This window comes from Parerythrobacter lacustris (assembly GCF_024626475.1).
Taxonomy (GTDB): Bacteria; Pseudomonadota; Alphaproteobacteria; order Sphingomonadales; family Sphingomonadaceae; genus Parerythrobacter_A; species Parerythrobacter_A lacustris.
Genome location: NZ_JANKHH010000005.1, coordinates 56,125 through 112,716 on the forward strand (window position 1 = coordinate 56,125; position 56,592 = coordinate 112,716).

54 protein-coding genes (1 of these 54 only partly in view) are annotated in these 56,592 nt (G+C 64.9%); 34 read left to right on the forward strand and 20 right to left on the reverse strand.

Annotation, left to right across the window (positions count from 1 at the left end; all coding sequences use genetic code 11):
• On the reverse strand, window positions 1-33 hold the 5' end (the start) of the coding sequence (locus NSO95_RS09455; protein WP_257595972.1) for a TetR/AcrR family transcriptional regulator. 594 nt of this gene lie to the left of the window's left edge; the window shows 33 of its 627 coding nt (coding positions 1-33); it begins with the start codon at window positions 31-33; its stop codon lies off the left edge, out of view.
• Between the two features lie 60 nt (window positions 34-93).
• On the opposite strand from NSO95_RS09455, the gene NSO95_RS09460 reads away from it, so the two are divergent.
• The 7 genes from NSO95_RS09460 (at window position 94) to rplL (ending at window position 5,000) form a co-directional block, all read left to right on the forward strand.
• A complete protein-coding gene (locus tag NSO95_RS09460; RefSeq protein ID WP_257595973.1) occupies window positions 94-1,539 on the forward strand; it encodes an 8'-apo-carotenoid 13,14-cleaving dioxygenase in 1,446 nt (481 codons plus the stop codon).
• Window positions 1,540-1,611: 72 nt separating this feature from the next.
• Window positions 1,612-2,643: a 50S ribosomal protein L11 methyltransferase gene (locus NSO95_RS09465; RefSeq protein WP_257595974.1), complete on the forward strand. Its 1,032-nt coding sequence runs from the start codon at window positions 1,612-1,614 to the stop codon at window positions 2,641-2,643.
• A 142-nt stretch (window positions 2,644-2,785) separates the two neighbouring features.
• On the forward strand, window positions 2,786-2,911 hold the full coding sequence (locus NSO95_RS09470) for a hypothetical protein (RefSeq protein ID WP_257595975.1): 126 nt from the start codon (window positions 2,786-2,788) through the stop codon (window positions 2,909-2,911).
• Between the two features lie 28 nt (window positions 2,912-2,939).
• Window positions 2,940-3,488: a DUF2975 domain-containing protein gene (locus NSO95_RS09475; RefSeq protein ID WP_257595976.1), complete on the forward strand. Its 549-nt coding sequence runs from the start codon at window positions 2,940-2,942 to the stop codon at window positions 3,486-3,488.
• Window positions 3,488-3,715, forward strand: coding sequence for a helix-turn-helix domain-containing protein (locus NSO95_RS09480; protein WP_257595977.1), 228 nt, complete (start codon window positions 3,488-3,490; stop codon window positions 3,713-3,715). Before NSO95_RS09475 ends, NSO95_RS09480 begins: the two co-directional genes overlap by 1 nt.
• 302 nt (window positions 3,716-4,017) lie before the next feature.
• Complete coding sequence (rplJ, locus tag NSO95_RS09485; protein ID WP_257595978.1) at window positions 4,018-4,533, forward strand: 50S ribosomal protein L10; 516 nt, start codon at window positions 4,018-4,020, stop codon at window positions 4,531-4,533.
• Between the two features lie 92 nt (window positions 4,534-4,625).
• Entirely contained in the window at window positions 4,626-5,000 is a 375-nt protein-coding gene (gene rplL, locus NSO95_RS09490; protein WP_257595979.1) for a 50S ribosomal protein L7/L12, read from the forward strand.
• A gap of 58 nt (window positions 5,001-5,058) precedes the next feature.
• On the opposite strand, the gene NSO95_RS09495 is transcribed toward rplL, so the two are convergent.
• On the reverse strand, window positions 5,059-5,583 hold the full coding sequence (locus NSO95_RS09495) for a c-type cytochrome (RefSeq protein WP_257595980.1): 525 nt from the start codon (window positions 5,581-5,583) through the stop codon (window positions 5,059-5,061).
• Between the two features lie 66 nt (window positions 5,584-5,649).
• On the opposite strand from NSO95_RS09495, the gene NSO95_RS09500 reads away from it, so the two are divergent.
• A complete protein-coding gene (locus NSO95_RS09500; protein ID WP_257595981.1) occupies window positions 5,650-8,160 on the forward strand; it encodes a DUF305 domain-containing protein in 2,511 nt (836 codons plus the stop codon).
• A gap of 48 nt (window positions 8,161-8,208) precedes the next feature.
• Here NSO95_RS09500 and NSO95_RS09505 read toward each other — a convergent pair whose 3' ends face one another.
• A complete protein-coding gene (locus tag NSO95_RS09505) occupies window positions 8,209-8,622 on the reverse strand; it encodes a hypothetical protein (RefSeq protein WP_257595982.1) in 414 nt (137 codons plus the stop codon).
• Window positions 8,623-8,788: 166 nt separating this feature from the next.
• Between NSO95_RS09505 and NSO95_RS09510 the strand changes: the two genes are divergently transcribed.
• From NSO95_RS09510 to NSO95_RS09535, 6 genes are all read left to right on the forward strand, one after another.
• Window positions 8,789-10,195: an MATE family efflux transporter gene (locus NSO95_RS09510; RefSeq protein ID WP_257595983.1), complete on the forward strand. Its 1,407-nt coding sequence runs from the start codon at window positions 8,789-8,791 to the stop codon at window positions 10,193-10,195.
• A 136-nt stretch (window positions 10,196-10,331) separates the two neighbouring features.
• Window positions 10,332-10,619, forward strand: coding sequence for a co-chaperone GroES (locus tag NSO95_RS09515; protein ID WP_257595984.1), 288 nt, complete (start codon window positions 10,332-10,334; stop codon window positions 10,617-10,619).
• Between the two features lie 113 nt (window positions 10,620-10,732).
• Complete coding sequence (groL, locus tag NSO95_RS09520) at window positions 10,733-12,382, forward strand: chaperonin GroEL (protein WP_257595985.1); 1,650 nt, start codon at window positions 10,733-10,735, stop codon at window positions 12,380-12,382.
• Window positions 12,383-12,517: 135 nt separating this feature from the next.
• On the forward strand, window positions 12,518-13,732 hold the full coding sequence (locus NSO95_RS09525) for a sulfotransferase family protein (protein WP_257595986.1): 1,215 nt from the start codon (window positions 12,518-12,520) through the stop codon (window positions 13,730-13,732).
• 10 nt (window positions 13,733-13,742) lie between these two features.
• Window positions 13,743-14,321 carry a TIGR04282 family arsenosugar biosynthesis glycosyltransferase gene (locus NSO95_RS09530; RefSeq protein ID WP_257595987.1) on the forward strand — a complete coding sequence of 193 codons (579 nt, stop codon included), beginning with the start codon at window positions 13,743-13,745 and terminating at the stop codon, window positions 14,319-14,321.
• The gene (locus NSO95_RS09535) at window positions 14,318-15,046 is read left to right on the forward strand and encodes a glycosyltransferase (protein ID WP_257595988.1); all 729 of its coding nucleotides are present in this window, start codon (window positions 14,318-14,320) and stop codon (window positions 15,044-15,046) included. Before NSO95_RS09530 ends, NSO95_RS09535 begins: the two co-directional genes overlap by 4 nt.
• 92 nt (window positions 15,047-15,138) lie before the next feature.
• Here the strand turns inward: NSO95_RS09535 and NSO95_RS09540 are convergent, their stop codons facing one another.
• Both NSO95_RS09540 and NSO95_RS09545 read right to left on the reverse strand, forming a co-directional pair.
• Window positions 15,139-16,242 (reverse strand): SDR family oxidoreductase, encoded by a 1,104-nt coding sequence (locus NSO95_RS09540; protein WP_257595989.1) that lies wholly within the window; start codon window positions 16,240-16,242, stop codon window positions 15,139-15,141.
• On the reverse strand, window positions 16,173-17,228 hold the full coding sequence (locus NSO95_RS09545) for a methyltransferase domain-containing protein (RefSeq protein ID WP_257595990.1): 1,056 nt from the start codon (window positions 17,226-17,228) through the stop codon (window positions 16,173-16,175). Before NSO95_RS09545 ends, NSO95_RS09540 begins: the two co-directional genes overlap by 70 nt.
• Before the next feature lie 98 nt (window positions 17,229-17,326).
• Here NSO95_RS09545 and NSO95_RS09550 point away from each other — a divergent pair, with 98 nt between their 5' ends.
• Both NSO95_RS09550 and NSO95_RS09555 read left to right on the forward strand, forming a co-directional pair.
• Window positions 17,327-18,757, forward strand: coding sequence for a dihydrolipoyl dehydrogenase family protein (locus tag NSO95_RS09550; protein WP_257595991.1), 1,431 nt, complete (start codon window positions 17,327-17,329; stop codon window positions 18,755-18,757).
• Entirely contained in the window at window positions 18,754-19,743 is a 990-nt protein-coding gene (locus tag NSO95_RS09555; protein ID WP_257595992.1) for a radical SAM protein, read from the forward strand. Before NSO95_RS09550 ends, NSO95_RS09555 begins: the two co-directional genes overlap by 4 nt.
• Before the next feature lie 232 nt (window positions 19,744-19,975).
• Here the strand turns inward: NSO95_RS09555 and NSO95_RS09560 are convergent, their stop codons facing one another.
• Window positions 19,976-20,494, reverse strand: coding sequence for a hypothetical protein (locus NSO95_RS09560; RefSeq protein WP_257595993.1), 519 nt, complete (start codon window positions 20,492-20,494; stop codon window positions 19,976-19,978).
• 1 nt (window position 20,495) lies between these two features.
• Window positions 20,496-21,359: an S-methyl-5'-thioadenosine phosphorylase gene (gene mtnP / locus NSO95_RS09565; protein ID WP_257595994.1), complete on the reverse strand. Its 864-nt coding sequence runs from the start codon at window positions 21,357-21,359 to the stop codon at window positions 20,496-20,498.
• A 182-nt stretch (window positions 21,360-21,541) separates the two neighbouring features.
• Between mtnP and NSO95_RS09570 the strand changes: the two genes are divergently transcribed.
• On the forward strand, window positions 21,542-22,585 hold the full coding sequence (locus NSO95_RS09570) for a serine hydrolase (protein ID WP_436278030.1): 1,044 nt from the start codon (window positions 21,542-21,544) through the stop codon (window positions 22,583-22,585).
• 102 nt (window positions 22,586-22,687) lie between these two features.
• Here NSO95_RS09570 and NSO95_RS09575 read toward each other — a convergent pair whose 3' ends face one another.
• Both NSO95_RS09575 and NSO95_RS09580 read right to left on the reverse strand, forming a co-directional pair.
• Entirely contained in the window at window positions 22,688-22,984 is a 297-nt protein-coding gene (locus NSO95_RS09575) for a hypothetical protein (RefSeq protein ID WP_257595995.1), read from the reverse strand.
• A 29-nt stretch (window positions 22,985-23,013) separates the two neighbouring features.
• Window positions 23,014-23,262 carry a hypothetical protein gene (locus tag NSO95_RS09580; RefSeq protein ID WP_257595996.1) on the reverse strand — a complete coding sequence of 83 codons (249 nt, stop codon included), beginning with the start codon at window positions 23,260-23,262 and terminating at the stop codon, window positions 23,014-23,016.
• A gap of 275 nt (window positions 23,263-23,537) precedes the next feature.
• Here NSO95_RS09580 and polA point away from each other — a divergent pair, with 275 nt between their 5' ends.
• From polA to NSO95_RS09605, 5 genes are all read left to right on the forward strand, one after another.
• Window positions 23,538-26,402, forward strand: coding sequence for a DNA polymerase I (polA, locus tag NSO95_RS09585; RefSeq protein ID WP_257595997.1), 2,865 nt, complete (start codon window positions 23,538-23,540; stop codon window positions 26,400-26,402).
• Between the two features lie 15 nt (window positions 26,403-26,417).
• Window positions 26,418-26,966, forward strand: a complete 549-nt coding sequence (locus NSO95_RS09590) for a pseudouridine synthase (protein WP_257595998.1) — start codon at window positions 26,418-26,420, stop codon at window positions 26,964-26,966.
• 3 nt (window positions 26,967-26,969) lie between these two features.
• Complete coding sequence (locus tag NSO95_RS09595) at window positions 26,970-27,812, forward strand: 23S rRNA (adenine(2030)-N(6))-methyltransferase RlmJ (RefSeq protein WP_257595999.1); 843 nt, start codon at window positions 26,970-26,972, stop codon at window positions 27,810-27,812.
• Window positions 27,813-28,003: 191 nt separating this feature from the next.
• A complete protein-coding gene (locus NSO95_RS09600) occupies window positions 28,004-28,381 on the forward strand; it encodes a hypothetical protein (protein WP_257596000.1) in 378 nt (125 codons plus the stop codon).
• A 270-nt stretch (window positions 28,382-28,651) separates the two neighbouring features.
• Window positions 28,652-29,731: a mechanosensitive ion channel family protein gene (locus NSO95_RS09605; protein WP_257596001.1), complete on the forward strand. Its 1,080-nt coding sequence runs from the start codon at window positions 28,652-28,654 to the stop codon at window positions 29,729-29,731.
• 6 nt (window positions 29,732-29,737) lie between these two features.
• Here NSO95_RS09605 and NSO95_RS09610 read toward each other — a convergent pair whose 3' ends face one another.
• Window positions 29,738-32,068, reverse strand: a complete 2,331-nt coding sequence (locus NSO95_RS09610) for a CDC48 family AAA ATPase (protein WP_257596002.1) — start codon at window positions 32,066-32,068, stop codon at window positions 29,738-29,740.
• 448 nt (window positions 32,069-32,516) lie between these two features.
• On the opposite strand from NSO95_RS09610, the gene NSO95_RS09615 reads away from it, so the two are divergent.
• From NSO95_RS09615 to NSO95_RS09635, 5 genes are all read left to right on the forward strand, one after another.
• A complete protein-coding gene (locus tag NSO95_RS09615; RefSeq protein ID WP_257596003.1) occupies window positions 32,517-33,224 on the forward strand; it encodes a CoA transferase subunit A in 708 nt (235 codons plus the stop codon).
• 3 nt (window positions 33,225-33,227) lie between these two features.
• Window positions 33,228-34,223 carry a hypothetical protein gene (locus NSO95_RS09620; RefSeq protein WP_257596004.1) on the forward strand — a complete coding sequence of 332 codons (996 nt, stop codon included), beginning with the start codon at window positions 33,228-33,230 and terminating at the stop codon, window positions 34,221-34,223.
• 5 nt (window positions 34,224-34,228) lie between these two features.
• The gene (locus NSO95_RS09625) at window positions 34,229-34,870 is read left to right on the forward strand and encodes a CoA transferase subunit B (protein WP_257596005.1); all 642 of its coding nucleotides are present in this window, start codon (window positions 34,229-34,231) and stop codon (window positions 34,868-34,870) included.
• Between the two features lie 38 nt (window positions 34,871-34,908).
• Window positions 34,909-36,060 (forward strand): CaiB/BaiF CoA transferase family protein, encoded by a 1,152-nt coding sequence (locus tag NSO95_RS09630; RefSeq protein WP_257596006.1) that lies wholly within the window; start codon window positions 34,909-34,911, stop codon window positions 36,058-36,060.
• A gap of 85 nt (window positions 36,061-36,145) precedes the next feature.
• Window positions 36,146-36,685: a GbsR/MarR family transcriptional regulator gene (locus NSO95_RS09635; protein ID WP_257596007.1), complete on the forward strand. Its 540-nt coding sequence runs from the start codon at window positions 36,146-36,148 to the stop codon at window positions 36,683-36,685.
• On the opposite strand, the gene metK is transcribed toward NSO95_RS09635, so the two are convergent.
• The 6 genes from metK to hisS form a co-directional block, all read right to left on the reverse strand.
• Window positions 36,682-37,899 carry a methionine adenosyltransferase gene (gene metK, locus NSO95_RS09640; protein ID WP_257596008.1) on the reverse strand — a complete coding sequence of 406 codons (1,218 nt, stop codon included), beginning with the start codon at window positions 37,897-37,899 and terminating at the stop codon, window positions 36,682-36,684. The two genes, NSO95_RS09635 and metK, sit on opposite strands and share 4 nt — an antisense overlap.
• A gap of 40 nt (window positions 37,900-37,939) precedes the next feature.
• A complete protein-coding gene (lnt, locus tag NSO95_RS09645; protein ID WP_257596009.1) occupies window positions 37,940-39,529 on the reverse strand; it encodes an apolipoprotein N-acyltransferase in 1,590 nt (529 codons plus the stop codon).
• A gap of 49 nt (window positions 39,530-39,578) precedes the next feature.
• The gene (locus tag NSO95_RS09650; protein ID WP_257596010.1) at window positions 39,579-40,334 is read right to left on the reverse strand and encodes a DUF4167 domain-containing protein; all 756 of its coding nucleotides are present in this window, start codon (window positions 40,332-40,334) and stop codon (window positions 39,579-39,581) included.
• A 259-nt stretch (window positions 40,335-40,593) separates the two neighbouring features.
• On the reverse strand, window positions 40,594-41,415 hold the full coding sequence (gene prmC / locus NSO95_RS09655) for a peptide chain release factor N(5)-glutamine methyltransferase (protein ID WP_257596011.1): 822 nt from the start codon (window positions 41,413-41,415) through the stop codon (window positions 40,594-40,596).
• The gene (prfA, locus tag NSO95_RS09660) at window positions 41,412-42,479 is read right to left on the reverse strand and encodes a peptide chain release factor 1 (RefSeq protein WP_257596012.1); all 1,068 of its coding nucleotides are present in this window, start codon (window positions 42,477-42,479) and stop codon (window positions 41,412-41,414) included. Before prfA ends, prmC begins: the two co-directional genes overlap by 4 nt.
• 110 nt (window positions 42,480-42,589) lie before the next feature.
• Complete coding sequence (gene hisS / locus NSO95_RS09665) at window positions 42,590-43,945, reverse strand: histidine--tRNA ligase (protein ID WP_257596013.1); 1,356 nt, start codon at window positions 43,943-43,945, stop codon at window positions 42,590-42,592.
• Window positions 43,946-44,274: 329 nt separating this feature from the next.
• Here hisS and ppa point away from each other — a divergent pair, with 329 nt between their 5' ends.
• Window positions 44,275-44,802 carry an inorganic diphosphatase gene (gene ppa / locus NSO95_RS09670; protein ID WP_257596014.1) on the forward strand — a complete coding sequence of 176 codons (528 nt, stop codon included), beginning with the start codon at window positions 44,275-44,277 and terminating at the stop codon, window positions 44,800-44,802.
• Here the strand turns inward: ppa and NSO95_RS09675 are convergent.
• Together NSO95_RS09675 and NSO95_RS09680 are read right to left on the reverse strand one after the other, a co-directional pair.
• Entirely contained in the window at window positions 44,799-46,145 is a 1,347-nt protein-coding gene (locus NSO95_RS09675) for a TldD/PmbA family protein (protein ID WP_257596015.1), read from the reverse strand. The genes ppa and NSO95_RS09675 overlap by 4 nt on opposite strands.
• A gap of 48 nt (window positions 46,146-46,193) precedes the next feature.
• A complete protein-coding gene (locus tag NSO95_RS09680) occupies window positions 46,194-46,562 on the reverse strand; it encodes a hypothetical protein (RefSeq protein ID WP_257596016.1) in 369 nt (122 codons plus the stop codon).
• Window positions 46,563-46,761: 199 nt separating this feature from the next.
• Between NSO95_RS09680 and lptB the strand changes: the two genes are divergently transcribed.
• The 3 genes from lptB (at window position 46,762) to ctrA (ending at window position 50,016) form a co-directional block, all read left to right on the forward strand.
• Window positions 46,762-47,544 (forward strand): LPS export ABC transporter ATP-binding protein, encoded by a 783-nt coding sequence (lptB, locus tag NSO95_RS09685; RefSeq protein WP_257596017.1) that lies wholly within the window; start codon window positions 46,762-46,764, stop codon window positions 47,542-47,544.
• Window positions 47,545-47,696: 152 nt separating this feature from the next.
• Complete coding sequence (gene rpoN, locus NSO95_RS09690) at window positions 47,697-49,148, forward strand: RNA polymerase factor sigma-54 (protein ID WP_257596018.1); 1,452 nt, start codon at window positions 47,697-47,699, stop codon at window positions 49,146-49,148.
• A gap of 172 nt (window positions 49,149-49,320) precedes the next feature.
• Window positions 49,321-50,016: a response regulator transcription factor CtrA gene (gene ctrA, locus NSO95_RS09695; RefSeq protein ID WP_257596019.1), complete on the forward strand. Its 696-nt coding sequence runs from the start codon at window positions 49,321-49,323 to the stop codon at window positions 50,014-50,016.
• 89 nt (window positions 50,017-50,105) lie between these two features.
• On the opposite strand, the gene NSO95_RS09700 is transcribed toward ctrA, so the two are convergent.
• Window positions 50,106-50,930, reverse strand: a complete 825-nt coding sequence (locus NSO95_RS09700; protein WP_257596021.1) for a helix-turn-helix transcriptional regulator — start codon at window positions 50,928-50,930, stop codon at window positions 50,106-50,108.
• Between the two features lie 173 nt (window positions 50,931-51,103).
• Here NSO95_RS09700 and NSO95_RS09705 point away from each other — a divergent pair, with 173 nt between their 5' ends.
• From NSO95_RS09705 to NSO95_RS09715, 3 genes are read left to right on the forward strand one after another with little or no spacing between them, the layout of a single operon-like run.
• A complete protein-coding gene (locus NSO95_RS09705; protein ID WP_257596022.1) occupies window positions 51,104-52,900 on the forward strand; it encodes an SLC13 family permease in 1,797 nt (598 codons plus the stop codon).
• Between the two features lie 18 nt (window positions 52,901-52,918).
• Window positions 52,919-53,623 (forward strand): tRNA (guanine(46)-N(7))-methyltransferase TrmB, encoded by a 705-nt coding sequence (trmB, locus tag NSO95_RS09710; protein ID WP_257596023.1) that lies wholly within the window; start codon window positions 52,919-52,921, stop codon window positions 53,621-53,623.
• Window positions 53,623-54,324, forward strand: coding sequence for a M50 family metallopeptidase (locus tag NSO95_RS09715; protein ID WP_257596024.1), 702 nt, complete (start codon window positions 53,623-53,625; stop codon window positions 54,322-54,324). The genes trmB and NSO95_RS09715 overlap by 1 nt, the downstream gene beginning before the upstream one ends.
• On the opposite strand, the gene NSO95_RS09720 is transcribed toward NSO95_RS09715, so the two are convergent.
• Entirely contained in the window at window positions 54,321-56,582 is a 2,262-nt protein-coding gene (locus NSO95_RS09720; RefSeq protein ID WP_257596025.1) for an NADP-dependent malic enzyme, read from the reverse strand. The two genes, NSO95_RS09715 and NSO95_RS09720, sit on opposite strands and share 4 nt — an antisense overlap.
• Between the last annotated feature and the right edge of the window lie 10 nt (window positions 56,583-56,592).

A 56,592-nucleotide genomic window follows, 5' to 3' on the forward strand; every position in this document is an offset into this window, starting at 1 on the left:
TTTGATGTTGACAGTGTTAGCATTGACAGTCATGTTAACAGCATAAACATTCCGACTCGCACATGCAACTTTTGCAGAATGGGAAACCAACACATGGCCAGCGTCATCGAGAAGACCATCCGTTCCGCCGTCACCAAAGGCGTTATGACCGTCGCCGATTTCAACCGCAAACGGCTGGCGGAGCCGGAAGGCGGGCATCCGTACCTCACCGGCATCCACACTCCGATGGCCGAAGAGATGACGCTGAGCGAACTCACGGTCGAAGGCGAGATTCCCGCTCAGCTCGACGGGCGCTACCTGCGCATCGGCCCCAACCCGATCACCCCGCCCGATCCTGCGAGTTACCACTGGTTCGTCGGCGACGGGATGGCGCATGGCGTGCGCATCAGGGGCGGCAAGGCCGAATGGTACCGCAACCGCTGGATCCGTTCCAACGCGGTCAGCGACGCGCTGGGTGAGCCGCGCAAGCCCGGCACCCGCAACCCGCGCACCGACAATGCCAACACCAATATCGTCGGCATCGACGGGCGCACCTTCGCCATCGTCGAGGCCGGCGGCAAGCCGGTCGAGCTGGACGATATGCTGGGCACCGTGGCCCACAACCCATTCGACGGCACGCTGGAAAACGCTTTCTCCGCCCATCCGCACCACGATCCGGCGACCGGCGAGATGCATGCCATCTGCTACGACGTGCAGCAGCCCGACCGTGTCTGGCACACCGTGGTCGATGCACAGGGCAAGGTTGTCCGCGAGGAACCGATCCCGGTGAAGGACGGCCCCTCGATCCACGATTGCCAGATCACCGAGAACTACGTTCTGGTGTTCGACCTGCCCGCGGTGTTCTCGATGAAGCGGCTCGTCTCGGGCTACAGCTTCCCGTTCCACTGGAACCCGGACCATGGCACGCGCCTCGGCCTGCTGCCGCGCTGCGGCAAGGGCGAGGACACCATCTGGTGCACGATCGACGAACCCTGCTACGTCTACCATCCCGCGAACGCGTTCGAGACCGATGACGGAAAGGTCGTGGTCGACGTGGTGGTGCACGAGAGCACTTACGACAGCTCACCGCGCGGCCCGGGAGGCAAATGGGTGCGGTTCGAACGCTGGGTGGCCGATCCGGCCAGCCGCCATGTCGAACGCACGGTGCTGCACGACCGGCCGCAGGAATTCCCGCGCTACGACGAGCGGCGGTGCTGCCGTCCCTACCGCTATGCCTACACCATCGCGCTGGCCCCGGTCGAAGGGCTCGACATGGGGGCGACCCAGCTGCTCAAGCACGATCTGGAAGCGGGAACGACCGAGGTCCGCGAACTGGGCGAAGATCGCCATCCAGGCGAGTTCGTCTTCGTGCCGCGCAGCCCGGATTCGGCCGAGGATGATGGCTGGCTGATCGGCCTGGTGATCGATGCGGCGAACGAAACCACCGAGCTGCAGATTCTCAAGGCCAACGATTTCACCGGCGCGCCGCAAGCCGTGGTGCACATCCCGCACCGCATACCGCCCGGCTTCCACGGCAACTGGGTGCCTGCCGCAGCCTGATTCCAGTCCGGCCAACCGCCGCCGCAGTCGATGCGCTCTGGCATCGATAGCGGCGGTTTGGCATCAGGGGGCATGGAAGAGCGGAGCGCCCCGAGCAACATCAGCGATCCCGCATGGCTTTTGCGGCGCGGGATAGAGCTGCTCGGCGCTTCCGGGCGGGCAATGGTGGTGGACCTGATCGCCCGTGCACGTGCTGCCAGTCCGGGCGATCCCGATATCGGCGCCGTCTGCCGCATTCTCGAAACCCACAAGGTGCCGCGCTTTCATGCGACCATGCTGCAGGATGCGGCGCGCAATCGTGCCTATCGCGCGGCAATCGAGCAGTTTGTGCCGGGACGGCGGGTGCTCGACATCGGGACCGGTTCGGGATTGCTGGCGATGATGGCCGCGCGCGCCGGTGCGGCGTCGGTCGTGGCTTGCGAACAGGATCCCAGGCTCGCCCGGACCGCGCGCGAGATCATCGCCCGCAACGGGCTGGCCGACCGAATTACCGTGATCGACAGACCCTCGTTCGAACTCGAACGGCAGCGCGATCTCGACGGCGGGGTCGATTGCGTGGTGTCCGAGATCTTCTCGGAAAATCTGCTCGGCGAAGGGGTGCTGGGGGCGCTGGCCCACGCGCGCAGCGAATTGTGCAATCCGGGCGCAGTGTTCCTGCCCGAGCGGGCGAGCATCCGTATCGCGCTCGCACAAGCGCCCGCAACGGACGAGCCGCCCGACGAGGTCGAAGGCTTCTCGCTCGCGCCGTTTGCGCGCCATGTTTCGGCCAGCAAATCGATCCGCAGCGACCATCCTCAGCTGGCTTTGCGCAGCGCGCCGCAGACGGCGTTCGAGTTTCAGTGGACGGCCGACAGCGACCCGCCTGCGAGCGCGCACGCGATCTCGGGATTGGAGTGCCTCGGCGGTACGGTCAACGCGGTCGCGCAGTGGATCGAGCTGCGCTTCCTGCCCGGCCATACCTACGAGAATGCCCCCGGTAGCGGGCACGGGCATCACTGGCTCAACCCGCTCACCCCGATCCCCCCGCGGACCAGCGCCGCTGGCGACACCGCGCGCATCCGGAGCTGGTATTGCGACGAGCACCTGACGCACCGCGAAATCTAGGGCCTCCTCCCGGCGAAGGCCCCTTCCCTAAGCCGAAATATCGCAAAACAATCAGTCGCATATCGTTTTTCAATATTATTGTTTGACAATATGGCGAATCATCTTTATTGATTGTCGATATCGAACATCAAGGAGATCGATAATGTCACGTTACGCTACCAATTTCGCCGCTGCCCTCGCAGCCGTATTCCTCGTCGTTGCGACATGGACCCCGGTGATCACCGTCCCGGCCGATCCGGTTATCCTCGGCACTCCGGCTCTCGCCTGATCCGCCACCCAAGAAGAGGAGAGGGACAATGCCAATCAACCGACCCAAGGATCCGCTGCTGCTTGCCGGCAAGGTCCTGACGTTCTTCATGCAGGGTGCCATGGCAATCGCCGCAGTCGCGCTCGCCATTGCCATCCCGGCAGTGCTGCTCTTCAGCACCGATTTTGCCATTTCTGCGGGAATGGAGGATGCATCCTTCCCCGAAGGCTTCCCCATCCCGGCGCTCGTGGGCGTGATGGCGATCGGCATCGCGATTGTCGCGGCGCTGTTCGTGTTCTTCGGGAAGCTGCGCAACATCATCGGCACAGTGGGCGAAGGCGATCCTTTCGTCCCCGCAAATGCCGACCGTCTGAACGCAATGGCCTGGTTGCTGCTCGCCACGCAGGTCCTGCTGCTCCCCGCTGCAGGGCTGGGCATGTTGCTGGTTGAATGGGCCGACGAAGCCGAGGGCGCCGAGTTCTCGGTGGACGGCGGGCTCGATCTCAGCGGCATCCTGATGGTGGTGGTGCTGTTCATCCTCGCCCGGGTGTTCCGCCAAGGGGCCGCGATGCGCGAAGACCTGGAAGGGACCGTGTGATGGGCAACGATACAGAAGGAACCAACATCATGGTCAAGCTCGACGATCTGCTGCACGCCCGCCGCATGACGCTGACCGAACTGGCCGAGCGCGTCGGCCTCACCCTCGCCAATCTGTCGATCCTCAAGACCGGCAAGGCCAAGGCGATCCGCTTCTCTACCCTCGAAGCAATCTGCCGTGAACTCGACTGCCAACCGGGCGATCTGCTGGCCTACCTGCCCGAATGATCGCTTGACACCACCGGCAAATCGCTTAGAGGCCCGCCACCGACCGGCGGGCCTCTTTGGCTTGCAGGTCATCCGTCCGAGACAGTTGGTGACCGGGATTTGCCGGTCTTAATTTCCAGCCTAGACGGGGACAGAGATTTTTCGGCGATGCCTTTCGGGTATCTCCGCTCGTGCCGCTTCGCAACTGCGGGCGTCACACCTCCTTCCCCATCAACGGACTCGCCCGTGCCGATTTCCGGCACGGACACCATGAGCCGGTCGTTCGGGAGCCATCCCGTGCGGCCATAGTGAAGGAGTATGGCATGGATCGTTCGCAGAAATCCGACGCGGTCGCCCAGCTCAACGCAGTCTTCAACGAGGTTGGTGTGGTGGTTGTCACCCGCAACCTCGGCCTGTCCGTCGCCCAGTCAACGGATCTACGCGGGAAGATGCGCGAAGCCGGTGCGTCCTACAAGGTAGCGAAGAACCGCCTTGCCAAGCTCGCCCTGAAGGAAACCACGTACGAAGGCCTCGAGGAATACCTCACTGGCCCGACCGCGCTCGCTTACTCGGTAGACCCGGTGGCGGCAGCGAAAGCTGCGGTGGACTTCGCCAAGACCAACGACAAACTCGAAATCGTCGGTGGTTCCATGGGCGGGCAGTTGCTCGACGCGGACGGGGTGAAGGCGCTTGCCTCCATGCCCAGCCTCGACGAGCTGCGCGCAAAGCTGGTGGGCCTCGTCAACGCCCCGGCGACAAAGATCGCCCAGGTTGTCAACGCACCCGCCGCCAAGCTCGCCCGCGTCTTCGGTGCCTACAGCACCAAAGAAGCGGCGTAAGCGGTTCCAAGCGAAAGCACGAATTCATTGGGGCACATTCCCGCCCCGCCATCCCTGCCTCCGCAGGGACAAGCATTTTGGAGTGATACATCATGGCAGACATCGCCAAGCTGGTTGAAGAACTGAGCAAACTGACCGTCCTTGAAGCCGCAGATCTGGCCAAGGCCCTCGAAGAAGCATGGGGCGTGAGCGCCGCCGCAGCCGTCGCCGTTGCCGGCCCGGCCGCAGCAGCCGACGCACCGGCTGCCGAAGAGCAGACCGAATTCGACGTCATCCTCACCGGCGACGGTGGCAAGAAGATCCAGGTCATCAAGGAAGTCCGCGCGATCACCGGGCTCGGCCTGGGCGAAGCCAAGGCGCTGGTCGAAGAAGCGCCGAAGGCCGTCAAGGAAGGCGTCAACAAGGCTGAAGCCGAAGAAATCAAGGCGAAGATCGAAGCAGCCGGCGGTACCGTCGAGCTCAAGTAAGCTTCTTTCTCCGTTGCGAGAATATGAAAGGGCGGTGCCGCAAGGTGCCGCCCCTTTTCTATTTCGCCTCGGAATCCCCTTCCTTGCGCGCCTCGCGCTGGAGATAAGCGATGATCGAGGCCCGCGTCTCTGCGGATTCGATCCCGCGGAATTTCATTGTGTTGCCGGGCGCGAAAGCCTCCGGGTCGGCGATAAACCGGTCGAGCGACGCGGCATCCCACGTCCCGCCGACCGACGTCAAAGCCTCGCTATAACGATAATTCTCGACCGAGCCGATCCGGCGTCCGTAGAGACCGACCAGGTGCGGGCCGATCCCGTTGATGCGGTATTGGTGCGCGTGGCAAGGCGCGCATTTGCCGTAGCCGCTGGCTTCGAACAGCGGGGCGGAACGATGCGGGGACGGGTCCGGCAAAGCGGCCTGTGCCTGCGGCGGATCCATCGAAACGGGCGGGCGTGGCGTTTCATAGCCGCCGATCGCTTGCCCGCCGGAGGTGCAACTTCCTGCCGCCATCGATAGTGCGACCAGCGGCAGCAGACACGCCATCCGTCCCCGCAATGTCGACCGTTCGCAGATTAATGCCATAGGCCCGCTTCCTTTGTTCGACGCTTTCCGCCAGTTTGCGCCTACATTTCAGGGGACTGCCAAAAAATGTCGAATCGATTCCTGCTTCTGGTCACAGTTGCGTCTGCCGCGCTGTCCACCGCAACGCCTGCGAACGCGCAGGATGCGCCGATTGTGCAACCCGGCGCACCAGGACAGGCGTCCAAGCAGATCCGGCCAGACGACGCGATCAAGCTGGCGGGCGCCCGCTTCATCCAGGCCGATCTCGACTTCATGCAAGCGATGATCCCGCATCACTATCAGGCAAGCCAGATGGTCGCGCTGGTCAAGGACCGGACCAACACCACCGATGTCGTCGCCATCGCCGAGAAGATCGCCGCCAGCCAGGACGACGAGATCGCCTTCATGCAGCAATGGCTGAGCGATCGCGGTGCGACCGCGCCCGATCCGGCAGCCCATGCGAAAATGGGCCATGACATGGCGGCGATGCACCAGGGCATGGCGGGCATGGCATCGCCCGAACAGATGGCGGCGCTGGCCGCGGCATCGGGCACCGAATTCGACCGCATGTTCCTCACCCTGATGGTCGCGCACCATAAGGGCGCGCTCGATATGGTCGACGATCTGTTCGAGCAGCAGGGTTCGGCCTACGATCCGGTGATGTACCGCTTCGTCAACGACGTGAAGGCGGACCAGTCCTCCGAAATCGATCGGATGAACAAGCTGCTCGAAGGGCTGTCGGACGATCCGCGGACCAAGCTCGCCGCTGGTTTCACCGACGCGGAAAGCGCGATCAAGGGGCTGACCCTGGTGGGCAGCCTGCCCAAGCCCGCCGGCTTCTTCGACCCGGAGAACCCCGCCGGACTGCGGCTCGAGAAGGCGAAGGAAAGCCCGATCGCCAAGCCCAAGACCGAAGAACCCAAGCCCGAAACGGAGGCAGATCCGGCCACCAAGGCAATCACCGCGCTGCGCACCGCGCTGACCACGCTCGAGGCGGCGGCCAAGGAGGGCGAGGCCAAGCGCGACCCCGGGGGCGACAGCAAGACCGCGCTCAGCGAACGTGGCTCGCTGCTCAATTTCGCCAACACCGACATGGCCTTCCGTGGCGATACGCTGGTGGTCGGCAATTACCACGGCTTCAATATCTACGACATCGCTGGCAACCAGACGCCGAAGCTGGTCAGCTCGGTGGTCTGCCCCGGCGGGCAGGGCGATGTGTCGATCGTCGGCGACCTGCTCATCATGTCGGTCGAGCAGACCAGTGGCCGCATCGACTGCGGGCTGCAGGGGATCGACGAGGATGTGAGCGCAGACCGGTTCCGCGGCCTGCGCATATTCGACATCGCCAATCTGCGCGCGCCCCGCCAGGTCGGCCAGGTGCAGACCTGCCGTGGTTCGCACACCCACTCGGTGGTGGCGGAGGATGCGGCCAGCATCCTTGTCTACAACTCGGGCACCGCCGGCGTGCGCAACGGGGAGGAACTGCCCGGCTGCACGGTCTATGGCGCGGGCGAGCGCGGATCGTCGCTGTTCAGCATCGACGTGATCGAAATCCCCAAGGCGAACCCGTCTGCCGCGCGGATCATCGATTCGCCGCGCGTCTTTGCCGATGACGCGAAGATCGACGGCCTGTGGAGCGGCGGCGACCATGGCGACGGGACCCAGCGCACGTCGCGCACCGACCAGTGCCACGACATCACCATCTTCCCGAGCAAGGCGCTCGCCGCCGGGGCGTGTTCGGGCAACGGCATCGTGCTCGACATCGCCAATCCGCGGGCACCCCGGCGGATCGACGACGCGACCGACAAGGGTTTCGCCTACTGGCACTCCGCGACCTTCAACAACGACGGTACCAAGGTGGTGTTCACCGACGAGTGGGGCGGCGGCGGCCGGCCGCGCTGCAAGGCGCAGGATCCGAAGGAATGGGGCGCCAATGCAATCTACGACCTTGCGGGCGGGGAACTGACCGCGCGTAGCCTCTACAAACTCCCCGCCGCGCAGGGCGAAATGGAAAACTGCGTCGCGCACAACGGTTCGCTGGTGCCAGTGCCGGGACGCGATATCTTCGTCCAGGCATGGTACCAGGGCGGGATTTCGCTGATGGACTTCACCGACAGCGCCAATCCGTTCGAGATCGCCTATTTTGATCGCGGACCGGTGAACAAGGACCAGATGGTCCTCGGCGGTTTCTGGTCGGTCTACTGGTACAATGGCCGGATCTACGGCACCGAGATCGCGCGGGGCCTCGACGTGTTCGAGCTGGCACCCAGTGAATTCCTGACCGAGAACGAGATCGCAGCGGCCAAGCTCGCAAGCCAGGGTGAGACCTTCAACCCGCAGCAGCAATATCCGGTCGTCTGGCCCGACTCGCCAGTTGTGGCGCGGGCCTATATCGACCAGTTGCAGCGCAAGGAACCGATGGGCGAAGCGCAACTGGCACCGCTAATGAACGCGCTCGATGCCGCCGAGGCAGGCGATGCCGGAGCAGCAGGAACGCTGGAGTCGATCGCTGCAGGGTTGTCGGACAACGATCCGCTGGTCGGCAAGCTGGCAGCGACGCTGCGCGGAATCGCCCAAGGTTTGCGCACGGGCGGCTGACCGCCGCTCAGTAATCAGGCGGCGCGAAGTCTAGCCCAGAGTCTGGGCCTAGCCTTCCGCCGCCATTTCCGCTTCGGTCTGGTCGTATTCGGCAGAATTGGCGGCGCGGATGATCTCGCAGCTGCCGAGGATCGTCGTGAAGAACTCGGTTACCTCGTCTTCGCCGGTCATGCTGGTGAGCTCATCGGTCAGCTCATCGGTCCGCGAATCGATCCGCGCTTCGTAATCGGCGTCATCGCCCGCGAAGCGGTTGTAGGCCATCGCCAGCCAGACAGTCGCCGACCCGACCAGTTCGCCCGAAAAATCGGGGTCCTCTTCCTCGATGATACCGGCGAGATAGGCGTTGGCGATGCCGCAATCCATCGCGATATCGTAGTCGAGCGTCTCGTCGTCCTGCGCGGCAGCCGGTGCAGAAAAAAGCAGCGCCGTTGCGGCTGCCAGTGAAACGATCGTTGCGCGCATGGAAATCTACCCCCGTCCTCGAATACCGCTTCCTAATCGCTTCGCATTGCGACCGATAGTCCCAATCGGCTGTGGCATTTGCGTCGCGTCGAGGCGGCAAAAAACCTCGCTTGGGCCAGCCAGGCTTTCGCCGTGGTGAACCCGCGCCTATCCGGGCCGGCTGTTCATGACACGCGAACACATCTCGACCGCCGGAACCCATGGCACATGGGCACCTTGGCGCACCGAGCTGGCGGCCACACTGCGGCTCAGCTGGCCGCTGGCGCTCGCCAATTTGCTGCAGATGCTGACCTATGCGGTGGATGTGATCTTCATCGCGCGGCTGGGCGAGGCACCGCTGGCGGCCTCGGCGATGGTGGTGGCGCTGTTCGGGCTGGTGATGTGGGCACTGTCCGGGCTGACCGGCGCGGTCGCGGCGGTGATTGCGGCCGAGCTGGGCGAGCGCGCGCCGGCCTTGCGCCCCGTCCGCCGATCGGTCCGCATGGCGCTGTGGCTGGCGGTGATCAGCGGTGCGGGCGGGATGCTGGTCTGCCTCGCGCTCGGCCCGATCATGCACGCCACGGGGCAGAAGGCGGAGATCATCGTACTGGCGCAGAGCTACAACAGCGTGCTGATCTTCTCGATGATCCCGATGGTGATCGCCAATGTGCTGCGCTGCTTCGTCTCCGCGCTCGGGCGGCCGGTGTTCGCCACCGCGATCACCGCAGGCGGGATCTTCGTCAATGCGCTGGCCAACTACGCCTTCATCTTCGGCAATCTTGGCGCGCCCGAGCTCGGCCTGCAAGGCGCCGCGGTGGCGACCGTCATCACCGCGCTGTGCGTGGTGGCGGCCTTCGCTTTGGTGATCCGGTTCACCCCGCAGTTCCACCGCTACCGGATCGTCGGTCGGTGGTGGAAGCCCGACTGGGCGCGGTTTGCGCATGTGGTGCGGATCGGCACGCCGGTGGCGCTGACGATCACCGCCGAAGCAGGCATCTTCGGTGCCGCCGCTTTCATGATGGGCAGCATCGGCACGGCGCAGCTCGCCGCGCACACGGTGGCCTTGCAGATCGCCGCGCTGGCGTTTCAAGTGCCGTTCGGGATCGGCCAGGCGGTGACCATCAGGGTCGGCTATTTCTATGGAGCGCGCGACGTCGAAGGGATGAAGCGCGCGGGCTGGACCGCGATCGTTCTCGGCACCGGTTTCATGGCCACGACCGCGCTGGCGATGATCGTCATCCCCGAGCCGTTGCTCGCGATCTATATCGATCCGTGGGATGCGAAGAATGCCGTGCTGGTGTCCTTCGCCCTGCAATACCTCGTCATCGCGGCGGCGTTCCAGCTGTTCGACGGGATGCAGGCGGTCGCCGCCGGGGCCCTGCGCGGCCTGCAGGACACCCGCATCCCGATGTGGATCGCGATCTTCAGCTACTGGGTCCCCGGCATCGGGGTGGCCCTGTGGCTCGGCTTCCGGACTCCGCTCGAAGGCACGGGAATCTGGATCGGGCTCGCCACCGGGCTGATGAGCGCGGCGGTGCTGCTGTGCTGGCGCTGGTCGCTGCGCGACCGGCTCGGCCTGACTGCCCGCAGCTGACGTCGATCTTGTGAGAAAAAACTCGCGCAGAACGTTGACTCGCGCATCGAGCATCCCCAAATGCGCCGCGCTGGCACTCACCATGGGCGAGTGCCAGAAACGCTATTCATCACTCGAATTGAGAAAGGTCATCAATATGGCATTTCGTCCGCTGCACGACCGCGTTCTGGTCCGTCGCATCGAAGCCGACCAGAAGACTGCCGGCGGCATCATCATCCCTGACAGCGCACAGGAAAAGCCGAGCGAAGGCGAGATCGTCGCCACCGGTTCGGGCGCCAAGGCCGAAGACGGCACCGTCACCCCGCTCGATGTCAGGGCGGGCGACCGCGTGTTGTTCGGCAAGTGGTCGGGCACCGAGGTCAAGCTCGACGGCGAAGACCTGCTGATCATGAAGGAAAGCGACATCATGGGGATCATTTCCTGATCCCATCGTCACCCCAGCGAAAGCTGGGGTCGCTGGCCGAAAGCGCCAGTTGCTGTCCACCAAGAACAACCCGATCCCAGCTTTCGCTGGGATGACGAAACTGGAGAAACACAATGGCTGCCAAGGACGTAAAGTTCAGCCGCGACGCGCGCGAGCGCATCCTCAAGGGCGTCGACACGCTCGCCAACGCCGTCAAGGTCACGCTCGGCCCGAAGGGTCGCAACGTCGTGATCGACAAGAGCTTCGGCGCACCGCGCATCACCAAGGACGGCGTCACCGTCGCCAAGGAAATCGAGCTCAAGGACAAGTTCGAGAACATGGGCGCGCAGATGCTCAAGGAAGTTGCGTCGAAGACCAACGACCTCGCCGGGGACGGCACCACCACCGCCACTGTGCTCGGTCAGGCGATCGTGCGCGAAGGCATGAAGTCGGTCGCAGCGGGCATGAACCCGATGGACCTCAAGCGCGGCATCGATCTGGCCGTGACCAAGGTGGTCGAGAACCTCGTCGCCCGTTCGAAGGACGTGGCCGGCTCGGCTGAAATCGCCCAGGTCGGGATCATTTCGGCCAATGGCGACCGTGAAGTCGGCGAGAAGATCGCCGAGGCGATGGAAAAGGTCGGCAAGGAAGGCGTGATCACCGTCGAGGAAGCCAAGGGCCTCGAGTTCGAGCTCGATGTCGTCGAAGGCATGCAGTTCGACCGCGGCTATCTCAGCCCCTACTTCATCACCAATCCCGACAAGATGACGGTGGAACTGGATAACCCCTACATCCTGATCCACGAGAAGAAGCTCAGCAATCTGCAGGCGATGCTGCCGGTGCTCGAAGCGGCTGTCCAGAGCGGTCGCCCGCTGCTGATCATCGCGGAAGACATCGAAGGCGAAGCGCTGGCGACCCTGGTGGTCAACAAGCTGCGCGGCGGCCTCAAGGTTGCAGCGGTCAAGGCACCGGGCTTCGGCGATCGCCGCAAGGCGATGCTGCAGGACATCGCGATCCTGACCAAGGGCGAAATGATCAGCGAAGACCTCGGTATCAAGCTCGAGAACGTTACGCTGGGCATGCTCGGCGAAGCCAAGCGCGTCACCATCGACAAGGACAACACCACCATCGTCGACGGTGCCGGTGACGAAGGCGACATCAAGGCCCGCGTCGGCGAAATCCGCACCCAGATCGACAACACCTCGAGCGACTACGACCGCGAGAAGCTGCAAGAGCGTCTCGCCAAGCTCGCTGGCGGTGTGGCCGTGATCAAGGTCGGCGGTGCGTCGGAAGTCGAAGTGAAGGAACGCAAGGACCGTGTCGACGACGCGCTCCACGCGACCCGCGCTGCGGTCGAAGAAGGCATCGTCCCCGGCGGCGGTACCGCGCTGCTCTATGCCACCAAGGCGCTCGAAGGTCTCAAGGGTGACAATGACGACCAGACCCGCGGGATCGACATCGTACGTAAGGCGATTGTCGCTCCGGTCCGCCAGATCGCCGAAAACGCCGGTCATGACGGTGCGGTCATCTCGGGCAACCTGCTGCGCGAAGGCGACGAAACGCAGGGCTTCAACGCAGCGACCGACACCTACGAAAACCTCGTGGCTGCCGGTGTGATCGACCCGACCAAGGTCGTTCGGGTGGCCTTGCAGGATGCGGCCTCGGTCGCCGGCCTGCTGATCACCACCGAAGCGGCGATTTCGGACGCTCCGGAAGACAAGCCCGCCGGCGGCGGCATGCCCGATATGGGCGGCATGGGCGGAATGGGCGGCATGGGCTTCTAAGCCACCCGCGGTTTCGAACACCAGAGGGCCCGGCGGAGCGATCCGCCGGGCCCTTTTGCTGGTGGTTCGATTTCCATTGTCAAACAGCGGGCAAGGCGCAAGACAGCGCCGCGTATCCCAGCGAAAGGTGCAGGCTTGCTCACGTCCGGAAATCTCGACCGGTTCCGAATGGCGGTGATCGCCGACGCTGCATTGCAGGATACCTTGCGCCGGTGCACCGCCGACCCGGAGCTGGTCGCGGCGGCGCTGGCCGAGGCGGCCGCGCGATCGCTGCCGCTCGGTCCGGAGGATCTCGCGCTGGTGCTGGGTCCGCAGACACCCGACCCGCAGGCTGGCTTTGCGCATATGGTGCCGCTTGAGGAGGCCCCGCCGCCGTTATGGCTGCCGGTGGCGCTCGTGCTGCGCGACAATGCCCTGGCGATCGAATGGCTGCCGATCCCTCTCGATGGCTTGCATCATCCCTTCTTCGAGCATTCGATGGCGGATATCGCCCCGCTCCCCTTCACCCGGCTGATGCGCAGCGTCACGCCGCTGGATGCGCTCGACGCCTTCGCGAGCAGCCCCGGCCCCGACGGCTTCGTGCACCACATGTCGCGCTGCGGCTCGACGCTGGTCGCGCAGATGCTGGCGGCGGTGCCCGAATATGTGTCGATCGCCGAAGCGCCGGTGATCGACACGATGATCCAGCTTGCCTGTCAGGGCGCGGTCAGCGACGCGCAGCTGCGCAATCTGGTCGCTGCCGTCACCCGCACGCGCGGCGCGGCGACGACCCACCGCTTCGTCAAGCTCGACTGCTGGCATTCGCTCGCCCTGCCGGTGCTGCGACGCGCCTTCCCTGCGACGCCCTGGGCATACCTCTATCGCGATGCGCGCGAGGTGCTGGTGTCGCAGCAGCGCAATCCGGGGATGCATGTGCGCAAAGGCGCTGTCCCCTTCGCCGCCTTCGGTTTGCCCAATGCGGAGAGGGTTGCGGACGAAGACTATGCGGCCTGGGTTCTGGCGCATTGCACCGCCGCCGCGCTGCGCAACAGCGAGGATCCGGCGTGCCTGCCGGTGCCCTATCCTTCGTTGCCCGATGCATTGACAGCAGAGATTTTGCCCCACTTCGGTGTGCAGACAAGCGAAGCCCAGCGGCGCTCTATGGAACAGGCCTCGGCGCGCAATTCGAAGCAACCCGATCAGCCCTTCGTGTCCGATTCCGAGGCCAAACGCAGCGAAGCTGAGGGGCTGCCCGGCTCTGAAGCAGAAGCGCGCTTGGTCGAGATCGTCGCGGCGCTCGACCGGCAGCGCACCGCGCGATCATCGGCGCCAGCGCGCGGACCGGCGGTCAGCGTGGGCTACGACTGGTGAGCGCAGGGCCTTGACCGAACCACGCCTGTCGATCTTCGCCCGCTGGCCCGAACCGGGCAAGGCCAAGACCCGGCTCATCCCGGGGCTGGGCGCGGAAGGTGCGGCGGCGGTCTATGCCAAGTTGCTGGCGCATACGATCGAGGTCGCGCGGGCGAGCGGGCTCGACTTCGAACTGCGGGTGACAGGGACACCGGTGGTGGCATTCCGCGAAGGCTTCGGTAGAGACCTCATCGTAGTCCCCCAGGGCGAGGGCGAACTCACCGACAAACTCACCCGCGTCCCCGCACCCGCCATCGTGATCGGCAGCGACTGCCCCGGCCTGACCCCGCAAATCCTGCAAGCCGCGCGCGACACCTTGGCGAACGAAGCGGCGGTGATCGGCCCGGCGAGCGACGGCGGATATTACCTGCTGGGTTACAACGCCGATGCGCGCTTCGCCTTCGCGGACATGCCATGGAGCACACCGGTGGTGTTCGAGGAGACCGTGCGGCGCTTCGCGGCGAAAGGCATCCGCCCGGCGGTGCTGCCCGAACTGGCCGATGTCGATACCATTGAGGACCTCGCCGACTGGCCGGAGTTTCTGCCGTGAGCCTGCCGACCGTGGCGCTCGTCATCCCCGTGCTCGACGAGGAGAAGGCGCTCCCGGCCCTGATCGGCCTGGTTGCCTCGCTCGATCCGCCGCCAGCCGAAGTGATCGTCGTCGACGGAGGGAGCGGCGACCGGACGCGCGAGCTGGTGCTGGCCGCAGGCTGGACGCTGCTGGATACCACCGCCGGACGCGGGAGACAGATCAACGCCGGGGTCGCAGCGGCGGCCAGTGCGTTTATCTGCGTGCTCCACGCCGACACCGCGCCGCCGCTCGATATGGTCGCGGTCATTCGCGACGCGCTGGCGGATGATCGCACCGCGCTCGCCAGCTTCACCCCGTTGATCCGCGGCGAAAGGACCCGTTGGGGCACCACCTTCCACAACTGGATAAAGACCTGGTACGCGCCGCTGATCACCCGCCCGCACCTGTTCATTCGCGGGGTACGTCTGCTGTTCGGCGATCACGCGATGTTCTTCCGGCGCGAGCAGTTCCTGCAAGTCGGCGGCTGCACGCCGGGCGACGCGATCATGGAAGAGGCGGACCTGTGCGTGAAGTTCGCGCAATTGGGCAGGATCCGCATGGTCCACCGTTGGGTCGAAACCAGCGACCGGCGGATTGCCGCCTGGGGTCCGCTGAAGGCCAACTGGATCTATTTCAAGGTCGGGATACTGTGGGCGGTCGGGGCGCGGAGCAGGCTGGAGAAGAATTATCCGCATGTGCGGTAACGCCGTCACCCCAGCGAAAGCTGGGGTCGCGTGCCGCGAGCTCGAGCTCAGTCGAACGCGATCCCAGCTTTCGCTGGGATGACGAGCGGCGGCTAAACCGTTTCCGATTCCGCCAGGAACCCGACCGCGATGCAATGGTCGATCAGCCGCCGGATATAGGCCTCGCCGGTTTCGGGACAGCGCGTCCCGGTCAGCTCGCGGAACCGTGCGTCGCAGAAATGCGGATCGCGCTGGAAATAGCTCGCGTAAAGCCCCGCCACGCGCTTGAACAGGCGTCGTTCCAGCGCGTGCAGTTGCGACGGATCGAACGTTTCCGGCGCGACGAGTTCTGGTGCGTGGAAATGCGGATAGGCCCCGATAACGCCGGTAAACCGCTCGACGGGTAGAGGTTGCCCCGAGACGAGGTGGAGTGTGATCCCCTCCGCCCCGAAGCCCACCTCGTCCAACTTTTCCGCAATCGCCGCGATCCCGCCCGCGACATGGTCGATCGGCACAAAGTCGAGTGTCGCCCCGGCGCGCGCGGGCATATGGCGGACGCGGCCCTCGGCGATCAGCTTGAACGCGGCATAGGTGGTGTCGAACTGACGGATCGTGCCGCTGGAATATTCGCCGACGACGATCGAGGGGCGTGCGATGGCCCAGTTGAGGTCGCTCGCCCGGACCAGCCGTTCGCCCGCCGCCTTGGACGCTTCGTAACCATTCGCGAAACCGGTTTCGGGTAGCGGATCGTCCTCGCGGATCGCCCCATCGCGCGTGCCGCAGACATAGGCGGTGCTGACATGGAGGAACGCCATCGCGCCCGCTTCGGCCAGCGCCAGCGCATGCTCCGTCCCGCCGACATTGACCGCGCGGTAGTCTTCTTCGGCGAGATCAAACCGGACCGTGGCCGCGCAGTGGATCAGCAGGTCGTGGTCCGCCGCGACCCCGGCGAAGGATGCCTCATCCCAGCCGAACCGGGCAGCGGACACGTCCCCTTTCACCACCCCCGTGACCGGCACAAGCGAGCCGTCGTTGGCGCGCACATCGGGATTGCGATGGACCAGCGCCGTCACGCTGTGCCCGGCTGCCACCAGCCGCGCACAGACTTCGCCGCCGACCAGCCCGGCGGCCCCGGTGACCAGGATTCTCAGCAGCAGGCCCCTGTCGCCGCCGCCCCGGCCGGACCGACCGCCTGGTAGGGAAAGGCCCCGCCGCAATCGGGGAAGATGCCGTAATGGTGCGAGAAATCGCCGTGGAATTCGAAATGCGGTGCGAATCGCGTATCGGCCAGCATCTTCCAGCTGTTGCCGCAGATCAGGAACTGCCGCCCGCGCTCGATCGCATGATGCCCGTCGAGCACGAAGACCCGCTCGCTGCCCGGCACGGTGCCCTTGTAGACCACCGACTGGCCGTAATCCTCGCACTGCGGCTCCAGCCCGTCGAGCTTGAACAGGCGGTAGGTCGCCGAATAGAAGGCGATTCCGTCGAGCATCGCGGCGATCACCGGATCGCCGATCCCCAGCGGCCGGTCGGACACCAGCCGCGGATCGGCAAAACCCGCTTGCTTCGCCAACCGTTCAAAATCGCCCCAATAGAGCGCGCCGCCGAGGCATTCGCCGTGCAGCACCGGATCGGTCCGCAGATGCTCGGGCACGCGGCGGTCCGAATAGACATCGGAGAAATAGAGCTCGCCGCCCGGTTTGAGCAAGCGATAGGCCGCTTCGAACACCGCCGCCTTGTCTGCCACGAGATTGATCACGCAGTTCGAGACGATGACGTCGAAGTGCCCTTCCGGCAGGTCGAGATCGCCCAGTTTCTCGATATCGCCTTCGAGGAAACGCACGTTGGACTGCGCATAGCCGAAACGTTCGCGGTGCCATTCGAGATGTTCGTTCGCCACCGCCAATTGCTCGGGCGTGGTGTCGACGCCGGTCACGCTGCCGTTCTCGCCGACCAGCTGCGCGAGGATATAGGCGTCCTGCCCGCTGCCGCTGCCGAGATCGAGGATATGGCACCCCTCGATCGCCTGCGGCACGACGAGGCCGCAGCCGTAATAGCGCGCGCGGACCTCCTCATGGACATTGCGCATCGCGGCGAGAATGTCGGGCGGCGGCGCCTCGGCGGTGCAGCAGGCATCGGTCTTGAGATCTTCCGACCCGGTCAGCACCTTGCCATAGTAATCCCGGCTGTTTTCGATGTTCATGTAACTTCCCGCCAGAAGGTTGCGAATAGGGGGCTGGACACGCAGGCCGCCAGAAAGGGTTTCGCGTGCAAGCCCTAATTAGTTACGGAAGCGGCGCAATGAAATTCACGCATGACGTTATCGTTATCGGCGGCGGCGCTGCCGGGCTCACCGCAGCAGGCGGCACCGCGCTGTTCGGGCTGAAGGCCGCGCTGATCGAAGGCCACAAGATGGGCGGCGAATGCCTCAACAATGGTTGCGTACCGTCGAAGGCACTGATCACCGCCGCCAAGCGCGCCGCCGAGGCACGGGTCGCCACCAGGCATGGCGTGACGCTGGCCGAACCGCAGGTCGACTGGAAGGGCGTCCACGCCCATGTCCACGCCGCGATCGCGCATATCGAGCATCACGATTCGGCCGAGACCTTCGAGGCGATGGGGGTCGAGGTGATCAAGGGGTGGGCGCGCGTGACCGGCAAGCACTCGGTCGAGGTCGATGGGCGGCAGCTCCATGCGCCGCGCATTGTCGTTGCGACCGGCTCAAAGCCGGCGGTGCCACCGGTCGAGGGGCTCGACGCCGTGCCCTACCTCACCAACGAGAACCTGTTCGACCTGACCGAACGCCCCGATCATCTGGTCATCATCGGCGGCGGGGTGATCGGGATGGAGATGGCGCAGGCGCATCGCCGCCTCGGCAGCGAGGTCACCGTGGTCAATCCCGGCCCGCTGATGGGCCGCGACGATCCCGATTCGGTCGCGGTCGTGCAACAAGTGATGGAAGAGGAAGGCGTTCGCTTCGTGTTCGGCAAGGTGCACCGGGTCGAAGGCGCGGCAGGTGCGATCACCGCGCATGTCGAGTTGGACGACGGCGGCAGCGAAGCAGTTTCGGGCTCGCACCTGCTGGTCGCCGTCGGACGCAAGGCCAATTGCACCGGCTTCGGGCTCGAGGATCTCGGCGTGGCGATGGGTCGCAACGGGATCGAGACCGACAAGCGTCGCCGCACTTCGGTCAAGTCCATCTACGCCATCGGCGATTGCCGCGACGGGCCGCGGCTGACGCATGTCTCGGGCTACGAGGGATCGAACGTCGCGCTGGAGATCGTCACCGGCCTGCCGACCAAGGTCGATTACCGCGCGCTGCCGTGGGTCACCTTCACCGAGCCCGAAGTCGCGCAGATCGGCCTGACCGAGAAGGAAGCGCGCAAGGCGCATGGCGAAAAGGTCGTCGTGGTGCGGCAGGAGTTTTCCGAGAACGAACGCGCCACGGCGGAGGATTCGACCAAGGGGCATATGAAGCTGGTGCTGAAAGGCAAGAAGGTTCTCGGCGTCAGCGTGGTCGGCAAGAATGCGGGCGAGTTGCTGCTGCCCTTCAGCCAGATCATCACCGGCAAGGCGAGCACCTTTGCGCTGGGCAGCGCGATCATCAGCTATCCCACCCGCAGCGAGATTTCCAAGGCCGCCGCCTTCGCCGCGTGGGAGCCGACGGTGTTCGGTAGCCTGCCGAAGAAATATGCGGCATTTGTCGCAAAACTGCGCAGGATGATGAATTGAGCGAGACCCGGACGAAATCGAGAAATGCCCCGATCGGCCCCTCGCCGTTCCGGGTCGAAGCCGAGGCGCTGCCGCGCGAGAAATTCTCCGATCCAGAATTGACCGCCAAGGGCGAGCAGCGTGCGTCGGTGCCGCTGACCCGGCTCGAAACGCTGTGGTTCAACACCGGCACGCTGTGCAACCTGGCCTGCGCGACCTGCTATATCGAAAGCAGCCCGACCAACGACGCGCTGGTCTATCTCGGAGCGGCGGATGCTGCGCGTTTCCTCGACGAAGCCGAGACGATGGGCACGCGCGAGATCGGCTTCACCGGCGGCGAACCCTTTATGAACCCGCAGTTCCTCGCCATGCTGGAGGATACGCTAGGGCGCGGTTTCGACGCGCTGGTGCTGAGCAATGCGATGAAGCCGATGCGGCGGCACGAAGCGGCGCTGCTGGCGCTGAAGGAGCGGTTCGGCGACAAGCTCACCATTCGCGTCAGCCTCGATCATCATACGCAAGAAGGCCACGAGGGCGAACGGGGGCCGAACAGCTGGGTGCCGGGTCTCGACGGGCTGAAATGGCTTTCGGCCAATGGGTTCTCGATCGCGGTCGCCGGCCGCCTGCTGCCCGGCGAAGGCATGGAGGCTGCGCGCGAGGGCTACGCCCGGCTGTTCGCCGCCGAGAGTATCCGCATCGACGCGCTTGACCCGCTGCGGATGGTACTGTTCCCCGAGATGGACGCGAGCAAGGACATCGCCGAGATCACCACCGAGTGCTGGGGCATCCTCGGCAAGTCGCCGGCCGAGATCATGTGCGCGACCAGCCGCATGGTCGTCCACCGTAAGGGCGAGCCCGGCCCCCGCGTCGCCGCCTGCACGCTGATCCCCTATGACGACGGCTTCGACATGGGCGCGACGCTGGAGGAAGCGAGCGGCGCAATCGCGCTTAACCACCCGCATTGCGCACGGTTTTGCGTACTCGGCGGAGCAAGCTGTTCGGCTTAGCGCCATCGCCGCCGCTGCCGTCATCCTGAACTTGTTTCAGGATCCATCTCTCCGCCCGGGCGGAGAAATCGCTCGGAGCGCTGCGATGTCGACGAGTCCAAGCCAATCAAGGTGCGCGCTCAGCCTTCGGGATCCGAGCGCGACGCAGGCTGGATGCTGAAACGAGTTCAGCATGGCGATCAATAGGGTGGGTTTGGCGCCCGGCCGGGCGAGATGTCGCGGATGATCGAGGTCAGAAATCCAGATCAATCAGTCTGGTAATCAAATCATCATCCAAATTCATAATTGCTTCCGAGATCCGCGCATTGCCCTTGGCAGCCGCCAATGCGGAAAGGACCGAAAGCAAAGTGTCTTCATCCCAATCATCGGCCAAATGCCTGACAACTGCTTCCGAAAGCCTTGCCACCGAAGCATGATAGGCGGGAGCAAGATCGTCAGGAATGGAAGGTCCTCTGCCACTTGCCCGCGATATCTCGATTGCGGCGGGCAGCTGGAAGAAGCCGAAATCGATCGGCCCTTCAAATGCGCATGCGAGGTCCACAAGATGCGGAAGTGCGGCAAAGCTGGCGGTGTATGTATCTCCCTGATGACAAAGCGCCGACCAGAGGCTGAACCACGTTTCTGTGTCCGAACTTTCACGTGGCCCGGTGGATTGGGCCAGCATTCGCAGCAATCCAGGAACGTCCGACGCTGCGCCATAGGCATGGGTCAGCCTGCCCCATTGGTCACTATCGAGGTCGAGCTTCGTCACTTCACAACACCCGCCCCGCCACCGCATCCAGCTTCCCAAGCATCGCCGGATCGCGCGCGTCGGGGGCGGTGATCAGCGCATAGTCCAGCACGGTATCAAGCGGCGAGGCCTCGCGTGTCTCGGGTAGCGCGGCGATGAAAGCCTCCACCGTCCGCCGCGCGGTCACCCCATTTGCGTTCATCTGCGCAATCACCTCGCTCACCTCGACGAAGGCTGCGTTCTCGCGCCAGCAGTCGTAATCGGTGACCATGCCGACCAGCGCGTAGGGCATCTCCGCCTCGCGGCACAGTTTCGCTTCGGGCATGGCGGTCATGCCGATCACGTCGGCGCCCCATTGGCGGTAGAGATGGCTTTCGGCGCGGGTGGAGAATTGCGGGCCTTCCATCGCAAGATAGGTTCCGCCGGGCGTCACCTTGCCCCCCGCTTGCTCGACCGCAGCAGCAGCAAAGCCCGACAGCCGTTCGCAGACCGGCTCGGCCATGCTGACATGTGCGACCATGCCGGTTCCGAAGAAGCTGGAAGCCCTCCCTTTCGTCCGGTCGATGAACTGGTCGACCACCACAAAATTCCCGGGCGCGAGTTCTTCGCGCAAGGACCCGACCGAGGAGATCGCGAGAATGTCGGTGCAGCCTGCGCGTTTGAGCGCATCGACATTGGCGCGCGCGTTGACTTCGCCGGGCGGAATGCGGTGTCCGCGGCCGTGGCGGGGGAGGAAGCGCACCCGGACATGCCCGATCCGCCCGCACAGGATCTCGTCCGACGCCTCGCCGAAGGGCGAGTTGACGCGAATCCACTGCGCGTCTTCCAGCGTGTCGATCTGGTAGAGGCCGCTGCCTCCGATGATGCCGATGGTCCACTTGGTCATGCTGCGGTTCTAGCGCCTGTTGCGCCGCCGGATAAGTCCCTGAAGCGCGAGAAAAACGCCCGCTGCGGTCCGTGCGCAAGATTTGGTCGCGCCGGGCACTCTTCTCGTCGCGCGGGCAGTTGCGGTGAGGAATTTCCGGCGGTTAAGCTTTTAAAAAGCATACGGGGGTTACGCATTACTACATGGCGATGGGACTGAAACAGCTCGGAACGCAGCTCGGGACACTGGGCGCAGGGATCGCACTGGCGCTGGCGGCGGCCGCACCGGCGCAGGCGCAGCGAGCAGAGGCGGGCGAACTGCACGCCGCCTTCGATGACACTTTCGGCACCGACGCGCGCGCGCCGCAGAGCTTCGACGCAATCTACGAGACCGGTTTCGAGCAGCGCATCGCGCAGATAGCCGATGGCAGCGAGGGCCGGATCGGGATCGCCGCAGTCGATCTTTCGACCGGCAAGGAAGTCTCGATCCTCGGCAACCAACGGTTCCCGATGGCGAGCACCAGCAAGATCGCGATCGCCGCAACTTTCATGGAGGGTGTCGAGCAGGGCCGCTGGAGCCTGTCGAGCGAGTTCCCGCTGCTGGTCCCGGTCGGCTCGGCGAAATATTCGAGCAGCGTCGCCCCGGTCCGCGAAGGCAGCTACCTGCCCGCCGCCGACCTGATCGAACTGATGATCACCCGTTCGAGCAATCCGGCGACCGACGCGCTGCTGCGGGTCGTCGGCGGTCCGCGCGCGGTCAACGACTGGATGCGGCGAGCGGGGATCCAGGACTTCCAGTTGACCCGCGACATTGCCACTCTGGTGCGCGACGACGGCGAATTCGATCCGGCGCGGCATATCGACACGCGCGACAGCGCGACCCCCAAGGCGATGACCGACCTCCTCGTCGGGCTGCATCAGGGGCGCTGGCTCTCCGCATCGAGCCGCCAGGTGATCATCGGCGCGATGGAGCGCTGCGTCACCGGCAAACGAAGGATTCCTGCATTGCTCCCGGCCGGAGTGACGGTGGCGCACAAGACCGGTTCGCTCAACAACACCTCGAGCGATATCGGGATCATCCGCGCGCCCGACGGACGGGCAATGGCGGTGGCGATCTATGTCACCGGCCAGGGCTCGCGCGGCAATCGCGAAGCCCGCATCGCCCAGATCGCCAATGCGCTGTACGAAGGCTTCGTCAACCAGCCTGAGCGCGAGTGGGCCAATGCGACCTACGCCCCGGGCGGCTGATACCCGAGTCCGCTGACAGGCTCCATCTTAACAGCACATAAGAAAAGGGCGGCGCCTCGCGGCACCGCCCTTTTCTGTTCACGCGAAGTGAAACGTACCGAATCAGTCAGCCTTGGCTTCTTCGGTGGTTTCGCCCTGCACTTCGGCTTCGGTTTCGGCCGCAGCTTCGGTTGCAGTGTCGGCAACGGTTTCAGCGCCGTCAGCCATGGCATCGCCAGCTTCTTCAACGTTGGTCGCGGTGTCTTCAGCAGCGCCTTCGACGGCGGTTTCAGCGGCTTCTTCGGTCTTTTCCGAGCAAGCTGCGAGGGTCAGGGCAGCGACGCCAGCGGCGGCGACGAGTGCGATCTTGCGCATGGGTTCAATTCCTTGAAATGCGTGACAGAAAAACAAGCCCGCCATTACGGCGGGCTTGCATCAGGTAGCTGGGATTATTCAGCAGCCTTGGTTTCTTCGGCAGCCGGAGCAGCTTCGGTGGTTGCTTCTGCTTCGGTGGTCGCAGCTTCAGCGCCTTCTTCGGTGGTTGCTTCTTCAGCAGCCATCGCGTCGGTAGCTTCTTCAGCCACTGCGGTTTCGTCAGCAGCGGTTTCTTCGGTGGCTTCGGGAGCTTCGGCTTCCGAGCAAGCGGCGAGCGACAGAGCAGCGGCGCCAGCGGCGGCGACGAGAACGAGCTTACGCATAGGTTCGATTCCTTAAACAGCGAGTGAGTTTCGCAAGCCCCTCCCATGAGGAACCGGCGCGAAACCGGTCAATTAACCGGCTTCGTGGTGGCTAAATAATGGCGAGATTGTGACGATGCAAGCGGATTCGCCACAATTCAGGCATTTTTTGCCTTTTTTTCGCCATATTTTCCCGAGAAGGGCGGAAATGCGCCATTCAGCGCTGGCTCGCCATTCCTGTGGCCATCGCTCGCTTTGCGGCTGACCCCGATCGGTCTCGCTGCTAAGTGCAGCCGATGTCCGCCAAGAAACATCTCTATCTCGTCGACGGTTCGGCCTATATTTTCCGCGCTTATCACCGGCTTCCGCCGCTGACCGATCCGCAGGGTACGCCGGTTGGGGCGGTCTATGGCTACACCACCATGCTGTGGAAGCTGGCCGACGATCTCCACAAGGCCGACGGGCCGACCCACCTCGCGGTCATCCTCGACAAGTCGAGCCGGTCGTTCCGCAACGACCTGTACGATCTCTACAAAGCCAATCGGCCCGAACCGCCCGAAGACCTGGTGCCCCAGTTCCCGCTGATTCGCGACGCCACCCGCGCCTTCAGCCTGCCCTGCATCGAGGAAGAAAACGTCGAGGCGGACGACATGATCGCGAGCTACGCCCGCGCTGCCACGCGCAAGGGGTGGGACGTGACCATCGTCAGCTCGGACAAGGACCTGATGCAGCTGATAGGCCAATGCGCCGAGGATGAGCTGGAACCGGGCGTCACCGAGGGTGGCTGTATCGATATGCTCGACACGATGAAGAATGCGCGGATCGGGCGCGAGGAAGTGATCGAGAAATTCGGCGTCCCGCCCGAACTGGTCGGTGACGTGCTGGCCCTAATGGGCGATTCGGTGGACAATATCCCCGGCATATTCGGGGTCGGACCCAAAACCGCGAGCAAGCTGATCGACGAACACGGCAGCCTTACCGCCGCGCTCGATTCGGCCGAGGGCATGAAAGCCTCGAAGCTCAAGGAGCGGCTGATCGAGCATCGCGCCGATGCAGAGCTGAGCCGCGTACTGGTGACGCTGAAGGAAGATTGTCCACTACCAATCGCTCTCGACGAAATGAAGCTTGACGGCGTTCCGCCCGAACCGCTCGCCGCCTTCCTCGAAAAGCACGGCTTCACCAGCCTGCTGCGGCGGCTCGGTGCGGGGACGGGCAGCCCCGAGCGCACGACCAACCTCGACCCGCAGAAAGCGGTCAACAAGGGTGCCGAGGCATCGAGCGAAGGCAATCGCCAGCCGCCGCCCGAATGGCCCGCGATCGACCGCTCGCTCTACGAATGCGTCCAGTCCCGCGAGGCGCTCGATAGGTGGATCGCCCGCGCCTTTGCCGCGCGGCTGGTGGCGGTCGATACCGAGACCAGCGCGCTTGACGCGATGCAGGCCGAACTCGTCGGTGTGAGTCTCGCCACCGGACCGGGCGAGGCGTGCTACATCCCGCTGGCCCATGGCGGAACCGACATGTTCGCCGAAAGGCCGCAACAGGTGGACCGGGCGGAGGCGCTCGAAGCGTTGAAGCCCCTGCTCGCGAGCGACGCGGTGCTCAAGGTGTTCCAGAACGGCAAATACGATCTCAACGTCCTCGCCCGTTACGGGGTCGCAGTCGCGCCGATCGACGATACGATGATCATCAGCTTCGCACTCGATGCCGGGCGCTCGCTCGACGGGATCGGCGGCGGCCACGGGATGGACGAGCTCTCCGAACGCCATCTCGGCCACACCCCGATCCCGTTCAAGGAACTGTGCGGCACCGGCAAGAAGGCGATTCCCTTCGGCGAGGTACCGCTCGACAAGGCAACCGCCTACGCCGCCGAAGATGCCGAGGTGACCTGGCGGCTGTGCAAGCTGCTCAAGCCGCGGCTCGCGGTCGAAGGCGGCACGCGGGTCTACGAGCGGGTCGACCGTCCGCTGGTGCCGGTGGTAGCGCAGATGGAGCGCCACGGGATCAAGGTCGACCACTCGCGGCTGGCCCGGCTGTCGGAGGAGTTCGCGACCGAGACCGCCAAGCTGGAGGCGCAAATCCACCAGCTGGCGGGCGAGGAATTCACCATTGGCAGCCCCAAGCAGCTGGGCGATATCCTGTTCGACAAGCTCGGTCACAAGGGCGGGCGCAAGGGCAAGAGCGGGCAGTATTCGACCGACCAGGCGGTACTGGAACGCCTGTCAGGCGACGGCGCGCAGATCGCCGACCGGGTGCTCGAATGGCGCCAGCTGACGAAGCTGCGCTCGACCTATACCGAGGCTTTGCAGGCTGCTATCAATCCGCACACGGGCCGCGTCCACACCAGCTACAGCCTCGTCGGCGCGCAAACCGGGCGGCTGTCCTCGACCGATCCCAACCTGCAGAACATCCCGATCCGCACCCCGATCGGGCGGCAGATCCGGGAGGCCTTCGTGCCGGAAGAGGGCAATGTGTTGCTCGCCGCCGATTATTCGCAGATCGAACTGCGGCTCGCTGCGCATATGGCCGACGTGCCCGAACTGAAGGAAGCCTTCGCCCATGGCGAGGACATCCATTCCCGGACCGCAAAGGAGATGTACGGTACGGTCGATCGTGACACCCGTGCAAAGGCCAAGACGATCAACTTCGCGATCCTCTACGGCATCTCGCGCTGGGGCCTGGCCGGCAGGCTGGGTGTCGAACCTGACGAGGCGCAGGCGGTGATCGACACCTATTTCAAGCGCTTCCCCGGTATCCAGAGCTATATCCACGAAACGCTCGAGAGCGTGCGCGAGCGCGGCTATTCGGAAACGCTGTTCGGGCGCAAGACGTGGTTCCCGCGGATCAAGGCGCCCAACCAGGCTGAACGCCAGGGCAGCGAACGCGCCGCGATCAACGCCCCGATCCAGGGCACCAGCGCCGATATCATCAAGCGCGCGATGGTCCGCATGATGCCCGCGCTGGAGCAAGCGGGGCTGGGCCATGTGAAAATGCTGCTACAGGTGCACGACGAACTGGTGTTCGAACTGCCCGAAGGCGATGTAGCGACGGCGAGCCCGATCATCGAACGCGTGATGGCGACCGCAGCGGAACCCTCGGTCAAGCTGAGCGTGCCGCTGGGGATCGAGATCGGGACGGGGATGAGCTGGGACGCGGCGCATTAGGCGGGCGGACAAGGCATGGCCCGGCTGCTCCTGTTCAACAAGCCCTTCGGGGTTCTGTCACAATTCACCGATCGCGGATCGCCGACGGTTCGCGCGACCCTGTCGGACTTCATCGTGGTGAAAGGGGTCTATCCCGCCGGGAGACTCGACCGCGACAGCGAGGGACTGCTGCTGCTCACCGATGACGGGCGGCTGCAGGCGCGGATTGCCGATCCGCGGTTCAAGCTGCCCAAATCCTATCTGGTGCAGGTCGAAGGCGATCCGCAGGAAGAGCAGCTGGAGCCTTTGCGCAAGGGCGTCCGGCTAAAGGACGGGATGACCCTTCCGGCCGAGATCGAGCGCATCGATGCGCTGGAGCTGTGGCCTCGCGATCCGCCGATCCGCGTGCGCAAGTCGATCCCCGACAGCTGGCTGAAACTCACCATCCGCGAGGGGCGCAACCGGCAGGTGCGGCGCATGACGGCGGCGGTCGGCCTGCCCACCTTGCGGCTGGTCCGATGGTCGATCGGCGACTGGAGCCTCGCCGGGATCGCGCCGGGGCAGTACCGCGAGGATGCGGCCTAGCCGATGAACTATCGCCATTCCTTCCACGCCGGCAACAGCGCCGATGTCGTCAAGCATGCCTTGCTGATCGCGCTCGTCCGCGCCTTGCAGATGAAGCCGGGCGCGCTGACCATGATCGACACCCACGCCGGCTGCGGACTCTACGACCTCGCCGGCGACCACGCCCGACGCACCGGTGAGGCGACGCAGGGCGTGCTGCGCGCCTTTGCCGATACAAACCCCTTGCTTGGCGACTACCGTGCCGCCGTTGAGGTTGTGAACGAGGGCACGGATCAGGGCGAAGGCCCGCGTCTCTACCCCGGAAGCCCGCGTATTCTGGCGCAGCTTCTGCGCCCACAGGATGTCCTGATCCTCAATGAAAAGCATCCCGAAGACGCCGCTGCCCTGCGCCGCGCAATGCGGGGTTTCCCCGCAGCCGTGCATCAGCGCGATGCCTACGAACTCTGGCTGGCGATGCTACCGACCCGCACGCCGCGCGGGGTGGTGGTGGTCGATCCGCCCTACGAACAGACCGACGAACGCGCGCGGATCGTGGCCACTCTGGCCGCCGCGATGCGCAAATGGGCGCATGGCGTGACGGTGATCTGGTATCCGCTCAAAAGCCGCACCGCGCACGCGCGGTGGAAGGATCAGCTCCGCCGGCTCGGCATCGCGAAATTCCTGATTGTCGAGCACTGGCTTTACGATACCGACCAGCCCGATATCTACAACGGCGCGGGCCTGTTCATCGTCAACCCGCCCTTCGCCTTCACGCAGGGGCTGGCCCCGTTGCTTGAGGCACTGCGAGCCGCGCTGGCACCCGAAGGGCACAGCGGCGAGATCACCGCTGGCTGGCTGAGCGATTGAGATCGGTCGTGGAACAGCGCGGAGAGCGGCTGAGGATCGAAGGCGGGACGGCAATGAGCTGGGACGCGGCGCATTGATGGCGCGGCGTCCGCCGCCGTCCGCCACCCGACGGAATCAATTGCCGCTTACGGCTAGCTACCATCCCGTCTGAAGGGGCGCTTGCGTCTGATCCGCCGGGCGAGCGGCCAAGGTTGTCGCGTCTCGAATCGGCGCAACTCCGCTGCGGCATCCTCGTCATCGCCTTGAGCGGCACGGCGCAGCCAATGACGGTATCCGGCAAGATCGCCGAGATAAAACAAGGTGAGGGCGAAGTTTTGCGCAGCGGTGAATTCGCCCTGGCGGTAAGCCCGATACATCAGGCCCGCCGGACTGTGTGCATCGCGAATATGGCCAAGGTCGCCGCGTCGGCCCGTTTCGGTCTCATGCGCGGCCAGGTGCAGCATGGCTGGCCCGTATCGCCGGTGGGCGAGTATCCGCAAGATCGGCATCCCGAAGCCATTCGCCTTGCCATCCAGAATCAATCCGGCGCGTTCGTACAGCCGGTCCAGTCGCTCATCCATGAATGGTGACTAGCCCGGCCAATGTGGCTTGAAAAGATCTCGGCACCTTTCATTGGACGCCTGCGGGCTTCCGCTGTCCTACAGCCCCTAGGGTGCAAAAGGGTGATCGAATGTTCGTTTGCGCACCTTTGGCGCAAGCTCTTCAGACAGGGCAATTTTGCGCGGAGAGGTCTCTGCCATCTATCGCAAGGGGCGGGGGCTCGCTCGCACGCGAGAATGTGTCAAGCGCTCTGACCGCTTCGGTTGAAACCATATCGCATCGCCAGTAGTTGGCCCACCATGCTCGACCAACTCAATTTCGCCCGCTGGACCATCGCATGGGACGAATTTGCCGGCGCGGCGCTGGCCCTTGGCGTGGCGGTGGTCGCGGCTTGGGTGCTCTACCGGATCGTTTTCACGATCGCGCATCGCCTCACTCGTATGTCCGATTCCCTCGCCAACGAGCTGGTGGTCGACAGCATCCGGCGGCCCGTGAAATGGTCGATGATCGCCATCGCAGTTACAATCGCCGCGCAGAACAACGATGCGCTGGCTGCGGTGTGGGAACCACTCGCCCGGTTCCTGCGGCCCGCCCTGCTCGGATGGATCGCCTACACGCTGGTCAAGGCGTTCACGGCGGCGATGGAACTGCGGCTCGAATCTTCGGTCGATCCGGTCGCGGTGCGCAGCCGCCGGACGCGCATCTCGATCCTCTCGCGCACTGCGACCTTTGCGATCGTGTTCATCACCGTCGGGCTGATGCTGTTCGCAATTCCCGCCGTCCAGTCGATCGGCACCACCCTGCTCGCCTCCGCCGGTCTCGCCGCGCTGGCGGTCGGCGCGGCTGCGCAGCCCGCGCTCAAATCGCTGATCGGCGGGATCCAGCTCGCGCTGACCGAACCGCTGCGGATCGGCGATCTGGTGGTGGTCGACGGGCACACCGGCCGGGTCGAGGAAATCCGCATGAGCTTCATCGTCATCCGCACGTGGGACGAGCGTGTCGCGATCGTGCCGACGACGCAGGTGCTCGAGCAGACGTTCGAGAACTGGTCGCGTCGCAACGAGATGCTCACCGGGCCGGTGATGCTCCATCTCGACCCCGCGACCGAGATCGAACCGATCCGGCAGGAGTTCCTCCGTTTCCTCGGCGAACAGGAAAGCTGGGACGGGCGCAACGCATCCGCGCTGATGACCGATGCCTTCCCCGAAAGCGTGCAGCTGCGGCTGGCGATGAGTTCGCGCACGATCGGCGAGCTGTTCGACCTGCGGTGCGCGGTGCGCGAGCACATGATCGAATGGCTGCGCACGGAAATGCCCGGCGCGCTGATCCGCCACCGGCTGGAGGTCGAGGCGGCGAACCAGCGGTCCGCCCCGGTCTGAGCCGAGCTATTCGAGCGGTGTGACCTCGTCCGGACCGTGCTTCCTGGCACGGATCGGCTCGACCATGCCCTCGTGGATGAACCCGATCGGAGAAACCTGCGCGGCGCGTTTCTTGAGCTCGCCGCGCATCTTCTTGTATTCTTCTTCCATCGCTTCGGTCACGGTCGCGCGGCTGTCGTCGAGCGCCTCGGCGAAGTCTGCCGCGGTGACGCTGTCGACCTCGCCGCCCGCCCGGCGCAGCGCGTTGAGCCCCGCCCGGCGCACCACGTCCTCAAGGTCCGCCCCTGTGAAGCGGTCGGTCTTCGCGGCGATGTTCGCCAGCGAGACATCCTCGGCCAGCGGCATGGCAGCCGTATGGATGCCGAGGATTCGCTCGCGCCCCTTCTCGTCCGGTGTGCCGACATAGACCAGCTCGTCGAACCTTCCCGGTCGCAGCAGCGCCGGATCGACCAGCGTCGGCCGGTTGGTCGCGCCGATCACCACCACCGACTGCAATTCCTCCAGCCCGTCCATTTCGGCGAGGATGGTGTTCACAACGCGCCCGGTGACCTGCGGTTCGCCCTGCCCGCTGCCCCGCGCGGGGACCAGGCTGTCGATCTCGTCGATGAACACCACGCAGGGCGCGACCGAGCGGGCACGCTGGAACAGGCGGGCGATCTGCTGCTCGCTCTCGCCGTACCATTTGCTCAGCAGGTCGGAGCTTTTCATCGAAATGAAGTTGGCCTCCGCTTCCTTGGCGACGGCCTTCGCGAGCAGCGTCTTGCCCGTTCCCGGCGGACCATACAGCAGGAAGCCCTGCGCCGGGCGGATCCCGAGCCGCTGGAAGGCGGCCGCGTTCTTGAGCGGCAGTTCGATCCCTTCCTTCAGCTTGTCGATCGCCTCGTCGATACCGCCGATATCGTCCCACCCGACGGTGGGCACCTGAACCATGACCTCGCGCATCGCCGAAGGCTGCACGCGCTTCAGCGCGGCAAGGAAATCGTCGCGGGTGACGCAAAGATCGTCGAGCACCTCCTGCGGCACGGTGCGCGCGTCGAGGTCGAGCCGCGGCATGATCCGGCGGACCGCCTCGATCGCCGCTTCACGCGCCAGCGCGGCGATATCCGCGCCGACAAAGCCATGGGTGACCTTGGCCAGTTCGCCCAGATCGACCTTGTCCTCCAGCGGCATCCCGCGGGTATGGATGGCGAGGATTTCGCGCCGTCCGCGTTCGTCGGGCACGCCGATCACGATCTCGCGGTCGAACCGGCCCGGCCGTCGCAGCGCCTCGTCGATCGCATCGGGGCGGTTGGTCGCTGCGATCACCACGAGGTTGGAGCGCGCCTCGATCCCGTCCATCAGCGTCAGCAGCTGCGCGACCAGCCGCTTTTCGGCTTCGCCCGACACGCGGTCGCGCTTGGGGGCGATCGAGTCGATCTCGTCGATGAACACGATCGCCGGCGCGGCCTTGGTCGCGGCCTCGAACACTTCGCGCAGCCGCTTCTCGCTCTCGCCATAGCCCGAGCCCATGATCTCGGGGCCGTTGATGGTGAAGAACTCCGCGTCGCTCTCGTTCGCCACCGCCTGCGCCAGCCGGGTCTTGCCGGTACCCGGCGGGCCGTGGAGCAGCACGCCCTTGGGCGGATCGACTCCCAGCCGGGTGAACAGCTCGGGATAGCGCAACGGCAGCTCGACCATTTCGCGCAATTGCTTGATGGTATCGTCGATCCCGCCGACGTCGTCGTAATTCACCCCCGCACGCGGATCGCGCGGTTCCTCGAACTCGGCGCGCAGCTCGACTTCGGTGTTCTCGTCGATATGGACGATGCCCTTGGGCGTGGTCGAGGCGACCGACAGCCGGATCTGGGTCAGCGCATAGGCCGGCGCGTTGAACATGCGCTGGACCTCGGGCGGCATGTTGCGCACCGGTTGCTGCCCGGTCGTCGCCACCAGATCGCCCGCCACCAGCGGCTTGCGGAAGAAGTTGCGCTGCAGCGCCTGCGTCGGCCCTTGTAACCGCATTTCGCGCTGCGCCGGAGCGAAGACGACACGCTTGGCAGGCTTCGATTCGGCGCGGCGGATCAGCACATGCTCGCCCGACCCGACCTCGGCATTGCCGCGCTGGAGCCCGTCGAGCCGGATGACATCGAGTGCCTGATCCTCGTCATAGGCCGACATGGCGAGCGCGGCGGTGGAGCGCTTGCCTTCGATCTCGACCACGTCGCCCTCTGTAATGCCGAGCGCCTGGAATGCACTGCGCGGCATGCGCACGATGCCCTGCCCGCTCTCTTCCTGCCTGGCCGCCGCGACTTGCAGGCGAATGGTCTTCTCTTCTAACGCGGCGTCGGCATCGGCCATGTGGCATTCGCTCCCTGATCGGCATCTTCAAGCGTCGCAATAGCTAGGGACGCTGCGTCGCTGATGCAAATGGGCTAAGCGCAGGATTGTGTCTTCGAGGCAGGGCCATTCCTGATCGACAAAGAAAAAAGCCCCGGCGGAAAACCACCGGGGCTGTAAAGTCTTGGGAGAGGATGCCTGAAAGGCAGGGAGATATATGCGGCGGAGCAGCATTTTGTGCAAGTGCGAAAAGAACATGCGGAGTTGCAAAACATGCAACCGGAACCAAAGCCTTGTCACGAAATCGTAATCCGGCTGTTCCCCCGGTAGCTCCAGGGATGAACACAGCGTCTTCGGTTCGTTGTGCAGTGCGATATAACGGGATCGTTTCCTCCTCGGTTTCCGGCCGGCAGAGGGTGACAGGTCTGCCTTCCCGGCCTAAAGACGTAAGGCTCGACAGGGAGTAGCCATGAAGAAGCTTTATCCGGATGCGGCCAGCGCGCTTGACGGCCTGCTGCGCGATGACATGCTGATCGCGAGCGGCGGGTTCGGCCTGTGCGGCCTGCCGGAACGCCTGCTCGACGCGATTCGCGACAGCGGGGTCAAGAACCTTACCTTCGCCAGCAACAATGCCGGGATCGACAACGAAGGGATCGGCAAGCTGCTGCGCACCCGGCAGGTGCGCAAGATGCTGAGCTCCTATGTCGGCGAGAACAAGGAATTCGAGCGGCAGTTCCTGTCGGGCGAACTCGAGGTCGAATTCTGCCCGCAAGGCACCCTGGCCGAACGCATGCGCGCTGGCGGAGCGGGGATACCGGGCTTCTACACCAAGACGGGCGTTGGGACCCAGGTCGCGGAAGGCAAGGAGCACAAGGATTTCGACGGCGAAACCTACATCCTCGAACGCGGCATTTTTGCCGACCTCGCGATCGTCAAGGCGTGGAAGGCGGACGAGACGGGCAATCTGGTGTTCCGCAAGACCGCGCGCAATTTCAACCTTCCGGCGGCGACCTGCGGCAAAGCCTGCGTGGTCGAGGTGGAGGAGATCGTGCCAGTCGGGTCGCTCGATCCGGACTGCATCCATCTTCCCGGGGTCTACGTCCAGCGGATGATCGTCGGCGCGCCCTACGACAAGAAGATCGAATTCCGCACGACCCGGGAACGGGCCGAGGCTTGACCGGTGGCTAAGCGGAGTCTCCTGCTCTCCGGCCTGCTGCTCGGTTCGGCAGTCGCATTGACGGGGTGCGTCGCCGCCGCCATCCCGATTGTTGCGGGCGGGGCGATGGTCGTGCGGGGCGACTCGAGCGATGATGAAAAGGTCGAGCAAGCGCCCGCTCCGGCCGTGGCCAAAGTCGATTCTCCGGTCGAGAGTTCGGTGCCCGCACCGTCTGCGCTGACAGTCGCCACGACTCCTGTCGAGCTGCCGCCAGTCGCCGGACCATCCGATCGGGCGGGAGCACTCGAAGACGACCCCGGAGAAGAGCCTGCCGATGGGAACGACAGTTTCGAAGGTGCATTCCCGGTCGAGGGGGAAGCTGTCGCAGCAAGCGAACTCTCCCCGCTGACCGCCCCGGCCAGGGTAGCAACAGCGCCCGGTCCGCGCGAGCCGCTGTCACTGCGCGCCTACGACGCGCTCTATTCCTACGTCGATGCGCAGGCGCGGCGCGACCCGGTCGAGCAGCCACGCGATTCCGCCTTGCTCGCCTCGCCTGCCCTGCTGCGCCCGGACCGAACCGAATGCAGCATCCGGCCGCCCGCCGTGGTGGTCGATATCGATCCGGGCGAGGGAATCTTCGATCCTTCGATCACGCCAGCGCCAAACACGATGCTCGGCCAGATGCTCGGTGCCATGCGCCAGCAGGAGATCGAGATCTACTGGATCTCCGCCCTGCCCGCCGTTCAGGCCGGCGCAGTGCGCAAGGCACTCGGCACCGCCGGTCTCGATCCAGACGGGAAGGACCAGCTGCTGCTGATGCGCAATGGCGAAGACCGCAAGCAGGAACGCCGCCGCGAGCTGGCGCGGTCGCATTGTGTCGTGGCAATCGCTGGGGACACAAGGGCGGATTTCGACGAGTTGTTTGCCTATCTCAAGGACCGCAGCGCCGCGCAGCCGCTCGAAGAACTGGTCGGCGCCGGCTGGTTCCTGACTCCCCTACCGCTTGAACAAGGACTGTAAGACCCATGCCCTGGACCCGTGACGACATGGCCGCGCGCGCCGCCAAGGAGCTGCAGGACGGCTATTACGTCAATCTCGGCATTGGCATCCCGACGCTGGTCGCCAATCATATCCCTGCCGGAATGCAGGTGACGCTGCAAAGCGAGAACGGCATGCTCGGCATCGGCCCGTTCCCCTATGACGACGAGGTTGACCCCGATCTGATCAATGCCGGCAAGCAGACCATCAGCGAGCTGCCGCACAGTGCCTATTTCGACAGCGCGGCGAGCTTCGCGATGATCCGCGGCGGGCATATCGACCTCACCGTGCTGGGCGCGATGGAAGTGGCCGAGAATGGCGACATCGCCAACTGGATGATCCCCGGCAAGATGATCAAGGGCATGGGCGGGGCGATGGACCTCGTCGCCGGGGTCAAGAAGATCATCGTGGTGATGGAACACAATGCCAAGGACGGCAGCCCCAAATTCATTCCGGCCTGCACCCTGCCACTGACCGGCAAGAACGTGGTCGACATGATCGTAACCGACCTTGCCGTGTTCCACCGGCCCGACCATGCGAGCCCGTTCCGCCTGATCGAACTCGCCCCCGGCGTGAGCGCAGAGGAAGTCGCGGCGAAGACGACCGCACGGTATGAGACCGCGCTTTGAGCGACGGTTTTCGCGGACCTGGCCGCTTGGCCTGATCCATGTGGCTCGATCAGCCGCCTGATCCCGACACTCCGCTGGCCGGCCTGCGCGTGCTCGAATTGGCACGCGTACTTGCCGGGCCTTTCGCGGGACAGATCCTTGCCGATCTCGGTGCGGATGTGATCAAGGTCGAGAGCCCCGAAGGCGACGGGACGCGGCAGTGGGGGCCGCCGTGGGTGACGCGGGAAAACGGCGATCGCGAGGCCGCCTATTATCACGCGTGCAATCGCGGCAAGCGGTCGGTGGTGGCGGATTTCGCGGTGGCGGAGGACCTCGCGCTGGTGAAGAGTTTATGCGCCGAGGCCGATGTTGTGATCGAGAACTTCAAGCCCGGCACATTGGCGAAGTTCGGGCTGGACTACGTGAGCGTCAGCGCAGAAGATCCTGCAGTAATCTATTGCTCGATCACCGGGTTCGGACAGGACGGGCCGCGCCGCGACGAACCGGGGTACGACTTCGTTGTCCAGGCGATGAGCGGGCTGATGTCGATCACCGGCGAGCCGGGCGGCGCGCCGATGAAATCGGGCGTCTCAATCTCGGACCTTGCCTGCGGCCTGTGGTCGGCCAATGCGATCCAGGCGGCGCTGCTGATGCGCCACCGCACCGGCAAGGGGCAGTGGATCGACATGGCTCTGCTCGATTGCTCGGTCGCGCTGCTGGCGAACCAGGCGATGGGCTATTTCGCGAACGGCCGGAACCCCCCGCGTATGGGCAATGCGCATGCGCAGGTCGTGCCATACGGCGTCTATCCCACCGCTGAGGGGCATGTGGTGCTTGCGCCGGCGAACGACAGGCTGTTCCGCGCACTTGCGCACCTGCTCGAACGGCCGGATCTTGCCGCGGATACACGGTTGCAGGACAATGCGGGCCGCATCGAACATCGGGCGTGGCTCGATGGGGAGATCGCAGCCGAAAGCCGAAGATGGCGTCAGCAGGACCTGCTCGATGCCTGCGCCCGCGCAGGCGTCCCGGCGGGACCAATCCACGATCTCGCAGCGGTGTTCGCCGATCCACAGGTCATTGCGCGCGGCATGGCAATTACGCCGGGCGGCATTCCGGGAGTTCGGAGCCCCTTCCGCTTCTCGGATGCGGAGCTTTCGCTCGATGAACCCTCGCCGACCCACGGCCAGCACGGCAAGGCGACGCGGTAGCCACCCGAGCCCGCAGCGTTGCCAGTAGGTTTGACAGTCCGACACTGCACAAGCTATTTCGCTTGTGACAGAAATTGGTGACGCAATGAACGCCTTCGAAATTCCCGAGGCCCGCGCCTTCATCATCCATTGGGGGGAAATGGGGACGCATTGGGGCGTCAACCGCTCGGTCGCGCAGATCCATGCGCTGCTCTATCTGTCCGACCGTCCGCTCCATGCCGAGGAAATCTGCGAGACGCTCGGCCTTGCGCGCTCGAACGTGTCGAACGGGGTCAAGGAATTGCAGGGTTACGGCATCGTGCGACGGGCTCATCTCGAAGGCGACCGGCGCGACCATTTCGTGGCCGAGACCGACCTGTGGGAAATGCTCACCCGCATCGTTTCGGAACGCAAGCGGCGCGAGATCGACCCGACGATCGAGGCGCTCCAGCGACTGAGCGCCGAGATGGAGGGGCGCACCGACGTGCCCGCCCATATCCGCGAACGGATCGGGCGAATGCACGACTTCATCGGCACGTTGGCGCATTGGTACGATGACGTGCGCAAATTACCGAAATCGACGTTGACAACACTGATGAAGCTGGGCGGGCGCGTGGCCCGCCTGCTCCCCGGCAGGAAATCCTAGGCCAGCGCCGCTTTCAGCGCATCGACCAGATCGGTCCGTTCCCATGGGAAGTACTCGCCTTCCGCGCTGCGCCCGAAGTGTCCGTAGGCCGCGGTCTTGCGGTAGATCGGCTTGTTCAGCCCGAGGTGGGTGCGGATGCCCTTGGGGGTCAGCCGCACCAGCTTGGGCAGGGCCGCTTCGATCCGGCCTTCATCGACCGTGCCGGTGCCATGCAGGTCGACATAGATCGACAGCGGCTCGGCCACGCCGATGGCGTAGCTCAGCTGGATCGTGCAGCGGCGCGCGAGCCCGGCGGCGACGATGTTCTTTGCGAGGTAACGCGTGATGTAGGCCGCCGAACGATCGACCTTGGTCGGATCCTTGCCGCTGAACGCGCCGCCGCCGTGCGGGGCCGCCCCGCCATAGGTGTCGACGATGATCTTGCGTCCGGTCAGCCCGGCGTCGCCATCGGGACCGCCGATCTCGAACTTGCCGGTCGGGTTGATGTGATAGACCGTCTTGTCGGTCAGCAATTCGGCCGGCATGACCTTCGCGATCACGCTCTTCACATAGTCGCGCAGCTCGGCATATTTGCCTTGGTCGCCTTCGCCCTTGTGGAAGAAGTAACCCGGCGCATGCTGGGTCGAGACGACGATTGCGGTGGCTTCGACCGGGCGCTCGTTGGCATAGCGCAGCGTGACCTGGCTCTTGGTGTCGGGTTCGAGGAAGGGGGCGGCTCCGGACTTGCGGTCGGCTGCCATCTGCTCGAGGATCTTGTGGCTGTAGTCGAGCGTCGCCGGCATCAGGTCGGGGGTTTCGTCCGAGGCATAGCCGAACATGATGCCTTGGTCGCCGGCACCCTCGTCCTTGTCGTCGCCTTCGTCGACGCCCTGCGCAATGTCGACCGACTGGCCGTGGAGGTTGTTCTCGAACTTCAGATCATTCCAGTGGAAGCCGCTCTGTTCGTAGCCGATTTCCTTCACGGTGTTGCGCACCGCATCCTCGATCTTCGCTTCGATCCCCGGTGCCCACTCACCGTTCTCGAAGATGCCCCGTCCGCGGATTTCGCCCGCCAGCACGACCAGCTGGGTCGTGGTCATGGTCTCGCAGGCAACGCGCGCTTCGGGATCGATACCGAGGAACAGGTCGACGATCGCATCGGAAATCTGGTCGGAAACCTTGTCCGGATGGCCTTCGGAAACGCTTTCGGAAGTGAACAGGTAACTGTTGCGCATGGGACCCCATATAAAGGAAGCTTTATGTGTGGCGCGCGGTCTAGCTGGCTCTCCGGCGCGTGGCAACCAGCGATGCAGCGATCAGGGCGAAAGCCCAGAGCAGCGGGAGCCAGTTGCCCATCCGGCTGAACAGCGTTGGCGGCCTGGCGGGGGGCACGAAGCCGTCGATCCGGTCTGCCCGGTGCATGGCGATATGGCTGCGCACCACACCGCGCGCATCGATCACCGCGCTGATCCCGGTGGTGGTGGAGCGCAGGACCGGCAGCCCCTCCTCGATTGCGCGCAGCCGGGCCTGCGCCAGATGCTGCGGCGGTCCCCAGCTACCGAACCAGCCGTCGTTGGAGGGATTGAAGATGTAATCGGGCCGAACCTCGGGATCGACCACTTGGCCCGAGAACACGATCTCGTAGCAGATCTGCACCCCGGCCTTGCCCCAATCGCCTAGGTCTAGCGTGACCGGTCCAGGCCCGGGGATGAAGTCTAGCGCGCCCGCGACCAGGCGCGTCGCGCCAAGCGGTTCGAGCAGCCAGCGCAGGGCTAGATATTCGCCGTACGGCACAAGGTGAGCCTTGTCGTAACCGTCACCGACGAACCGGCCCTGGCTGTCGAGCGCGGTGACCGAGTTATAGGCACCGACCGCCCTCACATAGCCATCGACCTCGTCGATCTCGAGGTCGACCGCGCCGGTCAGCAGCAGGCTGCCCGGGCCGATCGTCCGCCCGATGCGGCGACGGGCAAACTCGGGGTCGCCATTGGCGGTGAGCTGGTCGTAATAGCGCTGCGGATAGCCGTCACGCAGATAGTCGGGAACGCCCGATTCGGGCCACAGCACCAGCCTCTGCGGCACCCGCTCGCGGTTGGCCGAAAGCGCCGCAATACGCGCGAAATGCTCCTCGAACTTGCTCGAATCGTTGAGCTCTTCCTGCCGGACATCGGGCTGGACGAGCGTGAAGGCGAGCGTGCCCTCCTTGCCCTGCGGGACGGGGAAATACATTCCCGCCGCGACCGATACCGCCGCCACGGCGCACGGCAAAAGCCTGCGCTTTGCGGCCAGCACGGATAATGCAATTGCGAGCAGGACAGCCAGACCCGACAAGCCGTAGGTTCCCAGCCACGGCAGGGCGGCAGCGATCCCCGGCCTGTCCCACGGACCGAGCAGCATCAGGCCGAGCGGATCCCAAGCGTAGCCGGTGAAGACCCAGCTGCGCAGCCATTCGGTCACGATCCAGCATCCGGCAAACAGTACGCCGAACACGCCTAACCCGGCCTTGCGGCCGAGCCAATGCGCCGCCAGAGTGGCCAGCGCTGGATAGACCGCGAGATAGAGCGAGAGCAGCGGCACCGCGGCCCAGCCGAGCGCCGCCGGCATTTCCGCCTGATAGGTGAAAGCCGTCGCGATCCAGTTGTTGGCGAGGGTGAAATGCGCGACGCCGAACAGCCATCCCAGCAGGAAGGCGCGCTTGCGTGTCTCGGCACGGTGCAAAAGCCAGACCAGTCCGGCTATCCCCAGCAGGCCGAGCGGCCAGGCATGGACTGGCGGGAAGCCGAGTGCGGCAAGCAGGCCGAAACCGGGCACCGCCAAACGCGGGTGCGCCGCAAGCCATTGCATCATCTTGTCGAGACCGCCCATCGAAGCGCCCTGTCGCGGCTGCCGGTTACGCGGTCAAGACGGTGGCGGCTCAGCCGACCGCTTCGACCGGCTCGCTGTCGCCGCCACTCGCGCGGCGGCGCGGCGGGAGCTTGCGCTTGGGCTTCGGCGCCTCGTCTTCGACGTCGTTGCTGAAGGATGGCGGAAGGACCGTAGGGTCGAACCCGCCGTCGTCGCCCTCTTCGACCTTTCTCGGCCTGGCAGCACGCGGCTTGCGCGGCTTGGGGGCATTCTGCCGGCTCCGCTCGCCTTCGCCCGAATCCTCGTCGTCGTCGCGGCGGACGAAGGGATTGTCGTCGTCATCCGCTTCTTCGCCTTCGCGGCCACGGCGCGGCTCGAAATCCTGCTCGTCTCGGCGACCGTGCGAGCGGCGTCCGTCGTTCCGGCTCTCGTTCCTGTTGTCGTTCCTGTTGTCGCTCCGGCTGTCGGTGCGACCTTCGGTGCGGCGATTGTCGATCCGGCGAAAATCGCCATCTTCCTGCCCGTCGTCCTCATCGTCCGACGGGCCGCGCTCGTCCGGGCGCTTGCCCCGCTGCTCGTCGCGCCGGGTATTATTGTCGGCGATCACCCGGAAATAGTGGTCGGCAAACTGGAGATAGTACTCCATCTGCACCCGGTCGCCGTTGTGGTGGGCATCCTGGGCCAGCTTCTTGTACTTGTCGAGCAGCTGGGGCGCATTGCCCCGCGCGCGGCTGTCGATCCGGTTGCCCTGGTTGCCGCCGCCCTGGTTGCGATTGTTGTTGCGACCGCGGCCGCGGCGGTTGTTGGTATTGCGATTGTTATTCAAGGAATTCTCTTCCTTATCAAAGACCTTGGCGGGCACTCCGGCCGGCCATCAACGGTCAAAAGACCCCTCGCCGCGCCGGCTGTAGCGCCGGTCGCGGTGCCCAACTTGCCTAACCGTATCGCAGGCCTGTGGACCCGGACGCATTTGCAAATGTTGGAACTAAGGCCCGGCGGGAAACAACGCTTTGGGAAAATCCGGCGCGCCACAAACCGCTGGCCTTGACCCCGAAATAGAGCGTGCGAGGGGGTTTGCCAAGCCTTTATGTCAAAATCACCGCGCGAGGCCGCCCGGCAAGGTCGCGCCGCAGGTGCGGGGTGAAGCCGTGTTCGAGCGCGAGGGCGCTGACGGCTGCGTCCTGGCGGTGGCCGATTTCGAACACCGCGAAGCCCTCCGACCTCAGCAGGCTGCGCAATTGCGGGATCAGACGGCGATAGTCGTCGAGCCCGTCCTTCCCCGCGAACAGCGCCTCCGCCGGCTCGAAATCGCGCACGTCCGGCTCCAATTCCGCCTCAAGTTCGACATAGGGGGGGTTGGCTACGACGAGGTCGAACAGGCCGAGTCCCTCGCGCCAGTCGCGCCTGGTCCAGTCGGCAACGCGCATCGCCGCGCGACCCGCCAGCCCGAGCGCATCGGCATTGCCTGCCGCGACCGCGACCGCCGCTTCGCTGCGGTCGATCCCGATCCCGCTCCAGCCCGGCATCTCGGCGAGCAGCGTCAGCAGCAGCGCGCCCGAGCCGGTCCCGAGGTCGAGCGCCCTGCCGGTCGGCGGCATCCGCTCACGCGCCGCTTCGATCAAAGTCTCGCTGTCGCCCCGCGGGACCAGCACGTCGGGTGTGACGCGGAACGTCCGCCCGTAGAACTCCTGCTGGCCGAGGATATAGGCGACGGGCTCGCGCGCCGCCCGCCGATCGACCATCGCCTCGAAACCCGGCGGCACCACCCCGTCCATCGCGCGCAGCAACATATCCGAGCGCGCCAGTTTCAGCGCGCCCGCCATCAGAAGCTCGGCATCGAGCCGCGCGGTCGCCGAACTTGCGGACAGGCGCTCGCTCGCGGCGCGGATGGCCTCACCGACGGTCATTCGCTCATCGCCGCCAGCCGCTTCGCCTCGTCCTCGGCGATCAGCGAATCGACCAGTTCGCCAAGGCCCGGCCCGGCGAGCACTTCCTCCAGCTTGTGCAACGTCAGGCCGATGCGGTGGTCGGTCACCCGGCCTTGCGGGAAATTGTAGGTGCGGATGCGTTCGGAACGGTCGCCGCTGCCGACCATCGCCTTGCGCGCATCGGCCTCCGCCCCCTGGGTCGCTTCGCGCTCGGCCTCGTAAAGCCGCGCGCGCAGTACCTGCATCGCCTTGTCCTTGTTCTTGTGCTGGCTGCGCCCGTCCTGGCAGGTCACCACCGTGCCGGTCGGAAGATGGGTGATGCGCACGGCGCTGTCGGTGGTGTTGACGTGCTGCCCGCCCGCGCCGCTGGCACGGTAGACATCGATCTTGAGGTCCTTGTCCTCGATCCGGATATCGACCTCGTCGGGTTCGGGCAGCACCGCCACGGTTGCGGCGCTGGTGTGGATGCGCCCGCCGCTCTCGGTCACCGGCACACGCTGGACGCGGTGGACGCCGCTTTCGAATTTCAGCTTGGCGAACACCCCGGTGCCGGTGACATTGGCGACCACTTCCTTGAACCCGCCGATGTCGCTGGCATTCATGCTGATCGGCTCGACCTTCCAGCCCTGCTCGGCCGCGTAGCGCTCGTACATGCGGTAGAGGTCGGCGGCGAACAGCGCGGCTTCGTCGCCACCGGTGCCGGCGCGGATTTCCAGCATCGCCGGCTTGGCGTCGGCGCTGTCGCGCGGGAGCATGGCCACGGCGAGCTGGCGTTCGAGTTCGGGCAGGCGTTCCTTGATTGCGGCCAGCTCCTCTTCGGCCATGGCCTTCATTTCGGGATCGGCGAGCATTTCCTCCAGACCGGCGATTTCCCCGCGCGTGGTCTGCAGATCGGCGGCAACTTTCGCTACCGGCTCCAGCTCGGCATAGTCACGGCTCGCCTGGATGAACGCCGCGCCCTCCAGCGTCCCCGAAGCCATCCGCGCCTCGAGCTCGGCGAAGCGATGGGCGATCTGGTCAAGGCGTTCGGCGGGAATGGTCACTCGTTACTCTCACTATTCGTCATCCCGGCCTTGAGCCGGGATCCCGCTCTTCTTCTATCCCGCCGCGAGAGGAAGCGGGACCCCGGATCAAGTCCGGGGTGACGGGGTGCCTAATCAGGTTCGAACGGTTTGCCACTCTGGGAGAATTCCAAGCCTCCCAGGCCATGAAGCAAGCACGCGCGAGTGTAGGTCGCGCCATTGTAGGACGCTTCGATCTGCTTGCGATCCCGTGTGGCCTGCTCTCCTGAAGCGAGGTGTTTGACAATGATCGTGCCATCCCGGAGCTCGTCGTCTCCGACCAAAAGGACAGCAGTTGCTCCCGAGGCATCTGCTCGCTGTAGGCGCTTCTTGGCATTTCCCCTGAAAGCCATATCGCAGTGCAACCCTTTGCGCCTCAGTGTAGCGATCAAGCCAGAGCAATAGACATCCGCTTGCTGTCCGATGGGAACGAGGACGAACTCCGGGCGATGACCTTCGCGCCCCTCCACCAGCATCGCCAACCGCTCGATCCCCGCAGCCCAGCCCACCGCAGGCGTCGGCGCGCCGCCGAGGCTTTCCATCAGGCCGTCGTAACGCCCGCCTCCCAGGATCGTGCTCTGGCTGCCGAGCTTGCCGGCCGCCTCGCTGCCCTCGTCGGGGATGAATTCGAACGCCGTGTGGCGGTAATAATCGAGCCCGCGCACCAGGCTTTCGGCGCGAACCCACTTGACCCCGGCGGCATCCATTCCGCTGGTGACCGCCTCGAAAAACGCCCGCGCCTCGTCCGAGAGGTAGGCGTCGATCTTGGGCGCATCCGCCACGAACTTGCGGTCGCGCGGGTCCTTGCTGTCGAGGATGCGGAGCGGGTTCTTCTCCAGCCGCTCTTGCGAATCCTCGCTCAGCTCGCCCTTCACTGCGCCGAAGTATTCGATCAGCGCCGCGCGCCAGGCGTTGCGGGTTTCCCCGTCGCCCAGCGTGTTGAGGTGCAGCGTCACGCCGGTAATGCCGAGCTCGCGAATGACCTGGTCGGCCATCGCCAGCAGCTCGACATCGGCCTGCGGTTCGGCCGCGGCGATGATCTCCGCGTCGATCTGGTGGAACTGGCGGTAGCGGCCCTTCTGCGGGCGTTCGTAGCGGAACAGCGGGCCGTGGGTCGCGACTTTCAAGGGCGCGTGCTGCTGCCAGCCGTTGGTGATATAGGCCCGCGCAATCCCTGCGGTGAATTCGGGCCGCAGCGTCAGGCTCTCGTCGCCCCGGTCGAGGAAAGAGTACATTTCCTTCGATACCACATCGGTCGTCTCGCCGATGGCGCGGCTGAACACTTCGGTCTTCTCGAACACCGGCATTTCGACCCGGCGAAACCGGTAGAGCTTGCGCACGCGCTCGAAGGTCTCGACCACGAAGGCGAAGGCCTCGGCATCGGCGCCGAAGATATCCTGGGTGCCGCGAATGGCGTTAGGTACTTTGGCGGGAGTGTTCTTGCTCATGGGCTGCGCAATTAGGAGGTCGTGCTGCGTTAGGCAATCGGCGCGCCGGGTTGTTTCTCGCAGAGACGCAGAGGAAAGGGAGACAGGGAGAATGCGCTCGCCGCGTAGCGGCTCAGAATTTCGCGCACTAAGCCACTAAGGCACCAAGACGGAGTGCACGATGGCGATGCTGTGCCCGGCATCTTTGTGGCTTAGTGTCTTAGTGTCTTAGTGCGAGAATGAAGGCGGCTTCGCCGCATCTTCTTCTCTGCTCCCCTTTCCTCCGCGTATCTGCGAGAAACCAAAACCTCTTTCGCACATGCAGCATAGCGGGTAAGGCGCGCGCCATTATGGACATCAGCAAGATCCCCGTCGGCGACAACCCGCCCGAAAGCCTCAACGTCATCATCGAAGTGCCCACCGGCGGCGAGCCGGTGAAGTACGAGTTCGACAAGGCATCGGGCGCGCTGTTTGTCGACCGCATCCTCCACACCCCGATGCGCTATCCGGCGAACTACGGCTTCGTGCCGCACACGCTGTCGGACGATGGCGACCCGATCGACGCGCTGGTGATCAGCCGCAGCCCGTTCATCCCCGGCTGCGTGGTCCGCGCCCGCCCGATCGGCGTGCTCCATCTCGAGGACGAGCATGGCGGCGACGAGAAGCTGATCTGCGTCCCCGTCGACTCGACCTTCCCCTATTACTCGGACGTCGGCGAGCGCAAGGATTTGCCCTCGATTGTGCTGCAGCAGATCGAGCACTTCTTCACCCACTACAAGGACCTGGAGGCCGAGAAGTGGGTGCGGGTCGGCAAATGGGGCGATGCGGAAGATGCCAGGCGGATGGTGGTCGAGGCGATCGAACGCTATCAGGGCTAGCCCCCGGCAATCGTCATCCCGTCGACCCTGAGCGTCGGCACATTGATCGCACGGTCGCGCTCGAGATCGTTCGCCGCCGACAGCGCGCCGAACATCGCCACAAGGTTCCCCGCGATGGTAAATTCGGCCACCGCTTCGGCCAGTTCGCCGTCGCGGATGCGGAAACCCGCCGCCGCCCGGCTGTAGTCGCCGGTCACCCCTTTCACCCCCTGGCCGATCAGTTCGGTCACATAGACCCCGTCGGCGATCTCCCCGATCAGCTGCGCGGGCGAAAGCGCACCGGGCTGGAGATCGACATTGGCGGTCGCAATCCCCGGGGCGCCCATGCCCCCGCGCACAGCGTGTCCGGTCGGGGCAATCCCCAGCTGCGAAGCGCTCGCGAGATTGGCCAGCCATCCCGTTACCCGCCCGCCTTCGACCAGGACGCGCGGCCCTGTCGCCAGACCCTCGCCGTCGAACGGACGCGAGCGCAGCGCGCGCGGGCGGTGCGGCTCCTCCACGAGGCGGATCGCGGCGGGAAAGATTGCATCGTCGAGCCGGTCGAGCAGAAAGGTGGAGCGGCGCGCAGCCGACATGCCGCTCATCGCGCCGATCAGGTGGCCTACCAGCGAGCCGCCGACGCGCGGATCGAACACCACCTGGAAAGTCCCGCTCGCCATGGACACCGGGTCGAGCCGGGCCACCGCGCGCTCGCCTGCGGTGCGCCCGACGGCGGCGCAATCGGGCAGGTCGCCGCGATGGCGGGCAGACTTCGATTCGTAGTCGCGCTGCATCCGCCCGCCCTCGCCCGCGATCATGCTGGCGCTGAGGAAATGGCTGGTTGCGCCATAGGCTTCGGCGAAGCCCTCGCTGGTCGCCAGCGCCGAGACCGAGTTTCCGCAACCGGCGCTCGCGCCGTTCGAGTTGGTCACGCCGGAGACTGCCCGGGCGGCGTCCTCGGTTTCCAGCGCCCGCTCCCGCAGCGCCTCCGGCGCCGATTCGGTAGGATCGACCAAGTCGAGATCGGGGAACGGACCCCGCGCCAACTGCTCGCGCGGTACGAGCATGGCGTAGGGGTCTTCGGTGGCGTGGCGCGCCATCGCGACCGCGCGTTCGGCCATCTCCGCCAGCCCGGCCGTGCTGAAATCGCTCCCGCCAGTGCTCGCGCTGCGCCGCCCGATGAACACGCGCACACCGGCGTGCTCGTCTTCCGAGCGCTCGATATCCTCCAGCTGGCCCAGCCGCACGCCGACGGTTTCGGACGCGCTGCCGCTGACCACCGCCTCGGCGGCATCCGCCCCTGCACGCAGCGCCAGTTCGACCAGCCGCGCAGCGCGGTCTTTCGCGATTTCAGATGTGATCATGCCCTGCGCTTAGGAACGCATCGGGCGGCTTGCAATGGCAGGGATCGCTCAGCCGAGCGCGGAAAAGCCCGTAATCGCGCCGGTGATCAGGAACGGCAGGCCGATCGCGAGCAGCCAGAGGAACAACTGGTCGCGGCGATAGGCCCCTGCATAGGACGGGTCGGCTGCCTGCGCATCCGTCAGGTCGCGCCAGCGGCGTTCGAACATGCGGCAGGCGGGGATGATTGCCGCCACCAGGATCACCAGCACGATATAGGGCAGGATCGAGGTGCCGGTGGTCTTCATCGCGCCGGTCGTCACGAAAATCTGCAATGCAGTGTAGACCAGCAGGGCCCAGGCGACATTGTCGCTCATCGAGCGGCGCCAGTCACGGGTGCGTGCGGTGCGCCGTGCGGAACTCTCCAGCGCCTTGACCATGCGCTATCTCCCCAAATGTCCTCTTCCGAGTCGGAGTATTTCACTTACGTTGCAGACAATCAAGGGCGGTAACCACAAGTGCCGCTTCGACCGGTCGGCGTTGCGGGTGCTCGAGCCCCCTCATGTGCCATGCACGAATCCTGCCAAATTCGGGCATGTGGGGGTTTGCAAGCCACCGCTACTTGCTAGATAGGCGCGCATGACTGCTAACGACGCGCTCGACGCGGCCCCTCTGCCCGATGCCAACGCCCCGCTCCCCAATGGCGGGCTGGAAGTCATCTCCATCGCCAAGAGTTATGACAAGCGCGCGGTGCTGACCGATATCTCGCTCACCGTAGGCAAGGGCGAGGTGCTCGGCCTGCTCGGCCCCAACGGCGCGGGCAAGACGACCTGCTTCTATTCGATCATGGGCCTCGTCCGGCCGGATTCGGGCCGCATCCTGATGGACGGGGAGGATGTGACCAAGCTGCCGATGTATCGCCGCGCGATCCTCGGCCTCGGCTATCTTCCCCAGGAAACCAGCATCTTCCGCGGCATGACGGTCGAGCAGAACATCAATTGCGTGCTCGAGATGGTCGAGCCGGACAAGGACACCCGCGATGCGGAACTCGAGCGGCTGCTCGACGAATTCGGTCTTACCCGGTTGCGTACGAGCCCGGCCATGGCGCTGTCGGGCGGCGAGCGGCGGCGCTGCGAGATTGCCCGCGCATTGGCGGCGAAACCCTCGATCATGCTGCTCGACGAGCCTTTCGCCGGGATCGACCCGCTGTCCATCAGCGACATTCGCGACCTTGTGAGGGATTTGAAGACCCGCGGCATCGGCGTGCTGATCACCGACCACAATGTGCGCGAAACGCTGGAGATCGTCGACCGTGCCTGCATCATCTATGGCGGGCAGGTGCTGTTCGCCGGATCGCCGCAGGCGCTCGTCGCCGACGAGAATGTGAAGCGGCTCTACCTTGGTGAGAGCTTCACGCTCTAGAACAGAGGTTCGGCGATGACGCGCCGCAGGCAACAAATGGGTTCACACGAAGACACAAATGGCACGAAGGGACCATCGCGTGCTGCGTCTTTGTGCCCTTTGTGTCTTCGTGTAAAAAATGAATGGCGGCTCCGCCGCGTCGCGGGCAACTGATGGCTATTGGCCCCCGCCTCGACCTCAGGCAATCCCAATCGCTGGTGATGACACCGCAGCTGCAGCAGGCGATCAAGCTGCTTGCGCTGTCGAACCTCGAAATCGAGACCTTCATCGGCGAGGCACTGGAAGCGAACCCCTTGCTCGAAGCGGGCGAGGTTTCGCGCGAGGCAGGGGATGGAAGCGACGAACCGCCGATCGCCAGCGAGCCGGGAGCCGACAGCGGCGAAGGCGACGGCGCGCTCGACATCGATGTCTCTTCGCTCGACCGCGACCGCGATACCGGGGACGGCGAATGGGGCAGCGCGGGCAGCAGCGGTGCATCGTTCGACGACCTGCCCGATTTCGAGAACCGTTCGGGCGACGGGCCGACGCTGGCGGAGCACCTGCTCGACCAGGTCGGTGCCGCAGCGGGCGATGCGCGCGAGGCGTTCGTCGCGCGGCACCTGATCGGGCTGCTCGACGAGGCGGGGTATCTTGCCGCCGATCTGCGCGAGATCGCCGCCGAACTGGGCGTGCTGCCGAGCGAACTCGAACGTGCGCTGCTGGTCGTCCAGTCGCTCGACCCGACCGGGGTCGGCGCGCGAACCCTCGGCGAATGCCTCGCGTTGCAAGCGCAGGAGGCCGATCGCTACGATCCGTGCATGGCGCGGCTACTCGACAATCTCGAGCTGGTGGCGAAGGGCGAATTCGCCCGCCTGAGGCGGATGTGCGACGTCGACGACGAGGATTTTGCCGAGATGCTCGCCGAACTGCGCAGCTACGACCCCAAGCCGGGCCTCAGGTTCGGTGGCAGCGCGGAAACATCGGTGGTGCCCGATGTCCTGCTGACGGCGGCGGACGGCGGCGGGTGGGATATCCGCATCAACGAGGCCACCCTGCCGCGGCTGGTGATCAACCGCGAGTACTACGTCGAGCTGAAGGGGGGGTGCACCGACAAGGCGAGCAAGGCGTGGCTGGGCGAGAAGCTGGCCGATGCCAACTGGCTGATCAAGGCGCTCGACCAGCGGCAGAAAACGATTCTCAGGACCGCCGCCGAAATCGTGAAGAAACAGGACGGCTTCTTCCGCCGCGGCGTCTCCGAATTGCGCCCGCTCACCTTACGCGAAGTGGCGGAAGAGATCGAGATGCACGAAAGCACCGTCAGCCGGGTGACCAGCAACAAGTATCTCCATTGCGACCGCGGCACCTTCGAGCTGAAATATTTCTTCACCAGCGGAGTGGGGAGCGCGGACGGCGAAGGCGCATCGAGCCAAGCGGTAAAGGCGCGGATCAGGTCGCTGTGCGATGCCGAAGACCCCAAGAAGATCCTGTCCGACGACACGCTGGTGGACATGCTGAAGGCCGAAGGCTTCGACCTTGCCCGGCGGACAGTGGCGAAGTACCGCGAGGCGATCGGTATAGGTTCGAGCGTCCAGCGGAGGCGGCAGAAGAAGCTGGCGGGGATGTAGATTCCCCGCGCAATTGGTCGTTTCATCACCTGTTGCACAAGGGACTCACGCAAAAATCCGAATGCGCTTTACCTGCTGTTAACCTTTTTTCTTCAGACCTCGTGTGGTTAATGCCGGTCAACACCCGTGAACGGGGGGTTATCGGGGTTTGGGGCAGAAGGGGAAACCACCCATGCGCGTACTGCTGATCGAAGACGAGCCGACCACCGCGAAGGCGATCGAGCTCATGCTGACGACCGAGGGGTTCAATGTCTACTCGACCGATCTGGGCGAGGAAGGACTCGATCTGGGCAAGCTGTATGATTACGATATCATCCTGCTCGACCTCAACCTGCCCGACATGCACGGCTACGACGTGCTCAAGAAGCTGCGCGTCGCCAAGGTACAGACCCCGGTCCTGATCCTTTCCGGCATCGCCGAAATGGACTCCAAGATCCGCTCGTTCGGCTTCGGTGCCGACGATTACGTGACCAAGCCGTTCCACCGCGAGGAACTGGTCGCCCGCATCCATGCCGTGGTCCGCCGTTCGAAGGGTCACAGCCAGTCGGTCATCCGCACCGGCAAGCTAGCGGTCAATCTCGATGCCAAGACCGTCGAGGTCGATGGCGCGCGGGTTCACCTGACCGGCAAGGAATATGCGATGCTCGAGCTGCTCAGCTTGCGCAAGGGCACCACGCTGACCAAGGAAATGTTCCTCAACCACCTGTATGGCGGGATGGACGAACCCGAACTCAAGATCATCGACGTGTTCATCTGCAAGCTGCGCAAGAAGCTGAGTCATGCCTGCGGCGGCGAGAACTACATCGAAACCGTATGGGGCCGCGGCTATGTGCTGCGCGATCCCGACAGCCAGGCGGAAGCCGCCTGACGCCATAAGTGCTCTTCCTGGATGGGGAATGCGCCCGGGGTGGAAACACCCCGGGCGCTTTTCTTTGTCTTCGCTAGTGACTGCTCCGCTCAACCAACCCGGTTAAAGTAAGTCGTCTCCATCTTCGGCAGGTCGGTGCCCGGCCAGATTATGGTTTCGGTCATCGAGCGGCCGTCGGCAGCCACGGTGTAGACCCGGGTGGAGATCGGCGCACCGCCTCTGCCCAGCGTCATCACGAGCGTGTTCGCCTCCGGCTGGCGCAGGGAGACCGTGTCGATAAAGTCCATCGTCCCACTGACCGCCACCGGGACGCCGTTCGCCGCAGCGACCGAATTTGCGTAGCGCATGACCCCGTCGGCGCCGGTCATTTCGACATGGGTCGACCATTGCCGGTCCGGCGCGAGCACGAAGGCAATCGTCACCGCCTGCGGGCGTTCGTTTGCCGGGATTCGGTCGACATCGAGCGCCCAGCGCCCAACCAGCGGCGAAGGCGCTACGGCGACGGTCTGCACAGGCTGCGGCGGCTGGGTATCGGTCGTTCCCGTGCCTGCGACGACCGAGAGAGCAAGTGCGGCGGCGGATATGGTGGTGAACATGGCGATCGATCCTTTCGATAGTTGCCGCCCCATGGTGCGCGGCTGGTCCGGAGTTTCGGTCGAAGGCCCGCCTACCGCCAGATCGATATTTTCGTCCCAGATTTTCCGCGCATCGACCTGCCGCGCGAGTTCGCGGCTGCTGCCTGCCCCCGTCTTACGGCGTGCTTCGCGCAAGCGCTCGTTGATCGCGCCCTCCGACCGCCCGAGCCGCGCGGCAATCGATTTTGCGGTATGCCCGTTCGCCAGCAAGCGAAGGATCTCCAGCTCGTTGTCGTTGAGAGCATTCAGCGCGCAGTCGGGGATTGTCGGGGTCGGCATGCTGCAAGCTCATCACATGCGGACAGGCTGGTCCAGCACGATTTTTTTGTGGCATCGGCCGGTCTTCGTTCATCCGCCCGTCGGCCCGCAAGAGGGAAAACGCTTTCCGCTTGGCAATCAAAGCGGCCTGTGTGAATTCCACTATCTCACAATCGATTCCGCAGGCCGTAACCATGTCGATTCTCTCCGACTACTCGGCCCAGATCGGGCTCCTGCTCCTGCTCGGGACCTTCGTTGCATTTGCCTTCGAGCGCCGCCCGCCGGTGGTCATCGCGATCGTCTCTGCGGCGGCGATGCTGGTGCTCGGCTATCTCTCTCCCAAGGAGATGCTTGGCACCTTCTCCAATTCGGCGCCGATCACCATCGCGGCGATGTTCATCCTCTCCGCCGCGCTGCTGCGCACAGGCGCGCTGGAGGAAGTATCCGGCTGGGTCATCCGCCGCACCTTGCGCAAGCCGCGCCTAGCAACGGCGGAAATCGGGCTCGGCACCGTCGCCGCCTCGGCATTCATGAACAACACGCCGGTGGTGATCGTGATGATCCCGATCGTCAAACGGCTGGCGCGGGTGCTCAAGATCGGCGCGACCCGCTTGCTGATACCGCTGTCCTACCTCACGATCCTGGGCGGCACGCTGACGCTGATCGGGACCTCGACCAACCTGCTGGTCGACGGCGTGGCGCAGGAAAACGGACAGGCGGCATTCGGCATCTTCGAGATTACCGCTGTCGGCATGGTCTCGCTGACGGCAGGCCTAGCGGTGATGCTGCTCCTCGGGCCGCTGGTTCTGCCCGATCGCGGGCCGCGACTGGGCGACGAAGAGCGCGAGAGCGACCTCTATCTCACCCACCTGATCCTGCTGCCCACCAGCCGCTATGTCGGCCAGCGCCTGTCCGACACCAACTTTGCCCGCCGGCCCGGCTTGCGGATCCAGGCAATCCAGCGCGGGAACAATTTGCAACGCAAGGATGTGCTGCAAACGGTGCTGTTGGCCGGGGACCAGTTGGTGGTCGCGGCAAGCCCGGAGGAAATCGCCTCGCTCGCCGAGGCGCCCGATTTTCGCACCGGGCTGGTCGGTGTCGGCGGCGGCGTCGAAACCGCTCGCGACAAGCGCCCGGCAGACTTACGGGTGATCGAAGCGGTCGTATCGGCGACCCATCCGGTGGTCGGCCAGCGGCTGGCCGAGATCCCGCTGCTTTCGCGCCTGCGCGTCCGCGTGCTCGGCCTGTCGCGCCCGCGCCACCTCGCGGGTCCGTCGCTCGCGCAGGCCCGCGTGCGGGCCGGCGACCGCCTGCTCATTGCGGCAGGCACCGATGCGGCACAAGCGCTGCAGGGCAATGTCCAGCTGACTGCGGTAAGCGAATCCTCGGTTCGCTCCTTCCGCCGCGCCAAGGCCCCGATCGCGATCGCCACGCTCGCTGCGGTGGTCGTCGGGGCAGCGCTGTTCGGTCTCCCGATCGAAGCGCTCGCGGTCGGCGGCGTGGCGCTGGTACTGCTGTTCCACTGCATCGAGCCGAGCGACGCATGGGAGAGCCTCGACGGCAATACGCTGGTGCTGATCTTCGCCATGCTCGCCTTCGGCAAGGGGCTGGACAATGCTGGCTCGATCGAACTGATCGTGGCGACCATCCAGCCGTGGATGGCGGCGAGCTCGCCGCTGATGCTGATTGTGGTGGTCTACGCGGTCACCAGCGTGATGACCGAAGCGATCAGCAACAATGCCATCGCAGTCATCATGACCCCGATCGCCATCGGGCTTGCGGAAGGGGCCGGGATCGACCCCCGCCCGCTGATCGTCGCGGTGATGTTCGGCGCGAGCGCGAGCTTCGCCACCCCGATCGGGTACCAGACCAATACGCTGGTCTATGGCGCGGCGAATTACCGCTTCGCCGACTTTGTGCGGATCGGGGTGCCGATGAACATCGGGGTCGGCATTGCGACCTCGCTCGCGATCTGGATGTTCTTCGCCTGAGCCGCTAGGGCGCAGCCCATGACGGCATTCAAGGAAGGCGATCCGACCACGCTCAACCGGCTGTATGGGCGCAGCCAGGGCAAGCCCTTGCGCGCGCGCCAGCAGGAGCTTGTCGACAAACTGTTGCCGCAGATTGCGGTTCCGGTGGAAGGTCCGGTGACGGCGGAGCGGCTCTTCGGTCAGGACAGACCGCTGCATTTCGAGATCGGCTTCGGCGGCGGCGAGCACCTCGCCCATCGCGCCGACCTGTTGCCCGACCACGGTTTTATCGGGGCCGAGCCCTTCGTCAATGGCGTGGCGCAGGCGCTGACCCATATCGAGGAGCAGCGGCTGGCCAATGTCCGCCTGCATATGGGCGATGCGCTGGAGGTGCTGGCCCGCGTGCCCGATGGTGCGCTGACACAGCTATACCTGCTCCACCCCGACCCGTGGCCCAAGGCCAAGCACGCCAAGCGGCGGATGATGAACGACGGCCCCGTGCGGATGTTCGCCGCCAAGCTGAAGCCCGGCGGCGAATTTCGTTTCGGCACCGACCACCCGGTCTATCTGCGCCACGCGCTGATGGTGATGCAGCGCCATACCGATCTGTTCGACTGGCAGGTCGAAGGCCGCGATAGCTGGGAAGTACGCCCCTCCGGCTGGCCCGAGACGCGCTACGAGCACAAGGCGCGCACGGTTTACGGGCACGAGGTCTGGTACTTTCGATACCGGCGGCGCGGCTGATGCGCTGGCTGGTCAGGGGGCTTGGCTATCTCGTCTGGCTGATCGCCAACTTTGCGTTGTTTGGTTTCGCCGGTTCGCTGGGCATCTTTCCCAATGGGTTCGTTGCCCTCCTCGCGGTCCTGCTGCTTAACTTTCCCGCGATCCTGATCCACGAACTGGGCCATGCGTGGATCGCCCACCTGCGCGGGGCGCATGTGCTCAAGATCGTCGCGCTGCCGTTCGGCTATGCGCCGTCCGAGCGCCGATTGCGGATCGAGCGCCATGTGCCGAGCCGCGATATCGGCGGCTATGTCAGCTACATCTTTCGGCGGCGCGACGAGACCCGGCGGGACCGGGTGGCCATCGCCGTTGCGGGTCCGCTCGCGAACTTGCTGAGCGCGGCGCTGGTGATCGGCCTACTTTCCGGATGGCAGGCGACGCAGCCAGTCGAACCGACCGAGACTGCCCTCGTCGTAATCGTTCCTGGCGCGCCGGAGCAAGCACGGCCCGGCCGCTTTCCAAGCAACGAGGAAATCCGCGCGCTATTGGAAAAAGAGGGTGATCGGCGCCGCAGCGAAACCCTCCAAGGCACGGCGACCGGACTCGCATGGCTGTTCGCCGCGATTTCGATCATCCTCGGCCTCGCGAATCTCGTTCCAACGAAAGGTAGTGACGGATCGGTGATCCTGCGCAACCTGATGCCGACGCGGAGAAAAGCCTAGCCCACCACCCCCGCGCTCGCCAGCACGGCCAGCGTCAGCACTTCGGGCGCAATCGCGGTCATCGGGGCGATCTGGACCGGCTTTTCCATCCCGATCAGCATCGGCCCGATGGTGTCATTGCCGGCCAGTTCGCGCAGCAGCTTGGCCGAGAGATTGGCCGATTGCAGCCCCGGCATGATCAGCACATTGGCCGGACCCGACAGGCGGCTGAAGGGGTAGAGCGCCATTACCTTGGGGTTGAGCGCGGCATCGGGTGCCATTTCGCCTTCATATTCGAAGCCCGGATCATCCGTGTCTAGGATCGCGACCGCCTCGCGGATATTGGTCAGCCATTGGCCGCTTGGGTTGCCGAAGGTCGAATAGCTGAGGAAGGCCACGCGTGGTTCATGCCCCATGCGGCGGGCGACAGCGGCGGTTTCCTTGGCGATATGCGCCAGCTCGGGGGCCGAGGGGCGTTCGTTGATCGTCGTGTCGGCAAGGAAGGTGGTGTGGTTCTTGCCGATCAGCATATGAATGCCGAAGGGAATTGCACCCGGCTTGGGATCGAGCACCCGGTTCACTTCGCGAGCGGTTTGCGCAAAGGTGCGCGTGATACCGGAAATCAGCGCATCGCCATGCCCCAGCGCGACGAGCAGTGCGGCAAACACATTGCGTTCCTGATTGACCATCCGGCGCACGTCGCGTTCGGTGTAACCCTTCCGCTGCATTCGCGCATAGAGATAGTCGACCATCTCGGGAATATAGGGGCAATCCATCGAGTTCTGGATCTCGAAATCACCCGGATTGTCAGCCCCCAATTGGTGCAGTTTGTCAGCCACCGCCTTGGTCCGCCCGACCAGGATAGGCTTGCCATAGCCGAAATCGCGGAACTGGATCGCAGCGCGCAGCACCACGTCTTCTTCCGCTTCGGCGAACACCACCCGCTTGGGATGGGCGCGGGCAATTTCATAGGTGTTGGTGAGTACCGAACTGGTCGGATTAAGCCGCGCCTTCAATTGCAGGCGGTAAGCATCCATGTCGGCAATCGGCGCCTTGGCCACCCCCGAATCCATCGCCGCCTGCGCTACGGCGGAGGATACGACCTCCATCAGGCGCGGATCGAACGGAGCGGGAATGATATAGTCCGTGCCGAACTTGTGATTCTTGCCATAGGCGGCAGCAACCTCGTCCGGCACACGCTCACGCGCCAGCTGGGCGATCGCGCGCGCGGCAGCAACTTTCATCTCTTCGTTGATCGCGGTTGCCTGTACGTCAAGCGCGCCGCGGAAGATAAACGGGAAACCGAGGACATTGTTGACCTGGTTGGGAAAGTCCGAGCGGCCGGTGGCAATAATCGCATCGGGACGCACCGCCTTGGCCTCGTCAGGCATGATTTCAGGGGTCGGATTGGCCATCGCGAAAATGATCGGTCTATCCGCCATCTTCGCCACCCATTCGGGCCTGAGCGCCCCGGCCGCGCTCAGGCCCAGAAAGATATCCGCGCCAACCAACGCCTCTTCGAGGCTGGTGGCGTCGGTATCCACCGCATGCGCGCTCTTCCATTGGTCGAGGTTTTCGCGGTCGCGGGTGATCGGGCCGGAACGGTCGCACATGATCACATTGTCATGCCGCACACCCAGCGCCTTGATCAGCGCGGTGCACGCGATCGCCGCAGCTCCTGCGCCATTGACCACGATCTTCACATCCTTGAGATCGCGCCCGGTGATATGGCACGCGTTGAGCAGCCCGGCGGCAGAGATGATCGCGGTGCCGTGCTGGTCGTCGTGCATGATCGGGATGTTCATGCGTTCACGCAGGGCCGCCTCGATGATGAAGCACTCGGGTGCCTTGATGTCCTCGAGGTTGATCCCGCCGAAGGTCGGCTCCATCAGCGCGACCGCTTCGATGAACTTGTCGGGGTCTTCGGTGTCGAGCTCGATATCGATCGAATCGACATCGGCGAAGCGCTTGAACAGGACCGCCTTGCCTTCCATCACCGGCTTCGAAGCGAGCGCGCCGAGATTGCCGAGGCCGAGGATCGCGGTGCCGTTGGAAATCACCGCGACGAGGTTCGAGCGCGCGGTGTACCGCGCGGCGAGCGAGGGATCGGCGGCGATCGCTTCGACCGGGACGGCCACGCCGGGCGAATAGGCGAGGCTGAGATCGCGCTGGGTTGCCATCGGCTTGGAGGCGATGATCTCGATCTTTCCGGGCCGGATCGTCTCGTGATAGAACAGCGCCTCGCGCGCGGTGAAGCTGCCCGGTTTTTCCTCATCCACGATTGAATCC

Excerpts from the sequence above, each read along its gene's own strand:
- NSO95_RS09460 (WP_257595973.1), top strand. The coding sequence starts at position 94 with ATGGCCAGCGTCATCGAGAAGACCATCCGTTCCGCCGTCACCAAAGGC.
- NSO95_RS09465 (WP_257595974.1), top strand. The coding sequence starts at position 1,612 with ATGGAAGAGCGGAGCGCCCCGAGCAACATCAGCGATCCCGCATGGCTT.
- NSO95_RS09470 (WP_257595975.1), top strand. The coding sequence starts at position 2,786 with ATGTCACGTTACGCTACCAATTTCGCCGCTGCCCTCGCAGCCGTATTC.
- NSO95_RS09475 (WP_257595976.1), top strand. The coding sequence starts at position 2,940 with ATGCCAATCAACCGACCCAAGGATCCGCTGCTGCTTGCCGGCAAGGTC.
- NSO95_RS09480 (WP_257595977.1), top strand. The coding sequence starts at position 3,488 with ATGGGCAACGATACAGAAGGAACCAACATCATGGTCAAGCTCGACGAT.
- rplJ (WP_257595978.1), top strand. The coding sequence starts at position 4,018 with ATGGATCGTTCGCAGAAATCCGACGCGGTCGCCCAGCTCAACGCAGTC.
- rplL (WP_257595979.1), top strand. The coding sequence starts at position 4,626 with ATGGCAGACATCGCCAAGCTGGTTGAAGAACTGAGCAAACTGACCGTC.
- NSO95_RS09495 (WP_257595980.1), bottom strand. The coding sequence starts at position 5,583 with ATGGCATTAATCTGCGAACGGTCGACATTGCGGGGACGGATGGCGTGT.
- NSO95_RS09500 (WP_257595981.1), top strand. The coding sequence starts at position 5,650 with ATGTCGAATCGATTCCTGCTTCTGGTCACAGTTGCGTCTGCCGCGCTG.
- NSO95_RS09505 (WP_257595982.1), bottom strand. The coding sequence starts at position 8,622 with ATGCGCGCAACGATCGTTTCACTGGCAGCCGCAACGGCGCTGCTTTTT.
- NSO95_RS09510 (WP_257595983.1), top strand. The coding sequence starts at position 8,789 with ATGACACGCGAACACATCTCGACCGCCGGAACCCATGGCACATGGGCA.
- NSO95_RS09515 (WP_257595984.1), top strand. The coding sequence starts at position 10,332 with ATGGCATTTCGTCCGCTGCACGACCGCGTTCTGGTCCGTCGCATCGAA.
- groL (WP_257595985.1), top strand. The coding sequence starts at position 10,733 with ATGGCTGCCAAGGACGTAAAGTTCAGCCGCGACGCGCGCGAGCGCATC.
- NSO95_RS09545 (WP_257595990.1), bottom strand. The coding sequence starts at position 17,228 with ATGAACATCGAAAACAGCCGGGATTACTATGGCAAGGTGCTGACCGGG.
- NSO95_RS09550 (WP_257595991.1), top strand. The coding sequence starts at position 17,327 with ATGAAATTCACGCATGACGTTATCGTTATCGGCGGCGGCGCTGCCGGG.
- mtnP (WP_257595994.1), bottom strand. The coding sequence starts at position 21,359 with ATGACCAAGTGGACCATCGGCATCATCGGAGGCAGCGGCCTCTACCAG.
- NSO95_RS09570 (WP_436278030.1), top strand. The coding sequence starts at position 21,542 with ATGGCGATGGGACTGAAACAGCTCGGAACGCAGCTCGGGACACTGGGC.
- NSO95_RS09575 (WP_257595995.1), bottom strand. The coding sequence starts at position 22,984 with ATGGCGGGCTTGTTTTTCTGTCACGCATTTCAAGGAATTGAACCCATG.
- NSO95_RS09580 (WP_257595996.1), bottom strand. The coding sequence starts at position 23,262 with ATGCGTAAGCTCGTTCTCGTCGCCGCCGCTGGCGCCGCTGCTCTGTCG.
- polA (WP_257595997.1), top strand. The coding sequence starts at position 23,538 with ATGTCCGCCAAGAAACATCTCTATCTCGTCGACGGTTCGGCCTATATT.
- NSO95_RS09590 (WP_257595998.1), top strand. The coding sequence starts at position 26,418 with ATGGCCCGGCTGCTCCTGTTCAACAAGCCCTTCGGGGTTCTGTCACAA.
- NSO95_RS09595 (WP_257595999.1), top strand. The coding sequence starts at position 26,970 with ATGAACTATCGCCATTCCTTCCACGCCGGCAACAGCGCCGATGTCGTC.
- NSO95_RS09605 (WP_257596001.1), top strand. The coding sequence starts at position 28,652 with ATGCTCGACCAACTCAATTTCGCCCGCTGGACCATCGCATGGGACGAA.
- NSO95_RS09610 (WP_257596002.1), bottom strand. The coding sequence starts at position 32,068 with ATGGCCGATGCCGACGCCGCGTTAGAAGAGAAGACCATTCGCCTGCAA.
- NSO95_RS09615 (WP_257596003.1), top strand. The coding sequence starts at position 32,517 with ATGAAGAAGCTTTATCCGGATGCGGCCAGCGCGCTTGACGGCCTGCTG.
- NSO95_RS09625 (WP_257596005.1), top strand. The coding sequence starts at position 34,229 with ATGCCCTGGACCCGTGACGACATGGCCGCGCGCGCCGCCAAGGAGCTG.
- NSO95_RS09630 (WP_257596006.1), top strand. The coding sequence starts at position 34,909 with ATGTGGCTCGATCAGCCGCCTGATCCCGACACTCCGCTGGCCGGCCTG.
- NSO95_RS09635 (WP_257596007.1), top strand. The coding sequence starts at position 36,146 with ATGAACGCCTTCGAAATTCCCGAGGCCCGCGCCTTCATCATCCATTGG.
- metK (WP_257596008.1), bottom strand. The coding sequence starts at position 37,899 with ATGCGCAACAGTTACCTGTTCACTTCCGAAAGCGTTTCCGAAGGCCAT.
- lnt (WP_257596009.1), bottom strand. The coding sequence starts at position 39,529 with ATGGGCGGTCTCGACAAGATGATGCAATGGCTTGCGGCGCACCCGCGT.
- prmC (WP_257596011.1), bottom strand. The coding sequence starts at position 41,415 with ATGACCGTCGGTGAGGCCATCCGCGCCGCGAGCGAGCGCCTGTCCGCA.
- hisS (WP_257596013.1), bottom strand. The coding sequence starts at position 43,945 with ATGAGCAAGAACACTCCCGCCAAAGTACCTAACGCCATTCGCGGCACC.
- ppa (WP_257596014.1), top strand. The coding sequence starts at position 44,275 with ATGGACATCAGCAAGATCCCCGTCGGCGACAACCCGCCCGAAAGCCTC.
- NSO95_RS09675 (WP_257596015.1), bottom strand. The coding sequence starts at position 46,145 with ATGATCACATCTGAAATCGCGAAAGACCGCGCTGCGCGGCTGGTCGAA.
- NSO95_RS09680 (WP_257596016.1), bottom strand. The coding sequence starts at position 46,562 with ATGGTCAAGGCGCTGGAGAGTTCCGCACGGCGCACCGCACGCACCCGT.
- lptB (WP_257596017.1), top strand. The coding sequence starts at position 46,762 with ATGACTGCTAACGACGCGCTCGACGCGGCCCCTCTGCCCGATGCCAAC.
- rpoN (WP_257596018.1), top strand. The coding sequence starts at position 47,697 with ATGGCTATTGGCCCCCGCCTCGACCTCAGGCAATCCCAATCGCTGGTG.
- ctrA (WP_257596019.1), top strand. The coding sequence starts at position 49,321 with ATGCGCGTACTGCTGATCGAAGACGAGCCGACCACCGCGAAGGCGATC.
- NSO95_RS09700 (WP_257596021.1), bottom strand. The coding sequence starts at position 50,930 with ATGCCGACCCCGACAATCCCCGACTGCGCGCTGAATGCTCTCAACGAC.
- NSO95_RS09705 (WP_257596022.1), top strand. The coding sequence starts at position 51,104 with ATGTCGATTCTCTCCGACTACTCGGCCCAGATCGGGCTCCTGCTCCTG.
- trmB (WP_257596023.1), top strand. The coding sequence starts at position 52,919 with ATGACGGCATTCAAGGAAGGCGATCCGACCACGCTCAACCGGCTGTAT.
- NSO95_RS09715 (WP_257596024.1), top strand. The coding sequence starts at position 53,623 with ATGCGCTGGCTGGTCAGGGGGCTTGGCTATCTCGTCTGGCTGATCGCC.